Here is a 57529-nt window from a genome sequence, read left to right on the forward strand (position 1 = left end):
GGTATCCGCGTGGGTACACCGGCCATGACCACCCGTGGTTTCAAGGAAGAAGAGACCCGCATTACCGCCAACTTGGTGGCTGATGTGCTGGAGAACCCCAGCGACGAAGCCAACCTGGCGCGTGTGCGTGAGCAGGTGGCTGCGCTGACCGCGCGCTTTCCTGTCTACAAGTAAGACCTTGCCACCATGAAGTGCCCTTTTTGCAGCCACCCGGACACCCAAGTCGTGGAAACCCGCGTGGCCGAAGAAGGGGCCTTCATCCGCCGCCGTCGGCAATGTCTGAGCTGCGCCAAGCGCTTTACCACCTACGAACGCCCTGATGTGAGCTTTCCCACCGTGGTCAAGAAAGATGGTCGCCGCATTGACTTCAGCCACGACAAGTTGCAAGCCTCATTCACACTGGCTTTGCGCAAGCGTCCTGTCGCGTCGCCCCAGGTGGATGACGCCATCGAACGCGTCAAAGAGCAATTGCTGACAGCTGGTGTCCGTGAGGTTCCCTCCTCGCGCATTGGCGAGCTGGTGATGCAAGAGCTGCGCAAGCTCGACAAGGTGGCATACATCCGCTTTGCCAGCGTGTACCGCAGCTTTGAAGACATCGACGACTTCAAGCATCTGGTCGATGAGGTTCGCACCTGAACACGACATCTGAGTCACCCAAACAAAAGGCCGCAGATGCGGCCTTTTGTTTGGGTGACTTCTCAAAAAGAAGAGCTAACAGCGCTTACACAACAACGATTTACTTATTAAAACTACCTGAAACCGTTGATTTTTCAGCGCTACCAGCTATTTTTTTTAATCCTGTGCTGATGCGGGAATCGGCGCCAGCGGCAAGCTGACATCACCGCACTGTGCGCGGTTGCGCAAGGCGTGGTCCATGACTACCAGTGCCAGCAAGGCCTCGGCGATGGGTGCAGCACGAATGCCTACGCAGGGGTCATGACGACCTTTGGTAATCACCTCTGTACTGTGGCCAAGCGTATCGATCGACTCACGAGGGCTCAAAATAGAACTGGTGGGCTTGATGGCAATGCTCACCTCTAGATTCTGCCCCGTACTGATCCCGCCCAGCACACCACCAGCGTTGTTGGAGCGAAAGCCTTCAGGACTGAGCGAGTCACCATGAACGGTCCCCCGCTGTGCCACGCTGGCAAAGCCTGCTCCGATCTCGACGCCCTTGACAGCGTTCAGCCCCATCATGGCGTAGGCAATATCAGCATCGAGCTTGTCGTAGAGCGGCTGGCCCAGCCCCACCGGCATACCTGTCGCCTGCACGTGGATGCGTGCACCGCAGCTGTCACCCGCCTTGCGCAGCGCATCCATGTAGCTTTCAAGCTGCTGCACATCCGACACCGGGGCGAAAAATGGGTTGTGAGGGACATGGGACCAGTCTTCAAAACCAATCGGCAGCTCACCCAACTGCGTCATGCAGGCACGAAATTCCGTACCAAACTGGGATTTCAGCCATTTTTTGGCCACCGCACCTGCTGCCACGGTGGGAGCCGTCAAGCGGGCCGATGAACGCCCACCACCACGGGGATCACGGACGCCGTATTTGTACCAATAAGCGTAATCCGCATGCCCAGGACGAAAACTTTGAGCGATATTGGCGTAATCTTTGCTCCGCTGGTCGGTATTACGAATCAGCAAGCCAATCGGCGTGCCTGTGGTTACCCCCTCATACACGCCGGAGAGAATTTCCACTTGATCAGGTTCCTGCCGCTGCGTCACATGCCGGCTGGTGCCGGGGCGACGTCGGTCCAGATCCCACTGGATATCTTCAACCGATAACGGCATGCCCGGAGGACATCCATCAATAACGCAGCCAATGGCTGGCCCATGCGATTCACCAAAATTGGTGACCGTGAAAAGAGTTCCGAAAGTGTTGCCGCTCATAGTGCTGCGAATTATGCCCTTGTGATGCTTGAACATCTTGGCGGGGCTCTGACAGCTTGTTACTATTTGCGAAATTTTTCCAGAAAGCCGTTTGATGACACACTTGACACCGGCTCCTCAGACCTTGGACTGGTTGCAAGCGCTGCACAGCAGCGATAGCGCATGGCTGATCACTGACGATCACTTGAATGTGGTGCACGTCAATGACGGTTTTACCCGCCTTTTAGGCTACACCTTGCAGGACATGCAAGGCGTACGCCCGCTCCAAAAATTACTGGCGTCGTCTACTGACCTGGCGCCCCACATTCGCGAACAACTGGTGCACCGAGGTGCTTACAGCGGCGAACTATTACTCACACACAGAGATGGATCCCCGCTGTGGGTGGCTGCCAGCATCAATACGCTGGACCGCCAGTCCACCCCCATTGATCGCACCGCCGCACAAGTCATTGTCCTGACTGATATTGGCTTTACCAAACGTTTTGAGGCTTTTCAGCGGCAAGTTCTGGAAGATGTGGTGCAAGAAAAGCCCCTGCCTACGCTGATGCTCCACATGTGCCAGGCGCTAGAGGAGTTGCTGCCGCACGTACACGTCAGCATCTTGACGGTCGATGAGGATGACTTGCTGCACCCCTTAGCAGCCCCCAGCTTGCCCGATTCGCTGTCTGCACTTATTGAAGGCATGCGTATTGGCCCCAGCACCGGTGCCTGCGGCACCGCTGCTTTTTTGGGGCATGAGGTCATCAGCACAGACCTGAGTACAGACCCCAACTGGCAAGATATTGCCGCACCTTTCCTGGAGGCAGGCCTGCGTGCTTGCTGGTCTTGCCCCATCAAAAGCCATGACCACAAAGTTCTGGGCACATTTGCGCTGTACTTTGAATCCACTGGTGCGCCCAATGCACTGCACCAGCAAGTGGTCAAGGCTTGCCTGTACCTGAGCGCCATCGCAATGGAGCGTGATGCCAGCAAACACCGCATCCGCCAGCTGGCTTACTACGACACACTCACACTGCTGCCCAACCGCACCATGTTCAATGAGTGCGCCGAGCAGGTGCTGCACTCCATTCGCGGCCAGTCCGGCGTGTTGTTCTTCCTGGATCTGGATCGATTCAAGCTGTGGAACGACAGTCTGGGTCATGCAGCTGGCGATGCCCTGCTGTGCGAAATCGCCCTGCGCTTGGGCCAGTGCACCCGCCCTGATGACGTGGTGGGGCGTCTGTCCAGCGATGAGTTTGCAGTGCTCATGCCGCGCTGCCCTGCTGAGCAAATTCCTGAAGTTGCGCAACGAATGCTGGACGCCATTGCCGAGCCCTTCAGCATCAATGGCGTTATGACGATTCCCAGCGCCTGCATCGGCGTGTGCACCTACCCAGAAGACGGCACCGATATTGAAATGCTGCTGCGCCATGCCGACCAGGCCATGTACGCCGCCAAAAGCCAAGGCAGCCAGCTGTGGGAGCGCTATCAGCCAGAGATGGGGAAAATCAGTCAGGAGCGCGCAGACATGGAGCGTGAGCTGCGGCAGACATTGGCCGATGGAGGACTACAGCTGCATTACCAGCCACAGGTTCTGAGCACGGCAGAGCACACGCTGTATGGCGTGGAAGCATTGGCACGCTGGCAGCACCCTGAATGGGGCTGGGTTGCACCGCCGCGCTTCATAGCAGCGGCTGAAGACGCCGGCCTGATCCATGCGCTGACCAGCTGGCTGATTGATGCGGCATGCACGCAACTGGCCACATGGCGTGCGCAAGGGATATCTGTTCCACATATTGCCGTGAATTTATCGACCAATAACTTTCACGACCCTGAATTTGCACAGCGCGTATACAACAGCCTGCAAGAGCACGGACTGGCTTGCAATGATCTGATGCTGGAGATCACAGAAAGCGTGATGCTCGACAGCAGCCCTGCCACGCTCAACAACCTCAAGAATCTGCACGCCATGGGCATGCGCTTGTCCATGGATGACTTTGGCACCGGCTACTCCAGCCTGAGCTATTTGCATCGCCTGCCTATTTCAGAGCTCAAGCTGGACAAGAGCTTTGTGCACGATGTCACCACCAGCTCGGCAGCCAGCGCGCTGACGCGCTCTGTGCTCAATATTGCGACCAGCCTTGGCATGACAGTAGTGGCCGAAGGGGTTGAGACGCCCGAGCAAGCCGCATGGCTGACCGAGCAAGGTTGCCCAGTGCTGCAAGGCTATCTGTTTGCCAAACCTATGCCGGCTCAGGATTTACCGCCTTGGCTGCGCAAGGTCACCAACCACCAGCTGGCCTGACAAGCCAGCCTCAAGCCCTGACACCACACGGCTTGCGCCCATAAAAAAGGCTTCCATCACGGAAGCCTTTTGGCATGAGCCGTCGCCGCAGCGCCAAACTCAGGGATTGGGTGTTTCTTGCTCGGGCCAGTCACGGATATAGGCCTTGAGCAGTTTGTTTTCAAAATTCTGGCTGTCTACCACCGCCTTGGCCACGTCGTACAGGCTGACCACGCCCATCAGCATGCGCTTGTCCATCACAGGCATATAGCGTGCGTGGCGGTCCAAAATCATGCGCCGTACTTCATCCAGTTCGGTTTCCATGGTGCAGGTCAGCGGGGCATCATCCATGGCAGAGCGCACACGGCTAGAGCCGAAACTGCCGCCGTTTTTCACCGTGGCCTGAATGACTTCGCGGAAGGTCAGCATGCCCACCACATCGCCGTGCTCCATCACGACCAGCGAGCCAATGTCTTTTTCCGCCATCAGAGCGACGGCATCGGCCAACGCATCATCGGCCTGCGCTACATACAAAGTGCTGCCCTTGAGGAGCAGGATGTCGCTCACTTTCATTCGGTATATCTCCAAAATCTGGCCACCGTCGCCAGATGCGGTGCCTTGTCCAGCAATATAGCCCACAACACAAGCGCTGCGGCCTTCCTGCGCGACAGGATCAGCATCTGCACGTGACGCAGTTAAAACAATAGCTGCAAACGTATATAAATCAAATCACTGCAATAGGCATTGCTTTTAAAAGCAATAAATACGAGCGCTTATAGCTACTGTTTCGTGAGCACACCCTGATTGTCACCGCCTATAGCCACCTGAATACGTCTCCAAAGTGCTGACTGCGGGCTGTATCTGTGCCAGCATGCTGACCCATTACAAAAATGCTGGAGATAGCACACATGCCCGGTTATAGCGACCCTGGTTTTGACACCCTGAGCCTGCACGCTGGTGCACAGCCTGACCCGGCAACGGGCGCACGCGCAGTCCCCATTCACTTGACGACCTCTTTTGTCTTCGAGTCCAGTGACCATGCTGCCAGTCTGTTTAACCTCGAGCGCCCCGGCCACGTCTACAGCCGCATCAGCAACCCGACCAACGCGGTGCTGGAGCAACGCGTCTCGGCGCTGGAAGGCGGTGTGGGCGCGATTGCCGTGGCCAGCGGCCAGGCGGCGCTGCACCTGTCGATTGCCACGCTGATGGGTGCAGGCAGCCACATCGTGGCCAGCACCGCGCTGTACGGCGGCAGCCAGAACCTGCTGCACTACACGCTGCGCCGCTTTGGCATTGAGACCACCTTTGTCAAACCCGGTGACATTGATGGCTGGAAAGCCGCTGTGCGCCCCAACACCAAGCTGTTCTTTGGTGAAACCGTAGGCAACCCGGGCCTGGATGTGCTGGACATTCCTACCATCAGTCAGATAGCCCACGATGCCGGCGTGCCACTGCTGGTGGACTCCACCCTCACCTCACCGTGGCTGATGCGGCCACTCCAACACGGTGCCGATATTGTTTACCACTCGGCCACCAAATTCCTGTCGGGCCACGGCACGGTGATTGGGGGCATTGTGGTGGATGGCGGCAGCTTTGACTGGGAAAAATCGGGCAAATTTCCTGAACTGACCGAACCCTACGAAGGCTTTCACAACATGGTGTTCAGCGAGGAAAGCACCACCGGAGCCTTCCTGCTGCGCGCCCGCCGCGAAGGTCTGCGCGACTTTGGTGCCTGCCTGAGCCCGCACAGCGCTTGGCTGATTTTGCAAGGCATTGAAACCCTGCCCCTGCGCATGGAGCGCCACATGAAGAACACCGAAAAAGTGGTGCAGTTTCTGGCCAGCCATCCACTGGTCAGCCGCGTCGGTCACCCCATGCTGCCGACGCATTCATCGCACACATTGGCGCAAAAACTGCTGCCCCGCGGAGCGGGTTCGGTGTTCAGCTTTGACATTGCAGGCAACCGCAATCAGGGCAAGAAGTTCATTGAAACGCTGAAAGTGTTCAGCCACCTGGCCAACGTGGGCGATTGCCGCTCGCTGGTCATTCACCCTGCCAGCACCACGCATTTCCGCATGAGCGATGAGGCGCTGTCTCAGGCCGGCATCAACCAGGGCACGATCCGTCTGTCCATAGGACTGGAAGATGCCGACGACCTGATCGACGACCTCAAACGCGCCCTCAAGGCAGCTGAGAAAGCTGCCTGATGCAGATCCGCGCCTTCACGCTTGCAGACCAGGAGGCCGTGGTGCAGCTGTGGAAAGACTGCGATCTCGTGCGCCCGTGGAACGATCCCGCCAAAGACATTGCGCGCAAGCTCAGCGTGGCGCCCGAATTGTTTGTGGTGGGGCTGAATGCGCAAGGCCAGCTGATTGCCACCATCATGGCCGGCTACGAGGGCCACCGGGGCTGGATCAATTACCTGGCAGTGCACCCCTTGCACCAGCGCCAGGGCCATGCCCGCCAACTGGTTGGCTGGGCCGAGCAGCAGCTCATGGCGCTGGGCTGCCCCAAACTCAACTTACAGGTACGCAGCGGCAACCATGCCGTGATCGCGTTTTACGAAAGCCTCGGCTACGCCAACGATGCATCCATCTGCATGAGTAAACGCTTGATTGCCGACATCTAAAAAAAGCCCAGGAAGAGACACACATGTATATCGACGTTCACCAAGCCCGCATCTACGCTTACACCGGTGGCAAAGCTTTTGACAGCAGCAAACCGACGGTCATCTTCATCCATGGCGTGCTGTGTGACCACAGCGTCTGGGCCCTGCAAAGTCGCTACATGGCCAACCATGGCTGGAATGTGCTGGCCATTGATCTGCCCGGTCACTGTAAAAGCACCGGCACAGCACCCGCAACGGTCGAAGCTGCTGCCACCTTCATGGCTGCACTGATGGATGCAATGGGCTTGCAAAAAGCTGCTCTGGTGGGCCACAGCTGGGGCAGTTTGATTGCCATGCAGACTGCCGCTCAACTGCCCGGGCGCATCAGCCATCTGGCGCTGGTGGGCACTGCCTTTCCCATGAAAGTTGCCCCGGCACTGCTGGATTCGGCGCTGAACACGCCTGAAAAAGCCATTGCCATGGTCAACACTTTTTCACGCGCTACGCTCTCGCCCCCCAATGGTGCAGGCAGCTGGGTGTTTGGTGCGGGCATGGCACTGGGCCGGCGCGTGCTGGCCAGCAACAGCGAGACCAACTTGCTGCACGCAGGCTTTCTTGCCTGCGACAGCTATACCGGCGCAGAGGCGGCGATCGCCCAGGTGCAATGCCCCATCCTGTTTGCACTGGGCGAGCAAGACCAAATGACGCCAGCCAAGGCCGCCCAAGGCTTGATCGATACAGCCAAGCGCCACGCCAAGACCTGTCGCGTAGTCATGCTGCCCATGGGCCACAACCAGATGACGGAATCACCGGATGAAACCTTGTTTGCCCTGCATGATTTTTTGAAGGACTGATCCCTTCTGGCCCACTTTGAAAGCCCGCAAGCTGCGGGCTTTTTTCATGGGTGTGTTCGTGTTCACTACCCACGTATGAACAAACGCACGACGTGATCTGGCAAAGCCTTGTGAAAACAGCGCCAGCTTCAACGAACGGCATTGAAAGAAGACGGGCAGCCAGCCCAAAAACTGGACAAAGAGTTTCCCCAATAAGGTTCTGCCGCTTGCATGCGCAGGTTTTCTGGTCAACCATGGCCCATGCACCACACAAAGGTGCTCACCCTTGCAGGAGGTTGCAATGACCAGCGCAAACACGGCCAGTGTCGATCCCAAAACGTTCACCAGTTTTGCTGATTTTTATCCGTTCTACCTGAGCGAACACAGCAACCGCACCTGTCGCCGCTTGCACTTTGCGGGCAGCACGCTGGGGCTGATCTGCCTGGCGCTGGCCATCTGGCAAGGCCAGCCATGGTTCATCGCCTTGGGGCTGTTTCTGGGTTATGCCTTCGCCTGGGTGGGGCACTTTGGCTTTGAAAAGAACAAGCCAGCCAGCTTTAAGCGCCCGCTTTACAGCTTCATGGGCGACTGGAAGATGTATGCCGACATCTGGGCTGGCCGCGTCAAGCTCTAAGCCTCAAGTTTGCGCTGCACTGGTCGAAACTGGGGGTATCCGGTTTCGCACCAAGTCTAGGTGGAAGCCTGCGGCCCCGGTTGCGCATGCACCGGGGCTTCGTTTTTTGCGCTGAAGTGCGTGCATCCGGAACCGTTGACTCCGCCCAGCAGTCGATTGCCAATTTGCGGTGGAGCAGTGCTTAAGGGTCTAAGAGCGACTAATGCAACCCAGTAAACCGCAGGTTTACGGCTGCGACGAGGCGCAAAACCGTAGGCAGAACAAAAGTACGACAAGGCCAAGCAACGACGCATCAAAGGTTGCGTTCGCGCGCTCTAAACACTGCGACGGCTGCCGTACATACCGTCAACTTGCACGCTGTAGCGCTCCAATATCTGCTTGCGCTTGACCTTCATGGTGGGTGTGAGCAACTGGTTTTCTACGCTCCATGGCTCGGTGGTCAGCAGCAGTGCACGTGGTTGCGCGTAGCTGGGAAAATCCGTACTCAAGGCGTGCAGCCGCTGAAGAATAGTCTGCACCACCACAGGCTGGCGCAGGGTATCTGGGTTGCTGGCGTTCCAGCCATTGGCGGCCGCCAGCAGCTCCCAATTTTCGGCATTGAGCACCGCAATCGCGCTCACATAGGGGCGGTGATCGCCCAGCACCATGATTTGTTCAATCAAGGGATCGGCCAGCAAAGACAGCTCCAGATCGGCAGGCGAGAGTTTCTCGCCCGTCGAAGTGACAATGATTTCCTTCAAGCGCCCCATCAAGCGAATACGCCCCTTGACCAGTTCTGCCTGGTCTACGGTGCGCAGCCAGCCATCCTCCGTCAGCGCTGCTGCCGACTCTTGTGGCCGCTTCCAGTACCCTTTCATCACGATGGGACCATGCACCTGCAGCTCACGCTGAGCGCCAATGCGCACCTCCACACAAGGCAAAGGCTCCCCGACGGTAGAAGGGTCATTGCTCTGCAGCGTCACGACGGAAATCACAGGGCTGGTTTCCGTCATGCCATAGCCTTGCAGCAGTGGCACATCCAGCGCCAGAAACACCTTGGCAGTGCTGTGCGCAATGGCTGCGCCCCCTGTAATAGCCATGCGAATGCTGCCACCGAACAAGCTGGCAATTTGCTGCGCAATCGCTGCGTGGGCAGCAGGCTTTGGTGCGTTGATCAACGACGCATCGTGCTTGTGCACATCCGTGATGCCTTGGCGTGCACAGAAATTAGCCCAGCCCCACTGCACAGCAGCTTCAAATGCCGTGCGCTCAGCCTCCCCGCCTGCCTGTACTTTCTCCAGCACCTTGGCATGGGCTCGCTCGTAAATGCGCGGCACGCACACCAACATGGTGGGCTTTTCAGTCTGCATGTCCTGCATCAGCAATGCCGCAGAGCGTGCGTACGACGTGCATGCCCCGCAAGCAACCGCCAGGTAATAGCCTACCGTGCGCTCAAAGGTGTGCGACAGCGGCAAGAACGACAGAAACCGGTCTTGTGCATTTGGCTGCAAGCGCTCGACAAAAGCACCGACATCCGCCACAACGTTGGCATGCGTCAACATCACGCCCTTGGGCTTTCCGGTGGTGCCTGAGGTGTAAACAATTGCCGCTACATCCTGCGCTGCCGGCAGTGCAGGGGCTGCGCCCATCGCCAAAGACGCTCCTGCCTGCAGCCATTGCACCAGAGGCACCACACGCGGCTGGCCTGGTACTGGGGCCACTTGGTCTTGCAGATCAACCACCACCACCGTGTGCAGTGCATCCATTGCATAGCTGGTGGCGCGCAGACGCTCCCATTGGCTCAGGCTGGACAAGACCAGCAGGCTGACTTCAGCATTGTCAAAAATATAGGCAATGCTGGCCGGGTTGTCGGTGGTGTGCACCGGCACCGAGATGGCACCAATCTGCAGCGCCGCCTGGTCCACGCACATGGCATTCACACTGTTGGGCAGCCAAATGCCCACACGGTCGCCGTGGCGCACCCCTGAGTGCTGCATGGCACCACGAAAGCCAGTAACAGCGGCCCCTGCCTCCTGCCAGCTGTACTGCTTCCAGGGCTGGTCCTTGCCTGCAAATTCACGGTATGCAGGTAAAGACGGCGTAGCAGCTACACGTGCTTGCAGCGCGTGGGCCAAGGTCGGCTGCAGCCAGGGTTCAATAACAGATGCGCTCATGGCAGTGACGAAAAAGAAAATGCACCAAAGTGCAGCCTAGGGCCACGTTCTGGCAATGTTTGTAGGTAGATGTGAAATTTGCCCGCAGGCTGGCCCCATGGGGCATGGCTGGCCAGAGGCCTTACAAGCACCAGACTGGCCGGCAACCTATCTGCAAACCCGTGCAGCAGATCCAAACTGGGGCCTGGACATACCCAAAGCCAAATAGCGGCGGGGTATGGTCTCAAGCATCAGATGCTTCAAATACTGAAGCATTCAAAGCCTTTACAGCAAAGGTAAAAGCTATAAAACGCTGATATTTTAGTGTAAAGCGTCAGGGGCAGGGGCAGGCGCCACCTCGCCCGGGCCTTTGTGTACATCGCCGCTCATCACTGGCAAGGCCTCGCGCAGCAAACAGGTCTGCAGCCCTGCACTGCGCCACAAAGCAGCGGTGCTTTCTGTGTGAGTGAGCAGCATATGCTCCAGCAAGGGGGCCAGCGGCGTCTGATCTGGCTCTACCAGCAACACGTAGCGTGGCTCACCTTCTTCCAGATACGCCGTTCCAGAATCTGGCATGGCCCCTACCCAGCGGATGGCAGTCAAGGCACTCAGCGCGGGCTCCAGCTGCAAACGGTCCACACGCAAGCGTTTGGCCAAAGCCATCGAGGGCATGCCGCGCTGATCCTGCATGCGCAAGGGCTCCAGCACGGCGACCGTTTCCAGCGCCAGCTCGAACTGCCAGCCAGGCTGACGCAGATTGCGGCTGGTGCCAGCCAGCAAACTGGGCAAATACGCAGCCACCAGAGCACCCAGCAAAAAGATGACCCAGCAGGTGTAGATCCAGATCAGCAAAATAGGCAAGGTGGCAAAGGTGCCGTAGATGGCCGAATACGTGGGCACCGTAGACAGATACAGCCCCAGCACCGTCTTGGCCAAGGCCATGCCTGCCGCCACAAAAAAACCACCTGCCCATGCATGTCGCCATTTGACGGGCGTGTTTGGCACAAAGTGGTAGAGCGCCGCCATCGCAGCCGACAGCAGCAAAAACTCCAGCGAGTTAAACCCTATCTGCACAGTCTCTGGCAGCACCGCCACAAAGCCGCGCGAAGCCGACAGAACGTAGGAGGTGGTGGCAATGCTCAAGCCCATGAGCAAAGGGCCAAACGTAATTACAGCCCAGTAAATCAGCAGACGCTGCCCCAGTGGGCGCATGCGCTGCACACGCCAGATCTGGTTGAGCGTTTTGTCCATGGTCAAAATCAGGCTCACCACGGTCAGCAGCAAAAAGGCCAGACCGACAATACCGAGCTGGCTGGCCTTGCTGGCGAACTGCAGCAGGTAGCCCATGACCTGCTCGGCAATTTCGCTGGGGATCAGACTGTCTACCAGCCAGCGCTGCAGCGTTTCCTGCAAGCGGCCAAAGCTGGGGAAAGCCGTAAAAACAGACAGCAAGACCGTGAAAAATGGCACCAGTGCCAGCAAGGTGGTGAAAGTCAAACTGCTCGCTGTCAGACCCAGCTGGTCTTCACTGAAGCGGGTTTTGAGTGTGTGCAAGGTATTGCGCCATGGAAAAGACTTGAGCGTCTTCAACAAATGGCGCGTGCGCAGTCGCGTACGGTGTAAGGTCAGGGCCATGCCCCGTATGATGCCACCCCGATGAATGCCCCAACCCACAACCACCCCGGCAGCGACGTAGCTGCCACCCGCTGGCTCGCTGCAGGCAGCCTGCTGGGCCTGATTGTTTTGAGCCTCGCGTGGGAGCTGTGGCTGGCGCCGCTGCGCCCTGGTGGCTCCTGGCTGGTGCTCAAGGCGCTGCCCTTGTGCATTCCGCTGGCAGGGCTGCTCAAGCACCGCATGTACACCTACCGCTGGGTCAGCCTGGTGGTGTGGCTGTACTTCACCGAAGGCGTTGTACGCGCCTGGAGCGACAGCGCGCCGAGCAGCTACCTGGCGCTGATTGAAATCGCACTGTGCCTGCTGCTGTTTGTAGCCTGCGCCCTGCATGTGCGGTTGCGCCAAAAAGCGGCCAAAGCCGCCCTGACTGCACAAGCGTAAAGAAATCCACCATCACACAGACACGTTGAGGAAGCCAAGATGGACCAGCAATTGATCGCCACATTGCGTGGCATTGTGGGTGATGCCCACGTTCTGACCGACGGTGACTTGAGCGCCTACGAGCAAGACTGGCGCAAGCGCGTGCATGGCAAATCGCTGGCCGTTGTGCGCCCCGCCAGCACGCAAGAGGTGGCAGCGGTGGTCAAGGCCTGCGCCCAGGCCCATACGCCCATCATTGCCCAAGGTGGCAATACTGGCCTGTCTGTCGGCTCCACCCCCGACAGCTCTGGCCAGCAAGTGGTGCTGAGCCTGCTGCGCATGCAGGCACTGCGCCAGCTGGATGCAGACAACCTGACCGTCACGGTTGAAGCAGGCATGATTTTGCAAACCCTCCAGGACACAGCGGACAAAGCTGGCTTTCTGTTTCCCCTGTCGCTGGCGGCTGAAGGCAGTTGCACCATTGGTGGCAATCTGGGCACCAACGCAGGCGGCACGCAGGTGCTGCGCTACGGCAATGCGCGTGAGCTGTGTCTGGGTCTGGAGGTCGTCACCGCGCAAGGTGACATCTGGAATGGACTGACCGGGCTGCGCAAAGACAACACAGGCTACGACCTGCGCGATCTGTTTATTGGCAGTGAGGGTACGCTGGGCATCATCACGGCAGCCACCATGAAGCTGTTCCCGCAACCGGCTGCACAACTGACGGCCTTTGCCGCCGTTCCAAGCATGGAAGCTGCTGTGCGCCTGCTGGGTCTGGCGCACCAGCATCTGGCCGCTGGCCTGACCGGTTTTGAGGTGATGGGAAAGTTTGCGCTGTCGCTGGTCGTCAAGCACATGCCGCAGTTGCGTGTACCGTTTGCCGACATGGCTGAGGCGCCCTACTGCGTGCTGCTGGAAAACTCTGACAGCGAATCTGAATCCCACGCCCGCGCACGCTTTGAACACCTGCTGGAGCTGGCTTTTGAAGACGGCTGCGTGCTCGATGCCGTGGTGGCCGAGAGCATGGCGCAGGCGCACGACCTGTGGCACATCCGCGAAAGCATTCCACTGGCGCAGGCTGAAGAAGGGCTGAACATCAAGCACGACATCTCGGTGCAGGCTTCGCGCATTCCTGCGTTTGTTGAATACGCCGATGCCGTGCTGCTGCGCGAAATTCCGGGCGTGCGCTTAGTTAATTTCGGTCACCTGGGCGATGGCAATCTGCACTACAACGTGCAGGTGCCCGAAGGCCAGGATGGCAAGCAGTTTCTCAACGAAAAAGAAAATCTGGTCAACACCTTGGTGTACGACGCGGTGGCGAAATTTGATGGATCTTTCTCTGCCGAACACGGCGTAGGCGCGCTCAAAGCAGACAAGCTGGAGCACTACAAATCACCTGTTGCACTGGGCATGATGCGCGCCATCAAACAGGCGCTGGACCCACAGGCCATCATGAACCCGGGCTGTGTGCTGAAGGTCTGAATCAACATGGTTTGACAGCAAAAATGCCACGCTTGAGCGTGGCATTTTTTTATGCAGACCTGCTATCTGCAGGCTCTAGCCTTTGGACGAACTCTTTTGATTGTCTTGCATGGTCTGTACATCCTTGGGCCAGGGCACGGTGATGTGGTTGGGGTCTTGGTACTCGCTTACCTTGCCCTCATGCAGCATCCACACGCGTACCGCGTTCTTGCCAGCATCCACCACCACGGCGGCGGCTTCGGTGCCGCCCTCGTGCGGGCGGTTGCCCGTGATAAACCAGCGACCTGCATCTTCCGTTAAGGGGCTGACCGTGCGCAAGTTGGACAGCAAAGTACTGTATTCCTTGCCCAGCATCAGCTTGAGGCGGTCCGCCAATACGCCTTGCTCCAGAAAACTCATGTTGCTGTCACTGGGGTAGGTGCCCACGTACTGCTTGAGCTCTGCCAGCGGTGAGGCACCTGCATCAGGTGCAGCATGGCTGGGCAGCGTTTGTGCTTTTTCTGCGCTGGCCGCCACCATGGCTGCATCGTCTCCCAGACCTTGCACTGCCCCATCCGTGGATGCGGGCACAGAGGTGGATGAGGCGGATGCAGAGCCAGGCGCTGCAGCGCCAGGCACACTCGCCGCTTTGGGGGTGGGGGGTGCAGGCTCGCAAGCTGCCAAAGCACCAGCAGCCACCAGCACAGCCACGGTATGCCACGGACTGAGCAATCGTTTCATAGATTTCCTCCAAACATGGGTACGTAAAAAGCAGGTAGAGAAACAGCGTACACCGCGCCAAACACATGGGGGCTTGCTGCTGTTTTTCATCGACATCAATGCTTATAGTCTCAGCAAAAACCCTTGTGCTGTCTGTCCGTCAATGCCGCATATCCTTTGGGCCCATCTGATCGGGGGCACATGTCACAATGTCCCCATCGGCCGCCCGATGCCAATGCAAGCAATGCTTGTCTCGCTCAGGGCGGTTTTGTTTTTGTTTTGCAGATTCCGCCCATGACCACCACCACAGACCGCCCTGTCCGCTCGCAATACGAAGACTTTATGCGCCATGTGTATGAACATGGTGTGACCAAAGGTGACCGCACCGGCACCGGCACACGCAGTGTGTTTGGCCACCAGATGCGCTTTGACCTGAACGAAGGCTTCCCGCTGGTCACCACCAAAAAGGTGCACCTCAAATCCATCATTAATGAACTGCTGTGGTTCCTGCGCGGAGACAGCAACGTCAAGTGGCTGCAAGAGCGCGGCTGCACCATCTGGGACGAGTGGGCCGACAAGGAAACCGGCGACCTGGGCCCCGTATACGGCGTGCAGTGGCGCAGCTGGCCCAAAGCCGATGGCACGCACATTGACCAGATCGCCGAGGTGGTCAAGCAGCTAAAAACCAACCCGGACAGCCGCCGCATCATTGTCAGCGCCTGGAATGTGGCCGATCTGGACCAGATGGCGCTCATGCCTTGCCATGCGTTTTTCCAGTTCTATGTGGCCGACGGCAAGCTCAGCTGCCAGCTGTACCAGCGCAGCGCCGATATTTTCCTGGGCGTGCCGTTCAACATTGCCAGCTACGCGCTGCTGACCCACATGCTGGCCCAGCAATGTGACCTGCAAGTGGGCGACTTCATCTGGACCGGTGGCGACTGCCATATCTACAACAACCACTTTGAACAGGTGCAAACGCAACTGTCGCGCCAGCCTTTTGCCTACCCAACGCTGCAGATCAAGCGCAAACCTGACTCGATCTTCGACTACGAATTTGAAGACTTTGAAGTGCTGGGCTACGAGCACCACCCTGCCATCAAGGCCCCTGTGGCGGTGTAAGCCTTACAGGCAGCACAAAATAAGAGCTGCTAGCGCATGTCCATCAAGCACTTCAGATATAAAAGTATCTGAAGTCTATGAATAACAAGCGCAGGCAGCTCTCTTTTTTATATATTCATTCGCAACGTCCATGGCCATCCACCTGATTTACGCCCGCGCCGCCAATGGTGTCATTGGTTTGAACAACACCATGCCCTGGCACCTGCCCGAGGATCTGGCGCACTTCAAGCAACTGACCAGCGGTAACCCCGTGGTCATGGGCCGCAAGACCTGGGATTCACTGCCCGAGCGCTTTCGCCCCCTGCCCGGGCGCACCAACATCGTCGTCACCCGCAGCAGCGACTGGCAGGCCGATGGCGTGCTACGCGCAGGCAGTCTGGAAGAAGCCCTGCACGTGGCCGCGCAACATGGCGACACTGTCTGGGTCATGGGTGGTGCACAAATTTACGCCCAAGCCCTACCTCTGGCTGACGCTGTGGAAGTCACCATCATTGACCAAGACTTTGATGGTGACGCCTACGCTCCACCACTGGGCGCAGAGTGGAAGGAAGTGTCGCGGCAAGACCTCGTCAGCGCCAAGGGCCTGCCTTTTAGCTTTGTGCGCTACGAGCGCAAGCGCTAACGGCGAACACTGCCGGCGTAAATAAAGCTGCGCTATCAGGGTGGTGACTGGTTGACGATATTGCTGCATTGCAACAATATGGAACGCCCGTGCGAATTTTTGAACGAGCGTTCTTTTGTGAAAGCCCCCGCCGCCATGAGCCTGATACAGCCCCTGCCCCCCGGCCCGCTAGACATCGTGGGAGACATCCACGGTGAGTTGCATGCCCTGCAGGCCTTGCTGCGCCACCTTGGCTATGACGAAACCGGACGCCATCCGCAAGCACGCACCCTGGTCTTTGTGGGTGACTTTGTAGACCGTGGCCCCGACAGCCCGGGTGTGGTGGATTTGGTACAGCGCCTGGTGGAGGGCGGCTACGCCTGCGCCATTGCGGGCAACCACGAAATCAACCTGCTGCGCCACGACCCCAAAGACGGTGCAGGCTGGTTTTTTGAAGAGCGCATTGCCAGCGACACCGCCAAATACAGCCAATTTGCCCGCGCCACCAACATGCTGCAGCGGGCACGCATTGAAACCTTCCTCAACAGTCTGCCCCTGGGGCTGGAGCGCCACGACCTGCGCGTAATCCATGCTGCCTGGCATGCACCTGACATTGCCAAGGCCCGCCAGATGCCCCTGGGCACAGCCCGCGCGCAATACGACCACTGGGAAGCCAAGGCTGCACAAGTAGCCCGCGAGCAGCGTATTGCCGAGCACATGGCCGAAGAAAACGCCATCTGGCCGCACAGTCTGGAAGATGGCGAACGCTGCCCGCCCTTTCTGCAAGCCCATTGCAACAACGAGCTCAACAAAGCCCTGATCAACCCGCTCAAAGTGCTGACCTGTGGGCTGGAGCGCCAAACGCCTGAGCCGTTTTTTGCCGGCAACAAATGGCGCTTCGTAGAGCGCGTGGCGTGGTGGAACAGCTATACCGAAGACACGCCCGTGGTCGTGGGGCATTACTGGCGCTCAACGCTGCCGGCCCAGACCACACACGAAGGCCTCTTTCGCAATGTGGGCCCCTTTGCCTGGCATGGCGGGCGCGGCAATGTCTTTTGCGTGGACTACTCGGTCGGTGCCCGTGCACAGGCACGCACCTTCAACCGCCCCCATGCCCACATGAAACTGGCAGCGCTGCGCTGGCCTGAGCGCACACTGGTATTTGATGACGGCAGCACCCACGCCACCAACGCGTTCATGCAGTCTGCACAGGCCCAGCCGGCATAAAAAAAGCCACCTCACGGCAATGAGGTGGCTATCAATTTACAAGCGTTCTCGGGTATCCCCACCCGATGTGCCAACTATAGCAAACAATCAAAAGTTTCAGTAATTACTGAAATTAGAAAAACAAACATTTACAAGCGATAAAAAACCCGCCAAAGCAGCGGGTTGTGAATGGTGAAGACTGCCCAGCAGCTAGCAAGCTGGTGGTAATTGCCCTCAAGCGTGTTTCAGCCGGAATACGCTGACCATTTGCGAAAGATCACCCGTTTGCTGCTGCATGGATTGCGCAGCCGCTGTGGACTCTTCCACCAATGCCGCGTTTTGCTGGGTCACCATATCCATCTCGGCCACTGCGCGGTTGATCTGCTCAATGCCCGAAGTTTGCTCATGGCTGGCGGCCGTAATTTCGCCCATGATGTCGGTCACACGTTTGACGCTGTGCACGATCTCATCCATCGTCTGGCCTGCCTGACTGACCTGCAGGCTGCCTTCTTCTACCTTGTTCACCGATGTATTGATCAAGGCCTTGATCTCTTTGGCTGCATCGGCGCTGCGCTGGGCCAGCGTACGCACTTCACCGGCAACCACCGCAAAACCACGCCCTTGCTCGCCCGCACGGGCCGCTTCAACTGCTGCGTTCAATGCCAGGATATTGGTCTGAAAGGCAATGCCGTCAATGACGCCGATTATGTCGGCAATTTTCTTGGACGAATCCGTGATGGCGCTCATGGTCTGAACCACCTGCGAGACCACCTGCCCGCCACGAACGGCCACATCCGAAGCAGACAGTGCCAGCTGATTGGCCTGGCTGGCGTTGTCGGCGTTTTGCTTGACGGTGGATGTCAGCTCCTCCATCGATGCTGCCGTCTGCTGCAGCGAGCTGGCCTGCTCTTCCGTGCGCGAAGATAAATCGTGGTTGCCCGAAGCAATCTGGCTCGATGCCGTGGCAATACTGTCCGTGCCTTGCCGAACCTGCCCCACCAAGCGGCCCAGGCTGGCATTCATGTCGTGCAGTGCCTGCATCAGCTGGCCGGTTTCATCCGTGCCATGCACTGCAATATCAGCGCTCAAATCACCATCTGCAACACGGCGAGCCACAGTGACTGCGCTTCTCAGCGGCACCGTAATGCCCACCGTCAGGCGCCAGGCACACAGCACGCCGATCGCCAGTGCCAGCGCGGCCAAAATTACAAAGAAGGTCTGGCTGGTTCGCTCAATCTGCGCCACTTGCGCAGCCTTGGCATCCAGGCTGGTGCGCTGCAGGTTCAGCAAATCTGCCACCAGCTTCATGTAGCCCTGAGCAGCAGGCACATACGCACTCATCAGCAGTGCTTCGGCTTCGCTGGCCATGCCCTCAGCCTTGAGCTGGCCGACCTTGTCGCGGCTGGCGAGGTACACCTTGCGGATGTCCTGAATCTTGTTCATGATGTCGCGCTCGGCAGGGTGCGAAATCAAAGGTTCAATTTTGGCCAGCAACTCACCGGTGCCCTTGGAGGTTGCCGCTGCATCACTGGCAAAAAAGGGCACCAAGCTGGCGTCACTGCTTTTGGCAATCGCTGTCGTGCGCGCTACAGCCACGCTGATGTTGTTGTTCCAGTCGCTGATGAGCCTCTCCTTGGCCAACGGCACCTGCATCATTTCTTGCGTCGCTTGCCCCACTGCACGCAGCTGCCACATGCCAATGGCCGTAATCACCACTGCAAACCCAAGCACCACGGCAAAGCCAAGGCCCAACCGTGTGCCAATATTCAAATTTGACAATTTCATTGTCTCAATCCATGTAAAAAAAGCTCGCGCACCCAGAGTGTGCGCAATGCCATCACATGGAGCGGACCGGGAGAGCGGGAATATAGAACCCAAGGTTGCAGCTGCCGTGAAACAGGTAACCAAAAGTAGGGCGAATTATCTGCGGATCCCGTCTTTTTTTTCTGCCGCACCCGATTACGCAGGTTTAAGCCCTGACGGCTGGCTGGCTATTTTTAGCCACCGCGCGCTGCCCGTTAGTCGGCGGTACGCGCGAGCACCACAGTCAGCAAGACGCAGGCATCCTCCAGCGCCATCAGGCTGTGTGGCTCCCCTCCACACAGATACAGAAGCTGCCCGGCACTTAATATTTGCGTTGCTGCCGGCATTTCAAACGCGACACTGCCTTGCAGGCATTGCACCGTAATTTCGCCGGCCACAGCGTGTGTCGGCATGGAACGCCCTGCAGGCAGCACCAAGCGCATCACTTCTAATTGCGCCGTCTTGAATAAGGCAATGGACTGGGTATCTAGCGCATCTCTGCCCAAAACTTGCAGATTGACGACCTCTCCCGACAGCAGGTGGTGGATGGCCATAGTGCGTCCTTGCTCCAATGCGAATGTAGTCACATGCTGATCACGCCATGAAAATTCATGGGTCAGGTGCTGTTTTAACGGCAACCTGCCAAAGACACAAGCTGCGAAACCCAAGCCCCGCGCTCCATACGCAGCGTGCAGAAAAGCTGGGCACTGGGAGGTGCTCAGACCGTATGCCTGCATCAAGCCATGGTGCTGTCGTGCTGCCCCTATGAACGCTGGATCGATTCATTCATAAAGCCTTGCTTGTGCCCCATCTAATTGGCAGCGGCACAATTGCTGTTTGCCACGCATGGTCCCAAGCCCTGTATTGACCGATCTGCCATTGATTCAAAAGAGTTAGAACAAAGAATGCAAATTGCCACCTGGAACATCAACTCCCTGAACGTGCGCCTGCCCCAGTTGCTGGAGTGGTTGCAGGCCCACCCCGTTGACGCCATTGGGCTGCAGGAGCTCAAGCTCACCGACGACAAATTTCCGTTCATGCAATTGCAGGACGCGGGCTACCAGGCCGTCTGCCATGGTCAGAAAACGTACAACGGCGTAGCCATCCTCAGCCGTCACCCCATGCGCGACGTTGTTCGCAACATTCCCGGTCTGGACGATGAGCAGGCCCGGGTGATTGCCGCAACGCTGGATACCCCACAGGGACAGGTGCGCCTGATCAACTGTTATTTTGTCAACGGTCAGGCCCCCGACTCTGACAAGTTCACCTACAAGCTGCGCTGGCTGACCGCGCTGGAGGCATTTGTCAAGGCCGAAATGGCGCAGCACCCCAAGCTGGTGCTGGTCGGTGATTTCAATGTCGCCCCGGAAGACAGAGACTCTTTTGACCCCGAAGGTCTGCGCGGCACGATCCACCACACGCCCGAAGAACGGGAGCACTTTCAGCGCCTGCTGCAGCTTGGCTTGACCGATGCTTTCCGCATGTTTGAGCAACCCGAGAAAAGCTTCTCGTGGTGGGACTACCGCATGCTGGGCTTCCAGAAAAACCGGGGTCTGCGCATTGACCATATTCTGGTCAGCGATGCACTCAAGGCCACAACCACAGGCTGCGTGGTGGACCGTGCCCCCCGCAAAAACAAGCAACCCAGCGACCACGCACCCGTGGTTGTCACCTTGGGCTAAGTTTTCTTGTCAAGCCGCTGTCACAGCGGCTTTTTTTCGTGCGCCTGCATCACATCGCGCTGCTCATTCATCGGTTCTTTGCTGTGCCCAGTTTTCATCCTCTTCGCAATACGGCCTTGCGCCAGCCCGGTTTTCTCCCCTTTCTGACAGCCCGCATGCTCGGTGTTTTTGCCCAGCAGATGCAGGCGGTGGTCGTGGCTTGGCAGGTCTACGAAATCACGCGTGCCCCCATCTCTTTGGCCTATGTAGGTCTGGCGCAGTTTCTGCCCATGCTGCTGCTGCTGATTCCTGCCGGTGATCTGGCTGACCGCGTCAGCCGCAAACGCATATTGGCCATCAGCTGGAGCGTCGCCGCCCTGTGTGCAGCACTGCTGCTGTGGCTCAGTACGCTGGGTGAACATGGCGTCAGCGGTATTTACGCTGTGCTGGTGCTTTTTGGCTGCAGCCGTGCATTTACCGGCCCTGCCATGCAAAGCCTGCTGCCGCAAATCGTGCCACGTGAACACCTGGCCCAGGCTCTGGCCACCAACAGCATGCTGATGCGCACTGCAGCCATTGCAGCCCCTGTGCTGGGCGGCGTACTGTTTGGCCTGGGCGGGGGAGAGCTGACCTACGCCGTATGCGCGGTTGCACTGAGCCTAGCCGCCTTGCTGCTGTGGCGTGTACCCGTGCGGTATGCCGCGCCGCGCCAGGCACTGGAAGGCACGATGTGGCAACGGGCAGCCGATGGTTTTCGCTTTATCAGCAGCCGCCCCATTGTGCTGGGGACCATCTCGCTGGATCTGTTTGCCGTGCTGCTGGGTGGCGTGGTGGCCTTGCTGCCGGTGTACGCCAAAGAGGTACTGCACACCGGGCCAGAAGGTCTGGGGCTGCTGCGCTCTGCCATGGCAGGCGGCGAAGTCGCCATGGGCCTGTGGCTGAGCGCACGGCCCATTCAGCGCCACGTTGGCAAGGTCATGTTCGCGGCGGTCACGGTGTTTGGGCTGGCCAATCTGGTGTTTGCGCTGTCACACTGGTTCTGGCTGTCGATATCCATGCTGGCGCTGGCCGGTGCTGCAGACATGGTGAGCGTGTACATCCGTTCCGCTCTGGTTCAATTTTCCACGCCGGACAGCATGCGCGGGCGCGTGAATGCGGTGAACATGCTCTTCATCAGCTCGAGCAATGAGCTGGGAGAATTTCGCGCTGGAGCCATGGCTGCAGCCATGGGGGCCGTGCCTGCTGCCATTGCTGGCAGCCTATGCACGCTGGGTGTGGTTGCCACCTGGATGCGGGTGTTCAAACCCCTGCGCGATGTGGACAGACTGGAAGATGCGAGTGCGCCTTCACTTTCCAAAAAAGTATAAAAAATATTCATGAAAACTGACGTTTGCCTTCATAGTCGAGCGCTTGGCATTTTTTGAAATGCTTTTTTCTGCCTGCATAGTGCCCGCTTACCTGTACCTGCCGTGATTCGTATTGCTTTCCTGATACCCCTGTGCGCAAGTTTGCTGGCCTGCAGCGATTTCCAAGAACGCCTGGAGGGCTACCCCAAAAATGACACGGTCATCAATCTGGACACGGCCACCTCCAACGAAATTGCAGATGCCTTAAGCCAGCTCTCGCGCATTGCCGTGGTGGGAGATGACTGGGAATTTTTTGATGCCAACGACATGTGCACCGTGCATGTCATTGACAAAAGTGCCGGGCAGAGCATTGCTCTGAATTTAAACGGCGCAAAGTTTGCACTGCACCGTGACGTGGACAAACTCAAGTACTACGCAATCATGAAACATGGCGAACAACCGGTGCTCGATGCCCATCAAGCACCGCTGCGCCTGTTTGAGACCGACACCTACCACGATGTTTTTTTTGCCGAAGGCTATCTGCAGGCACTGGCAAAAAAATGCCAGAAAAGCATCATGCAAGGCACGGCATCTACCCGCCATTGACGCCATAAAAAAAAGCCCGCAGCTCCATCGCTGCGGGCTTTTTCATTGAAGGCCAGCCAGCAGCGCGTTACAGCGCATCCTTGCGCAGCTGCTCAGGGCTTTTGGCTGACAGCCAGCCCGGGGCCACATCAAACACGGTCTTGGCGCCTGTCATTCCCCACTGGTGCATGCGGTGCACGGCACGGGCATAGGCAACCAGAACGCTGGAGGTGAACTCTGGGTTGCTCTCGAGCTGCAGGCGGTACTCAATCACCTGCTTGTTCTGCGCAGACGTGTTGCCACTGCGAATCACAAAACCGCCATGGGGCATGGCACTGTGGTTGTCCTTGAGTTCCTGCTGCGTGATGAAGTTGACCGTGGTGTCGTACTCATCAAAGTAATGGGGCATTTGCACAATGGTCTTGTGCACCGCTTGCGCATCGGCACCTTCGGCCAGCACCACGTAGCAATGGCGCTCGTGCTTTTGGCGCGTAGTCAACGCGGGGCGCACGCCGCTGCGCACGGCATCCACCGCCGCTTCAACAGGGATGGTGTATTGCACGCCACCAGCCACGCCAGGGATGCGGCGAATGGCATCAGAATGGCCTTGGCTCAAGCCCTTGCCCCAGAAGGTGTAAGTGGCGCCATCGGGCAACAGAGCTTCACCCATTACGCGATTGATAGAGAACATGCCGGGGTCCCAGCCGGCAGAAATCAAGGCGGTGGTCTTGCCCGCTTGAGCTGCAGCATCGACGGCCGCAAAGTGCTCTGGTATACGGGCATGGGTGTCAAAGCTGTCCACCATGCAGAACTTGGCTGCCAGCTCGGGGGACTGCACAGGCAAATCGTCCTTAGAGCCACCGCACAGCACCAGTACATCCACGCGGTCTGCATGCTGGTGCAGATCGGCTACGGAGAACACGGGTGTGCCCGCAAACAAAGGCTGGAGCTGGCCCGGATCGCGGCGGGTGTAGATACCAGCCACAACCATGTCCGGATTTTTGGCCACAGCGTTTTCCACGCCACGACCCAAATTGCCATAACCCACCACACCAATGCGGATGGGGTTAGCTGCAGTTTTTTCCATTGACAGATTTCCTTTCAGATCACCAATTCAGACCACCAACCTTGGTGGCAGGCCACTGACCTGCCACCGCTTTATTCATTGCGCACTGGCCACCGTTTTGGCAGAGCGGCGCATTTGCACCCCGCCTTCCAGCGCCAGCAGGCCCACACCAGCGCCAATCAGGGCATACATGAGCTCTTGCCCCGGCTGTATGCGCTCGCCCATCAGCAAGGCAGCTACCACCAGCAGCATGGGCTCCACATAAGAGAGCAACCCAAACAGCCCCAGTGGCAGCAAGCGGCTGGCGGCCATGTACAAAGCCAGCGCCACGGCACTCACCATGCCCAGCAGCGGCACCAGCCCGTGCAGTGCATCGGTGCCCAGCACAGCCTGCCAGCCAGCTAAACCGGCGGGCGCATCCACCAGTGCAAACCACAGACACACAGGCAGCAGCAAAGCCACATCCAGCCAATGGCCTGCCAACGTATTGGTTTTGAGCACACGGCGCAGCACAAAATAAGCGGGGTAACCAATCACCACCACCCAGGTGGACCACGCCAGCCCGCCCGCACGCCACAGCTCCCAGACCATGCCGCAGGCGGCCAGTGCCGTGGCAGCGGTTTGCCACACGCTCAGCCGCTCTTTAAACACCACACGCCCAGCAACCACCATGGCCAGCGGCAGCAAAAAATAGCCCAGTGACACCGGCAAAGCATGCCCATGCAAAGGCGCCCACATAAACAGCCACAGCTGCACCCCTGCCAGTGCCGACGACAGCAGCAGCAGCAAGGCAAACGACCAGCGCTGCGCCACACGCTGGCACAAAGCCCACACCGCAGCACCCTGACCGCTGTACAGCAGCCAGGCCGTTGTAAAGGGAATGGTCATCAGCATTCGCCAGCCGAAGATTTGCTCCCCCGTGAGCGGCTGCAACAGCGGCGCCAGGTAGTAAATGCCACCAAAAATGCACGAAGCCACCACTGAAGCCACTACGCCCTGAAACATCCCCAACCCAACTTTCTTGCTGATGTTGATGCACCCCGACAAGGTTGCACCAAAATGATGCAGCGCATGCACCAAGACCGTGATTCTCGGTGAATTTCAGCGCGGTGCGCGTGCATATTTGGACAGCACCCACCACGGCAGCAACCACCCCACTACACTTGCCCGCTTTGTGCCAGCCCCCTTTTTTTCATGACCGACACCCCCGAGCGCCCCTGCTACACCCATCCGCTGGAAATTCTCTGGCAGGACGAAGACATGGTGGTTGTCTACAAACCTGCGGGCTGGCTGGTACACCGCACGCCACTGGCGCGCCATGAGACGCGCTTTGTGCTGCAAAGCCTGCGCGATCAGATTGGCCAGCACGTCTGGCCCGTGCACCGTCTGGATCAGGGCACCTGCGGCGTTTTAGTGTTTGCGCTGAGCAAAGAAGCCTGCCAGAAACTGGCGGCCTGCTTTGCCGATCACACGGCCCAAAAGCACTACCTGGCTTTGGCACGCGGCTGGCTGCCCGATGAAGTGGATGTGGACTACGCCCTCAAACCCGACGACGCCCCCGAAGATGCCCCGGCCCAGTCCGCCCAAACCACGCTGCGCTGCCTGGCGCACCTGGAATGGCCCGAGGCATATGACCCGCGCCATGCCAGCACACGCATTTCGCTGGTCGAGGCCTTGCCCAAAACGGGCCGTCGCCACCAGATACGCCGCCACCTCAAACACGAATCTCACCCCATCATTGGCGATGCCACACACGGCAAAGGCCCTCTGAACCGCTGGTGGGCCCAGCGCATTGGCCTGCACCGCCTGTGGCTGCACGCGCACGCGCTGTGCATACCGCACCCGCGCACGGGCGAAGTCATGCACTTTGGTGCCGACTGGCGCCAGCTGGCCCATGTGCCCGAAGTGCAGCAATGGCAACAACTGCTGCGCGTGAAGGGCTGGCAGGCCACAGCACGCGGTTTGCCCGAAACCTGCGGCATGCAGCTGCCCTTAACAACCCCATAAAAAGAGAGCTGCTAGCGCCCAATACAAAAGGACTTCAGATATAAAACTATCTGAAGTCCTTTATTGGTAAGCGCTAACAGCTCTCTTTTTCAAGACCTCACGCCTGCGCTGCAGGTGTCACGTCCATTGGCTGCGATGGCGCGCAGCCCTTACTTTCTGGGCTTGATCAGCTTGCCTTCTTCGTCAAACACCAGCAGCGGTGCAGGCACAAAGTCATACGTTGCCGCTGGATCGGCCTTGAGCTCACCTGTCAGCAAATCCAGCAAGCGCGCGTTGTCCATCTTGAAGCCGCACGCCTGTGCGTGGCCGCCGCCGCCAAAACTTTCGGCCAGTGGAATGCAGTTGAACTCAGAGCGCGAACGCAAGCCCACCTTGGTGCCCTTGGGGTTGGCATGCCACATGAACGCAAAGCTGCCGCTTTGCTTGGACAGCAAGTCCCCCACCTGGCTGTGGAACATGCCGGGGCAGTTGACCATCAGGCCCTGAAAACCGTTGAACGTCATCACCTGCGCGCTCTCGGCAATGTCGGCGCACAGCTTCTGGTATTTTTCATCCATCGCACCACCACGCGCCATGAAGGCGGCTTCTTGCTCTGGCGTGAAAGCGGCAATCTCGGCCCAGCGTTCAAAGCTGCGCTCCTCCATGTCCAGCGCAGCCAGGAAGGGGGCACTTTCGGCAAACTCCCACTTCCAGATGTCACGGTCTTCGATGTACTTGATCAGGCCTGGCACGGGCTTTTCGGGGTGAAAAAACTCCCAGCCCAGCCGTGCACCCGACTTGTTCATGTCAAAGTGCACCACACCGCAGCGGCACTGGTAGCCCGTCAGTTTTTCTGCCGCACTCTTGTGGTGATCCAGCACCACCAGCTTGCTGACCTTGGCTTCGATCTGCGCCATCAGTTCGGGTTCAAACGCAAAGTCCACCACGTAGACCGCCCGGCCATCCAGATCACCGAGGTCTTCGGGGGTTTGAATTTCACCATGGTCCAGCCCGCGAAATTCAGCCTTATCCCCATAAAACAGCCAGGCAGCCAGCGCTGCGCCATAGCCATCAGGGCAGCGACGGCCGTGGTAGAGGATCAAGGGACGTACATCTTGCAGCGAAGGATGCACCAGCAGTTGCAGTGGGAGGATGGTGTTTTTCATGTTGCACGCATTGTCGCCGCGAGCCGCAGCCCGTGCACAGCGTCGGCTCTAGATGACACGCTTTTGCGGCGGATAAAAGCTACGCCACACCCGCCGGGCAGGCACGATCAGGCCTTGACATGTACTGGCAGGAGCAAACATATGAATGACTGGTGGCAACAGGTAGCGGCAACCGCCGTGGCAGAGTTCTCCGACATCCCCGACCCCGCGCAAGCAACGCGCATCGTCATGCGCCTGAGTCTTGCAGCCTTGCTCGGTGGCTTGCTGGGCTGGGAGCGCGAGGCCACCGGCAAAGCTGCCGGCGTGCGCACGCACATGCTGGTGTGCATGGGCTCGGCCATGTTTGTAATGATTGCCCTGCAAACCGGTGCACAGGCCAATGAGGCCAGCCGCGTCATGCAGGGCGTGATTGCCGGTGTGGGCTTTTTAGGGGCAGGCACCATCCTCAAAGACAGCACGCACGATGGCAGTACCACCCAGGTACGCGGGCTCACCACCGCTGCAGGCATCTGGCTGACGGCAGCCATTGGTGTGGCGGCGGGCATGGGTGAAGAAGCCACAGCCTTGCTCAGCGCCTTGCTGGCCTATGGAATTTTGCGGCTGGCACCACTGATTACCGAACGCAACAAGGGCGACCGTTAATGCCAGCACCCTACTGCAGCGCAGTCGATAGATGTAAGTTTGGAATGTTTCGATCTCCCCGGCGCATGCCTTTTTCTACTTTAAAAACAGCAACAAAACATTAACTATCAACCACTTAAGCGACTGCAACTTTTCAAAGCTCGCAAAAAATAACCCCCTCTTCACATTCCGTGCCAGCAGACAGCCTTTAGGCCACGGCCCATAATGGATTCACTACTGTTTCAGTGGCAGGCTCGTTGTACGGTGCCTGCTGCCAAGTCTGATGAATAACGTCAACGACATCACCCCCTATTTGGGACAACTGCTCAAGTTCCGGCATGACATGCACGCCAATCCTGAGCTGCGCTATGAAGAGCACCGCACCGCCGACAAAGTGGCTGCCTACCTGCAAGCGCTGGGCCTGAGCGTGCACCGCGGGCTGGGTAAAACTGGCGTAGTTGCCAGCATTTATGGCCAGGGCCGCTCCAAAGACAATCCTGGCCGCGCCATAGGTATCCGTGCCGACATGGATGCGCTGCCCGTCGCCGAAAGCACCGGTGCAGCCTACGCCAGCTGCGTGCCCGGCAAGATGCACGCCTGCGGCCACGATGGCCACACCACCATGCTGCTCGGGGCCGCCACGCTGATGGCCCAGAACCCTGCGTTTGACGGCACGGTGCACCTGATTTTTCAACCTGCAGAAGAAGGCGGTGCAGGCGCCAAGGCCATGATGGATGACGGCCTGTTCAAACTGTTCCCATGCGATGCCGTGTTTGCATTGCACAACTGGCCATCCATGCCCCAAGGCCAGATGGCCGTGCGCGTGGGCCCCATCATGGCATCCACCATGCGTTTTGAAATTCGCGTCAGAGGCAAGGGCGGCCACGCCGCCATGCCGCACAAAACGCTGGATCCAATCCCCGTGGCCTGCGCCATCGTCAATCAGCTGCAAACTCTGGTTTCGCGCGGGGTCGATCCACTGGACTGCGCCGTGCTGACCATTGGCAAGATTGAAGCGGGTACGGTGGAAAACATCATCCCCGATGAAGCCGCCATTTACGGCACAGTGCGCACGCTGAAAAAGTCGACCCAGGAATACATGACCGAGGGTTTGAAGCGCATCTCCAGCCATGTCGCAGCCGCCCACCTGTGTGAGGCCACCTACATCCACAAACCCGGCTACCCCAACACGACCAACACCGCTGACGAAGCCCGCTTCATGGGCGAAGTGATGGCCGAGATGGTGGGCAAGGACAATGCCTTCCCCGACATTGACCCCGCCATGACTGCCGAAGACTTTGGCTTCATGCTGGAAGAAGTACCGGGCGCATATGGATGGATTGGCAATGGTCGCAATGGTCAGCCAGGTGTTGGCTTGCACAACCCCGGCTACGACTTTAACGACGACAATATCGAACTGGGTTCGCGCTTCTGGGACAGACTGGCACGCCGCTGGTTTGAACAACCGCGCTGAGCCAGCGCCAGACAAAAACAAACCGCGCGCATGCGCGGTTTTTTATTGGGAACCGACACCATGCAAACCACCCGCCCCTACGCTCTCAACCGCCGCAATTTGTTACTGGCCGGTGCGGGCCTTGCCAGCGCCACGCTCCCCAGCATGGGCAGCGCCAGCCCTGCATGGCCCAGCAAGCCTGTTCGCCTGATCGTGCCCTACCCTGCTGGTGGCGTGAACGATGTGGTGGCACGCATGTTTGGTGATGCCCTGACCCCTGTTTTGGGGCAGCCTGTGGTGGTTGAAAACAAGCCCGGCGCAGGCGGCACCCTGGGCATGGCTGAGCTGGCCAAGTCCAATGACCAGCACAGTTTTGCCTTCGCCGCCATCAGCCCGCTGACGCTGAACCCGTATTTGATGAAGGTGGCCTATGACCCCCTCAATGACATTCAAGCCGTGGCCAGCGTGATGTACGCCCCGGTGTATGTCATGGCGACCACGGCGTTCAAGGGCAAAAACATGGCCGACGTACTGGCGCAAGCCAAGACCAGCAAGGGTGTGAGCGTGGCCACCTCAGGCTACGGCACCTTGGCACACATCATGGTGGAGCAGTTGATTCGGGCCACAGGCGGCCATTTTGTGCATGTGCCCTACAAGGGCGGCAGCCAGCTCATCACCGATGCGGCAGGCGCGCAATTTGATTTGCTGCTTGCCAATCCCTATGCCCCTATCAATGCCTTGATTGAACAAGGCAAATTGCGCGTGCTGGCCACCACAGGGCCGCAGCGCATGGCCAGCTTCAAGCACATACCCACGCTGGGAGAGCTGGGTTTTAACAAAGCCAACCAGACCTCACTGTTTGGCTTTTACGCCCCCAAAAACACCGACATGGCGGTCGTGCAGCGCTTTAACACCGAGGTCAATCGAATTTTGCTGGGCAAGGACATGCACCAGCGCCTTGGCAAGCTGGACAACATTCCCACTGCCTCAACGCCCGAAGCTTTTGGCACCGTCATCCGCAAGGACTACGCCCTCAATGGCATGGTGATTGAGCAAGCGGGCATCAAAGCTCAGTGAGCAGCGCGTCGGACAGCTTGTCTGTGTCCTGCAGCCACTGCTCGGCAGGTATGGGCCTGCTGAACAAATAGCCCTGGCACAAAATGGAGGGCTCCCAGGCTTGCAGTACATGGGTCTGGGCCAGCTCCTCCACCCCCTCTGCCACCACGCGCAGACTCTGGCTTTTGGCCACCATTAAACAGGCCTGCACCAGCGCGCCGCTGGCCGCATCGGGCTGCATGTCGCGAATGAACGACTGGTCCATCTTGATCTCCTGGATAGGCAGCCGCATCAAGTAAGACAGCGACGAATACCCGGTGCCAAAATCATCAATGGCAAACTGCACGCCCAAGGCGCGCAATGCCACCATTTTCCGGATGATGGCCTCTATATCCGTCAAAAGCAGACTTTCCGTGAACTCCAGTGTCAAGCGGGTGGCATCCACTCCCGTTCTCTGAAGCAGCGCCGTGAGCTTGGAGACAAAATCCGGCTCCTGAAACTGCAGCGCGCTCACGTTCGCAGACAGCGTATAGCCGCCCGCCTTCACACGGGGGTGAGTGAGCAGCAGACACACCTGCTCCAGTACCCAGTCGCCCAGGGGAATGATGAGCCCAGACTCTTCGGCAATAGGAATGAATTCTGCGGGCGAGATCAGCCCCTCTTGTGGATGTTGCCAGCGCACCAGCGCCTCCATGCCTGCCACCTTCCCGAACATGTCCACCTGGTGCTGCACAAAGAGACGCAAATGCCCATGTTCCAAGGCCTCGTGCAAGCCCTTTTCTACCTGCAGATGGCGGTGCGCAGTCTCTGCCAATGCCTCTGAGTAGGCATGGATTTTCCCCGCACCCTGATTTTTGGCCTGACTCAGCGCCACGCTGCAGCGGCGCATGATGTGCTCGGTCGCATCGACCTTCAACCCCGGCTCTACGAACGGGAACACCGTAAAACCGATCCCGCAGCTGATGGGTACGCGCTCGACACCCTCGTGATGAATATCCAGAAAGTCCAGCGCCAAAAGCAAGTCTGAGGCCAGCGCATAGGCCTGCAGGCGCGACTCCTGCCTGCTGCTGCCGGCGTTCTCGATCACCACCGCAAACTGGTCGGCGGTGGTGCGTGCCACAAAAGCGGTTTCGGGCACCAAGGTGCGCAACCGCAGCGCAAGGGCTTGCAGCAGTGCATCCGACCACGCCGAGCCACGGGCATCATTGAATTTCTTGAATCGGTCTAAATCGACCACCAGCATGGCATGCCATATGGACGGGGATATGCTGTTGGCCCGCCTGCCAACACGTGACTGCAGCAACAGTTTTTCCAGAAGCCTTGCCAGGGCATAGCGGTTAGGCAATTGCGTCAGGCCATCAAAATTTTGCAGAAATGCAATGTATTCCTCAGCCTGCAGGCGGTCGGTAACGTCTTGCTTGATCTCTACAAAGCTGCTGAGCTGGCCATCTTCATACACAGGAGAAATGCTGACACTTTCGGTGACGGTGCTGCCATCCTTGCGCTGGTTATGCAATGTGCCACGCCACACACCACCGCTGTGCACGGTCTCACGCATGCTGCGGTGCTCATCAGCGCTCAGGCCGTTGACAGACACCTCCAGTGAAGGCCTGCCGATGACCTCCTCACTGCTGTACCCATACTGGGTGGCAAACGATTTATTGGCGTAGCGCACACGTCCATCCAGCCCCACGATCAGCACACTGTCCGGGCTCTGGTCCACCGCCTGATACAGCAGCGCTACCTGGCGTTTGTGCTGGCTGAGTTCTTCCAGAGATTTTTGCTGTTTGTGCAATTGCCGCTCATAGCGACGCCGCTCTATATAGATGACCCACAGAAAAAACCCGATGGTGTAGCTCATCCCCAGAAACTGGAGCCATTTTAATTTTTCATGCAGCACCAGCGCGACGACCAGTCCGATGGCCGCCAGCGACATCCCCAGCGCCGCCCGCGTTCCCAGAACCCAGCCGCAAAACACGACCATGACCACAAGGTTCAGGAAAAGGGTGGTCTGCTCGGCCTTCGAATTCCATGACAAAGCCGCGACCACCGCAATCATTGCCCACGCCAGCCACCATGCGGCACTGCGCCACGATCGCAGCCAGCCCAATCCCCACGCAATCCAGGCAATGGGGGCCGTAGCCATTGCGATATACCAGTGCAGCTCTCTGGTCTCCAAGCTTGCAGCAACGCCCCAGCCCAAAGCCCAATACAAAATACTGCCGCCAAAAACAGCGTAGCGCGCTTCAGCTTCTGGTACGCCGCGCGAAGGAGCAAAAAATGAGGAGGGCATGGTGTGTGAAAAAGTCGTGCTAAAGCATTCACCCCGCCCCGCCACCTCTGTGTAGGTGGATTGCGCGTTATTTGCGCAGCTTGCGGCCTGTTTTACGTGTCAGGGCCAATGCATCTTTTTTGGCCTGGCGCTCGGCATCAGCAATCACGGCCACGGCGGCCCACTGCTCAAACTCCTGGGGCGTCTCCAGCGTGATACGTCCCAGAATGTGTGTGCGGTAGTCGGTAATCACAATTTCAGCCGCTTTTTGCGTGTTGACGCGTCCACCGCTCATCACACAGCCGCGCTTGCGCCCGATGACTTCCAGCAGCTCGTCATCGTGCATGGCCTGTATTTTCTCAGCGCCCAGACCCAGCTTGAAACGGTCTTCCAGGTTTTGGGGATAACGCCTTTGCAAAATAAGCAGCAACTCCAGTGCCACCAGCTCTTCGTCGTAGGCATTGCGCCCCACAGAACCAGAAGCTGCCAGATTAAAACCACTTTGTTCAATGGAAATGCGGGGCCACAGCATGCCCGGCGTGTCCCAGAGATAAAAGTCGTGATCCAGAACAATGCGCTGCTCGTCCTTGGTCACGCCCGCCTCATCGGCAGCTTTGGCCTGTTTCTTGCCACTCATGGTGTTGATCAGCGTTGATTTACCCACGTTGGGCACGCCACAGATCAGCACTCGCATGGGCTTGGCCATCCCCCCGCGGTTGGGTGCCAGCTGGCGGCATGTGTCCACCAGGCGGCGCGCGGGTGCCACCTCTTCTGCATCCATGGCAATGGCCAGGGTATCGGGCTGGGCGTTGTACCAATCCAGCCATGCCTGCGTCTGTACGGGGTCTGCCACATCCTGCTTGTTGAGCAATTTCATACGCGGTTTGTGGCCCGTCAGCTCCTGCAGCAGCGGGTTAAAGCTGGAACCCGGAATGCGCGCATCCAGCACCTCAATGACCACGTCAATGTCTTTGACGCGCTCTTCGATGAGCTTGCGCGTGAGATGCATGTGACCGGGAAACCATTGGATTGCCATGAGTTTGCTTTCTTGTTTTGCAGTAGGTGTGTGGGGCAGCAAGGATAATCGCAAGCTGTTATCTCGTCACAACGGTCCGCCCATGTCCTCGCAACACTCCAAACCTTCCCGCTCTCCTTTGAACAATGACATGCTGGTGCGTGGCGTGATCTTGGTGCTGATTGGCCTTGTCCTGATCATTGCCCCGCACTTCATGTCCAGCAGCTCTGTGCGCGAGCTGTTCGTGCACGCGCAAATACCGGCATGGTTTGCCTTGGTGCTGGGTGCTGCATTCATGGGGCAATACGCATTGCGCCGCCACAAGCAAAAATAACACCCCTCAAAAACTCGAAAAAAAGCGGCTTTGCCGCATTGATCAGCAGGCGTTTCAAGCTATCAATGCTTGCTTGTTCTGTAGCTTAAAAACGGCCACTTGCTCGGCCAAATGCCCCGCCTGTGCATGCAAGCTGGCTGCCGACTGGCTGCTGGCCTGCACCAGGCGTGCGTTGTCCTGGGTCATACCGTCCAGCGCCACCATGGTCTGATGCAGTTGCGCCATGCCCTGGCTTTGTTCCTGGGCCTTGTGGGTAATGCTGCCCACCAAGCTGCTGACATCCTGCACATCCTGCACGATGCGGTGCATGCGCTGGCCTGCATCTTGTGCCAGTCCTGCCCCCGATTCCATTTGCTCCAGTGAGCTGGTAATCAAAGTCTTGATCTGGCGCGCCGCCTCGGCGCTGCGCAGCGCCAAAGCCCGCACCTCGGCCGCCACCACGGCAAAACCGCGTCCTTGCTCACCAGCGCGCGCAGCTTCTACGGCAGCGTTGAGCGCCAAAATATTGGTCTGAAAGGCAATGCCATCGATCACTCCCGTGATGGCGGCAATCTCCGTGCTTTGGGCCCGCAAACTGTCCATGCTGCTCACCACCATCTGCACCACCGCCCCCCCGTCACTGGCTGACTGCACCGCCGATGCTGACAACTGATGGGCTTTACCGGCATTGGCCACCGAATCGGCCAGTTGCTGGCTGATTTGCTCAATCCCCGTCACAGCCAGCTGCAACTGGGCATCGGTGTACTGGGTACGCTGGGCAAGCTCTGAGTTGCCTTGCGCCAGATAGCTGGCGGTTTGCGTGACATGCCCCACACCGCTGCGCACCTGCGCCACAACCCCGTTCAACTGCGCGCACATCCGGTCAAAGGCGCGCAGCAAGCTGCCCATTTCGTCTTTACGGCTGTCTGCCGCCTGCTCCGTCAGGTCACCCTGCGCAATGGCCTGCGCCAGCTCCACCGCCTGCGCCAATGGCTGGGTGATAGAGCGCGTGATGGCGACAGAAATCCATACACCCACCACCAGCAACACGGCATACACCAGCAAAGCCCACAACTGGGCCTGCTGACGCACTTGGGCGGCAGTGGCCTGCGCGCCCTGTCGCATTTGCTGCAACTGCTGCAGCCATTCGGTCTGAGTCAGCAGGTAAGCCTGGGCAGCAGGCTGCATGCCCTCTTTCACCAGGCGTTCCGCCTCCCACGACATACCCAGATCACGGGCGCGAAACGTTTCTTCGTAACTTTTATCCAAAGCAGCCGCTTGTGCGTGCAGTTGCTCACCCAAAGCACCCGTCAGGTCCATGGACTGGGACAGCACCCGCGCCTGTGTCAGATAGCTCTTGGCTTTCGCGGCAAAGGCGCTGATCACGTCCTCTTCAGAAGAAAGCACGCTGGCCAGGGCTGTCTCCACCCCTTTTTCAGTGAGCGCCTGCCACTGCTGGGCGTGTGCAATGCCTTCATCTTGCACCTGCAAACTGGTGGCAGCGTTGTGCTCGACTTTTTGCAGATAGGCAATCAAAGCCCCTGCCACCAGCACGCCACACAGCAGCAACCCGCCAAACACTACGGCAATCTTGGTTGCTACAGGCCAGTTGCGCAGCAAGCCACGCTGGGCCGTAGGTTGCGATAACTCGCCTGCGTCCATGGCGTCAACCACAGACACAGAAACAAGAGAAGGGGCAGCAAGCGACATAGTGGCAAACATCTCCAGACAGATTGCTTGCCAATTTAGCGTTACAAAATGTCAACACTGTGACATTCCATCAAGGCGAACGCTTTTCAAAAAATACAGCACCTATCGCTTACCAAAGCTAGCTTTCAGGTAATTAACTATCTAAAAACAAGCTGTGGCAAGCGCTTAAAGCTCTTATTTTTTATAAACCTGGATGCAGCAGCCCAAAACTGCGGGGTCCATATAGCGCTGGCGCCATTCTTCAAACGTCCCCGTGTCTGCAGCTTCAATGTCTTTTTGCGCTTGCACCGAGGCGTGCGCCATGTGCTCAAAGTGCGCTTGCTGCTGCTCGGTCCAAGGCAGGCTCAGCACGCTCTCGCGCGCCCACATGGACTGCATCAGGCCAAACTGCTCAAAGCTGTTGCCATGCAGGCGGTGCATTTGCTCAAGCACCCGTGCCGAGGGCGTGTTATGCGGCTGAGCCACCAGCGCCTGGGCCTGGGCCAGAGCTTCGCTGTAGCTGCTTGTCTGGTGCGTCGCATCCAGCGCCGCAGCCAGCGGAGCGCACTGGGTCAGTACATCGCTGGCCCAGTCCACCAGCGACACCGATTGCGCGCCGCGCTGCAACTGCAGCCCCGGCTCGCGGCCACGCTCGGCCACCATGTGCTGGTTGTGCTTGAGCTGCTCAATTTCTTCGGGCGAATCGGGTGGGCTGTCGCTGAGCAAGCAGTGCAGCAAAAACACATCCAGCATGCGCATGGTGCTGGCATTGATGCCCACGGGCTCGAACGGATCCAGATCCATCAAGCGCACTTCCACATATTCCACACCTCGCTCACGCAGCGCGTGCAGTGGTCGCTCGCCCCGCTGCGTAGTGCGCTTGGGGCGAATGGTGCCGTAGAACTCGTTCTCTATCTGCAGCAAGCTGGTGCCCAGCTGGTTGTAGTCACCACCGGGGTTGCGAATGCCCAGTTGCTCGTAAGCTGGGTAAGGCTGCGTCAGCGCCTTGTGCAGAGAGTTGGCATAGCCTTCCAGGCCGTTGTAGCTGACGTTGATGGACGACTGCGCATCACTTTGGTAGCCCAGACGCCCCATGCGCAGCGACGTGGCATAAGGCAGATACAGCGCTTTTTTGGCATCGCCCAGCGGCTGCAACTGGTGGTCACGTCCTTCGACAAAGCAGGGACTGAGTGCAGGCGATGCGCCAAACAGGTACAGCAGCACAAAAGCGTTGCGGCGGAAATTGCGAATCAGCGCAAAGTACTCTTCGCTGCTCACGCCTGGCAGCGACCAGTTGTAGTGAATGCCCGAGATGGTCTGCATGCGACGGCCATACCGGTGACCCAGCCCCATGCGATACACGCTTTTGGAGCGGCCGGAATGCGACGAGCCATAACGGCCCAGCGGAATGGTTTCGTCAGTGGGCAAATAGCACGGCATGCTCGATGCCCACATCGTCTCGTCACCCACCAGCGCCATGCTGCGCAAGGTGTACTGGTGCACCTGCTGCAGCTCCTGCAGACACTCTTGCACGCCCTTGCGGGCACCGGTAATCAGCTCCAGCTGCGACTCGCTGTAATCGGTGGTGATGTGCGGGTGTGTCAGCGCCGAGCCCAAAGCAGCTGGGTGCGGGGTCAGCGCCAGATGACCCGAGGGCAATACGCGCAAACCTTCTTTTTCAATACCGCGGCGAATGCCGGCAAGGCGCTCGGCAGCGGGCAGGGCAAACGGTTTGTGCGTTGGATTCATTCTTGTCGGGTGTAACGGTCAAAAACGGGGTCGACCTTAGCATGCCACCCCTGCGAGCAAAGATGATAGAGACATGCCTGCGGCCTTGACGTTGTGTGGCGACATAACCATTTCAGGCCCGGGAAACCTGAGGAAGGTGATTGCGCACTGACTTTCTAACAGCTACACGCCGCTGCCTATCAGACAGTGACTGATCGCGCCGCCATCGCCTTGCCCACCTCAAGCTGGCCCTGCGCTGACCCGCTTTGGGGCACCTTTTCATTGGAGCGGTCCAGCACTGCACCCAGCTGCTCGGCCAGTTGTTCTGCCGCGTCAGCACCGGTGCCCACATACACGCCTTGCGTCAGTGTGATATGCGCCGCTTCAAACCCACCGGCACCCGCACACAAGATGGTACGGGTGGGCGCTGAAGCATGGGCCAGCACCAGCATGGCTGGCACCACTGCTGCAGGCTTGAGCGCTGCCAGCACGGCTTCAGGCATCAAGCCTTCGGTCATGCGCGTGGCCGCCGTGGGAGCCAGAGCGTTCACATGGATGTTGTGCTTGGCGCCTTCAATCGACAAGGTTTGCATCAGGCCCACCTGCGCCATCTTGGCCGCGCCGTAATTGCTTTGCCCAAAATTGCCATACAGGCCAGACGACGAGGTGGTCATCACAATACGGCCATAGTTTTGTGCCTGCATGTGAGGCCACACCGCTTTGCAGCAATTGGCAGCCCCCATGAGGTGCACTTCCACCACCAGGCGAAAGTCGTCCATCTCCATCTTGGCAAAACTCTTGTCGCGCAAGATGCCCGCGTTGTTCACCAAAATATCGATACGTCCCCATGCATCCATGGCCTGCTGCACCATGGCCTGCACCCCCGCAAAGTCGGTGACCGATGCACCGTTGGCGATGGCCTCGCCGCCCAGCGCCTTGATTTCGTTGACAACCGCTTGCGCCGCTGAAACGGACCCACCCAGCCCGTCCAGACTGCCCCCCAGATCATTGACCAGTACCTTGGCCCCGCGTTGCGCCAATGCCAGTGCGTGCTCACGCCCCAAGCCACCGCCTGCCCCCGTCACAATCGCAACCTGCCCCTCAAACGTCAATGCCTGCATGGATATCTCTCCTCTTCGCTGTGATTCATTACGTGATAGCCAGCCACTGTAAGCATGCTCGTTCATCCCCCATTTCACCCAAGTGACTCAACGACCAACGGCTTATCCACGGATAAACGGCACAAGCATGTGGACAAGCCAAGAAGGCTTGTCGACAACTGCGCTAAGCCCTTGTTTTACAAAAGCCTCCACCAACTGCCTGTTTTTTAATCACTCACCCAGGTCACACATGTACTTTCACCCGAAAATCCTGAACAATCCTGTGGATAACCAATCTCAAAGCACAACACAACACACTTAACTCATTGTTTTAAATCAAAATAAATCACACTGAGTAAAAAATAGACAGTGGATACCTTCCATAAAAAACGTCATTTATCCAAGTTGGTGCATCTTCTAAACCGCCAGTTGCCCCCAAATTGACTGAACAACTATGTGGATAAGCCCGGACAAAACCCGCCACCCCCGCACAAGTGCTTGATCTACAAAGCACACAAGTGCGCTGCTTATTTTTTAAGCACATTCACTTAACTGCCACAGGCAGCTTGCGCAGCGACAATTGGCGGTTGACCATTCAGCCATCCCACCCTCGGGATAACCCCATGAACCACCCTCTTACCCCTGAACTTTTTACCGCCAAGCTCGAACCCAGCGGACAGCAGTGCGATGCCTGGGCAGACCAGACCTTGCTGGACTCCATGGAAATGGGCGGCCTGAACTGGCCCAGCTCATGCCGCAATGGCACTTGCAGAACCTGCCTGGGAACACTCACAACCGGCAGCGTGCATTACAAAATAGAGTGGCCCGGGCTGACGGCGCAAGAAAAAGCCGAGGGCTGTGTACTGCCTTGCGTGGCCTACCCCAACGGGGATGTCTGCCTGCAAGACCCCGAGAACTAGAGCCCAGTCGCGCCCCTTGCATGCCAAGAGCGCTACAAAGCACTAAAATACCGACTTTCGACAGGACCGCGCACCATCCGGCGCCGGCCTACCAGCGGCGAAGACCGCGCGCAATGTTCTTTGGAAAGCATGCCCCCATAGGCATGCTGGGCGGGTGCCCACACAAAGGCGTGCTGCCGGCAACCCGACAGGTCATCCAAGGAACAAGACTCCATGAACTCACCACTCATCCCCGTGCAGATTTCGCCGGTGGAAGACATCGTTGCAGACATGCGCGCTGGTCGCATGGTCATTTTGGTTGATGAAGAGGACCGTGAAAACGAAGGCGATCTGGTCCTGGCCTCTGACCACGTCACACCTGAAGCCATCAATTTCATGGCCAAATTTGGCCGTGGCCTGATCTGCCTGACGCTGACCCGCGAACGCTGCGAATACCTGAAACTGCCTCCCATGGCCGCCCGCAATGGCACGGTGTACAGCACAGCGTTCACCGTTTCCATTGAGGCCGCTGAAGGCGTGACTACGGGCATTTCTGCCGCTGACCGCGCACGCACCGTGCAGGCCGCCGTGGCCCAGAACGCCCAGCCCACAGACCTGGTGCAGCCTGGCCATATTTTCCCGCTGCAAGCCGTAGACGGTGGCGTGCTGATGCGCGCCGGGCACACCGAAGCCGGCTGCGACCTGGCCGCCATGGCCGGCTGCTCCCCCTCCTCCGTGATCTGTGAAGTCATGAAGGACGATGGCACCATGGCCCGCCTGCCTGATCTGCAGCTGTTTGCTGCAGAGCACGGACTGAAGATCGGCACCATTGCTGATCTGATCCAGTACCGCAGCCGCACCGAGTCGCTGCTGCAAAAGGTCGGCACGCGTCAGATGCACACCAACTGGGGCGAGTTCACTGCCCACCTTTTCCAGGACAAGCCCAGTCAGTCTGTGCACATGGCCCTGGTCAAAGGCAGCTGGAGCCAGACCGATGAAGTGGCCGTGCGCGTGCATGAACCGCTGTCAGTGCTGGATGCGCTGGAAGTCAACCGATCCATGCACTCATGGGGTCTGGACACCAGCCTTCAATACCTGAATGCCCAAGGACAAGGCGTTGCCGTGCTGCTCAACTGTGGCGAAAGCGCCGGGCAATTGCTGGCGCAATTTGAAGGCAGCGCCCGCTCTGCCCAGGCACCCGAGCGTGGCCGCATGGACCTGCGCTCCTACGGCATTGGCGCACAGATTCTGCGTGAATGCGGTGTTCACAAAATGAAACTGCTGGGCCAGCCCCGCCGCATGCCCAGCATGGCCGGCTATGGACTGGAAATTACTGGCTACATCACCAAGGAATAACACACATGCTGCACGCTGAAAAAGGCGCAACACAACCACTCAACGGCCAGACACTGCGCATTGGCATTGTTCAGGCCCGCTGGAATGAAGGCATCACCAATGCCCTGGCCGATGCATGCCGCAAAGAGCTGCTGGCCACGGGCGTACAGCCCGATGCCATCCACCATGTCATGGTTGCCGGTGCACTGGAAGTGCCTGTGGCCCTACAAGCCATGGCAGAGCGCGGCGGCTACGATGCACTGATTGCACTGGGCTGCATCATTCGTGGGGAGACATACCACTTTGAACTGGTGGCCAACGAATCGGGCGCAGGCGTCACACGCCTGAGCCTGGACTACAAGCTGCCGATTGCCAACGCAATCATTACCACCGAAAACCTGGAGCAAGCCATTGCCCGCCAGACCGAAAAGGGTCTGGATGCCGCACGTGTGGCTGTGGAAATGGCCTGCTTGCTCCGCACACTGAAACAAGCATGAGCGACGAACACGCACCCACATCCGCTGACAACAGCCCCACGCCCCGCCAGCCTCGCAAGGGGCTGACCAGCACCGGCGTACGCAAGGCATCGTCCAAATCTGCACGCAGCCGCTCGCGCGAGTTTGCACTGCAAGCGCTTTACCAGCACCTGGTTGGCCGCAACAGCGCCACCTCGATCGACATGTTCACGCGTGATCTGGCAGGCTTTCACAAGAGCGATGCGGCGCACTACGATGCACTGCTGCATGGCTGCATTGAAATGGAAGCTGATCTGAACGCATTGATCGCACCCAAGCTCGATCGCAAGATCGAAGAGCTCTCGCCCATTGAGCATGCATGCCTGTGGATTGGCGCTTACGAGCTGATGCACTGCATGGACGTGCCATGGCGCGTTGTTCTCAACGAAGTGATTGAGCTGGCCAAAGAGTTTGGCGGCACTGACGGTCACAAATACGTCAACGGCATCATGAATGCACTGGCACCAGAGTTGCGTGCCGACGAGGTCAACGCAGACAAGGCTGGCAAAAAGGCCTAAGCCAGCCACACAATCAGGCAGCGCCCAACGGGCCGCTGCCTTTTTTCATGGCTCTGTTTTGTTTTCCATCTTTCACAGCGCTTTGCGCTTTGCTTGCACATGCAGTTTTCTACGCGCGCCGAAAAGATCACCCCCTTTTACGTGATGGAAGTGGCCAAAGCGGCCCAGCAACTGGCCAAAGAAGTCGCCAGCGGCCCTGAGCCCATGATCTTCCTGAACATTGGCGAGCCCGACTTCACGGCACCGGCGCAGGTGCAAGCAGCTGCCCAGCACAGCATTGCCAGTGGGCAAACCCAGTACACCAACGCCCTGGGTCTGGAGCCTTTGCGTGAAGCCATCAGCGCCTGGTACCTCAGCCGCTTTGGTATCACCGTGCCCGCCCGGCGCATCGTGATTACGGCGGGTGCATCGGCAGCTTTGCAACTGGCGTGCCTGGCATTGATCGATGCGGGAGATGAAATCCTCATGCCCGATCCCAGCTACCCCTGCAACCGCCACTTTGTGAGCGCCGCAGAAGGTGTGGCCAAGCTGATTCCCACCGGCGCTGCCGAGCGCTACCAGCTGAGCGCTGCACAGGTTGCTGCACATTGGGGGGACAAAACCCGTGGCGTGCTGCTGGCATCGCCCTCCAACCCAACGGGCACCTCGATTGAGCCGCAGGAGTTGCGCCGCATTCACGAAGTGGTTCAGGCCAAGGGCGGTGTCACCATCGTGGATGAAATTTATCTGGGCCTGTCCTACGAGGAGGCCTTTGGCCACAGTGCGCTGGCCATCAGCGACGACATCATCTCCATCAACAGCTTCAGCAAGTATTTCAACATGACGGGCTGGCGCCTGGGCTGGATGGTTGTCCCCGATGCCATGGTGCCTGTGATCGAGCGCATGGCGCAAAACCTGTTCATCTGCGCCTCCACCATCTCGCAGCACGCTGCGCTGGCCTGCTTTACCCCCCAGAGCATGGCCATCTTTGAAGAGCGCCGTGCCCAATTCAAAGCCCGGCGCGACTATTTCTTGCCCGCCTTGCGTGAACTGGGCTTTGGCATTGATGTCATGCCTGACGGCGCTTTTTACGCCTGGGCCGACTGCACCGCACTGTGCAAAAAGTTAGGCGTAGACAATAGCTGGGACTTTGCCTACGCGCTGATGGACAAAGCCCACCTGGCCATTACCCCCGGGCGCGACTTTGGCACCGCTGACACCGCCCGTTACGTGCGTTTTTCCACCGCCAACTCCATGCAGCAGCTGCAAGAGGCCGTGCGCCGCATGCGCAAGCTGTTTGCCTGACCCCGACAACGAAGGGAACTTTTATGGTTTTCTCCTTTCCCATTCGCGTGTACTGGGAAGACACCGATGCTGGCGGCATCGTCTTCTACGCCAACTACCTCAAATTCTTTGAGCGTGCGCGCACAGAGTGGCTGCGCAATCTGGGCGTAGAGCAGCAAAAGCTGCGCGACGAAGCCGGCGGCATATTTGTGGTGACACAGGCGCAGCTCAATTACCTGCAACCTGCGCGTCTGGATGACGTGATCGAAGTGACAGCTGTGCTGCAATCAGCAGGCCGAGCCTCCATCACCATTGCCCAGCAGGCTTTTTTGAAGCCGGTGTCATCCAACGAGGCACCGCAACTGTTATGTGAAGGCAGTATTCGCGTTGGCTGGGTCGATTCGACCACCATGCGCCCTGCCCGAATTCCGAACTCCATTGTGGAAAAACTCTCATGAACGCAGCCCAAGACATGTCCATCTTCAGCCTCATCTTGCAGGCCAGCTGGGTGGTACAACTGGTCATGCTGATTTTGGTCGTTGCCTCGGTCGCAAGCTGGGCCACCATTTTCCGCAAGTCTCAGGCCCTCAAGCAGGTGCGCCAGCTCAATGAATCCTTTGAGCAAGATTTCTGGTCGGGACAAAGCCTCAATGACCTGTACAACAGTGCCACACAGAACGCCAAGCTCGGCGGTCCGATGGAGCGCATTTTTGCCAGCGGCATGCGCGAGTACAAAAAACTGCGCGAACGCCGCATCAACGACAGCGGCACCCTGATGGACGGCACACGCCGCGCCATGCGCGCCAGCTTTCAGCGCGAGATGGACGAGGTCGAGTCCGGCCTGTCTTTTCTGGGCACCGTCGGCTCTGTCTCGCCTTATGTGGGCTTGTTCGGTACGGTGTGGGGCGTGATGCACGCTTTCACCGGCTTTGCCAACATGGAGCAGATCACGCTGGCCACGGTGGCCCCCGGCATTGCCGAGGCACTGGTGGCCACCGCCATGGGCCTGTTTGCAGCGATTCCAGCGGTCACCGCTTACAACCGCTACGCCAACAGCATTGACCGCATTGCCAACGGGCAAGAGACCTTCATGGAAGAGTTCACCAACATCTTGCAGCGCAACGTCAGCAGCCCTTCGGCCAGCACCACGGCCTCAGGCTATTGAGCGCAGGAGCACACCATGCCCGCAGTCAGCTCCCGAGGTCGCGGTGGTCGCCGCACCGTCAATGAAATCAATATGGTGCCCTTCATCGACGTGATGCTGGTGCTGCTCATCATCTTCATGGTGACAGCCCCCATGCTCACGCCCGGCAATATTGATGTGCCCACGGCAGGCAAGTCCTCCAAACCGCCGTCCAAGAGCATTGCCTACGTGCTGCTGGACAAAGATGGCACCCATACCTTCAAGGCCGGCAACAACTCACAGCAAGTGGCCCTGGGCGAATTGCAGGGTCTGGCCCGCTCGTGGAAAGATGCCAACCCCGAGCAGGCTGCGGTGCAGATTCTTGCTGACAAATCACTGCCCTACGAAGTCGTGGTGCAAGCCATGGCCGAGCTGCAAGCGGCTGAAGTGCGCGTGGCTCTGGGCGTGAAGTCCGCCGCCAAATAAACCTTTTTATCCTCTGATTCGAGCGCCTGATTGTTTCCATGTCCTCTCGCCTAGACCACGACCCCTTTGCCCCACCCCGCCAGCCCAAGCGTCTGCGCAACTGGGTGCTGGCATTGCTGGCACATGCCGTTTTGGTGGGCGCATTCATGTGGAAAGTCAGCCCCCCAGCATCGACTGAGCAAGCCGCCGTCGAGGCAGAGCTGTGGTCAGACACCTTTGTGCAGGCAGCTCCACTGGCACCCGTGGCACCGCCGCCGCCGCCTGTGCCGCAGCCCACGCCTGCACCGCCGCCCGAGCCTGAGCCAGAACCCATTCCTCAGCCCCCTGCACCACCTCCAGCGCCCCCCCAGCCCACGCAGCAAGAGCTGCAGGCGCAGCGTGATGCAGACATTGCCTTGCAGGAACGCAAAAAGCACGAAGCTGAGCAAAAGCAGCGAGAGCTAGAGGCACAAAAGGCCAAGGACAAGGCCGAACGTGAAAAAGCCGAAAAAGCCAAACTTGAAAAAGACAAGGCGGATCAGGCACGCAAGGACAAGATCGAGCAAGACAGACGCGACAAGCTGGAACAGCAAAAGCGCGACAAGGCCGAGCAAGAGAAAAAAGACCGCCAGGAAAAAGACAAGCGCGAAAAAGCCGAGAAAGACAAAGCCGCCAAAGACAAGGCAGAGAAAGAAAAGGCCGAGAAGGCCGAAAAAGCCAAGCAAGAAGCGGAAAAGAAAGCTGCTGACGACAAGCGCAAGAAAGAACAAGCCGCCAAAGATGCCAAGGCCGCCAAGGAGCTGGAGCGCATGCGCCAGGAAAACCTCAAAGCCATGGCCGGTCTGGCAGGCTCTGGGGGCACGGGCTCTGCTGAAAAGAGCAGTGGCCCCAACGGTGGCAAGGGCACAGGCGGCGGTACCGCCGGGCACTCTGCGGGCTACGGCGCCAAGGTGGCGGCCAAGGTCAAGCCCAACATCGTCTACCCTGACATGGTCAGCGGCAACCCGCGCGCTGAAGTGCGCGTGCGCGCAGCCCCCGATGGCACCATCACTGGCGTGCAGCTGGTGCAGTCCAGCGGCAACAAAGCCTGGGATGACGCCGTGGTGCGCGCCCTGCACAAGACAGACACACTGCCACGCGACACCAATGGCAAAGTGCCTTCAGAGCTGCTGATTGGTTTCCGCCCACAGGATTAATACTTTGTATAGCAGCTAGCGCTTACCGCATAAGGACTTCAGATAGAAAAGTATCTGAAGTCCTTATGCATTAAGCGTAAGTAGCTATTTTTATTTCAGCAAACTCGTTGCACCACATGGCCTGCAGGTTCATGTCCGCTGGGCCGTGACGAACTGACGCCAATCAAGGAAAATAAGCCCCCTATGAAAGCCCCTGAACTGCTGCTTCCCGCCGGCTCGCTTGAAAAAATGCGCGCCGCCTATGACTTTGGTGCCGACGCTGTCTACGCTGGCCAGCCGCGCTACTCGCTGCGCGCGCGCAACAACGAGTTCCGCATGGAACAGATTGCCCAAGGCATTCAAGAAGCCCATGCCCGTGGCAAGAAATTCTTTCTGACATCCAACGTCATTGCGCACAACGACAAGATTCGCACCTACCTGCGCGACATCGAGCCCATCATGGAGCTCAAGCCAGACGCGCTGATCATGGCCGACCCCGGCCTGATCATGATGGTCAAGGAAAAGTGGCCCGAGGCGGTGATCCACCTGTCCGTGCAGGCCAACACCACCAACTACGCCACCGTCAAGTTCTGGCAGAAGATGGGCGTGGAGCGCATCATTCTCTCGCGCGAGCTGAGCCTCGATGAGATCGAAAAGATCCGCCAGGAATGCCCCGACATGGAGCTGGAAGTGTTCGTGCACGGCGCGCTGTGCATTGCCTACTCGGGCCGCTGCCTGCTGTCGGGTTACTTCAACCGCCGCGACCCCAACCAGGGCACCTGCACCAACGCCTGCCGCTGGGACTACAAGACGCACGACGCCAATGTGGACCCCAACACTGGCGAGGCGCTGGGCCAGACCATGGAAAAGGGCTTCAACTTCGAAGACGCCAAGAACGACGCAGACAACCAGTTCACCAGCACCTGCGGTGACGGCAACCGCCACCCCAAGGCCGATGCCATCTACCTGCTGGAAGAAAAAGGCCGCCCCGGCGAGATGATGCCCATCATGGAAGATGAGCACGGCACCTACATCATGAACTCCAAGGACCTGCGCGCTATTGAGCACGTAGAGCGCCTGGCCAAGATTGGTGTCGATTCACTGAAAATTGAAGGCCGCACCAAGAGCCTGTACTACGTGGCCCGTACCGCGCAAACCTACCGCCGCGCCATCGATGACGCCGTGGCTGGCCGCCCCTTCAACCCCCACCTCATCACCGAGCTGGAAGGTCTGGCCAACCGCGGTTACACCGGCGGCCTGCTGGAGCGCCGCCCCGCCAACGACTACCAGAACTACGAGACCGGCACCTCGGTGCTGCAACGCAGCCACTACGTGGGCAAGGTGCACGGCTACGAAAACGGCATGGCCGAAATCGAAACCATGAACCGCTTCTCGGTGGGCGATACGCTGGAAATCATTCACCCGACCGGCAACCGCACCGTCAAGCTCGAGCAGATGTTCAACCTGGAAGGCCAGGCCGTCCAAGTGGCATCGGGCAACCCGGTGCGCGTACGCATTCCGGTGCAAGGCCCTGTGGAAGGCGCTCTGATTTCGCGCCTGCTGCAGCCTACCGAAGCTTGATAAGAAATAACTGATAGCTGCCAGCGCTTTATTCACAACACTTTCAGATAGTTTTCTATTTGAAAACCAATGACAGAAAGCGCTAGCAGCTCTTATTTTTAAAGACACCACATGGTCTTTGCACACAAGGCACCTTCGGGTGCCTTTTGACTTGGATCTTTGACATTCGCGTCCAGCGGGCTACAGTCCATGGGCCGCAAAAATTGGAATTTCATGAGCACCGAAGAGATTGTTGTTCTGCCTGAACTCAAGGCCTATATCGACCCCCTGACCCCCGACGAACATGAAGCCCTGGAGCGCAGCATTTTGGATGAAGGCTGCCGCGACGCACTGGTGCTGTGGGGCAATATTTTGGTGGACGGGCACAACCGCTACGGCATCTGCCAAAAGCATGGCCTGCCGTTCAAAACCATCCAGAACGAACGCTTTCAGAACATGGAAGACATCCACCTGTGGATGATTGACCAGCATCTGGGCCGCCGCTCGGTGTCCGACTTTCAGCGCGGTGTACTGGCCCTGCGCAAGCGCGAAATCATTACCGAGCGCCGCGCCGCTGCAGCTGCTGCCGTGAACGCCGCCAAGGCCGAATCTGCCAATGCACAAGCCCCGTGGGAAGGTGATGTCGACCCCGCCGTAGCCCAGGCCCTGGCCAGCAGCCCCAAGGTGCCCGATGACGCGCTGGACACCCGCGAAGCCCTGGCCCGCGCTGCACGCCTGTCGGCCAGCCAGGTCAAGATGATTGAAACCATCCAGCAAAAAGCCGCCCCCGAAGTGGTGGCTGCGGTCAAGGCCGGTGAGCTGTCTTTGAACGCGGCTGCCGTGGTCTCTACCCTGCCCGTCGAAGAGCAGCAAGCCATGGCCGCCGAAGGCGCAGATGGCCTCAAGCAAGGGGCCAAGCGCGTGCGCGATGCCAAGAAAAAGCCCAAGGCAGAAAAGGTGGTGCCAGAAGATGACAGCGCAGATGCCGCCCCTGTGGCTTCTGCCGAGGAGCTGCAAGCGCGCGTGAACGAGCTGGAAGCCGAAAACGAACGCCTGCGCATGCAGGTCAAGACGCTGCAGGAGCTGCTGGCCGAGCAGGGCTAAGCGCCCAGACGGCTGCCCTTGCAGCGGGGTCACCGACGTGCTCGGTGGCCCCTTTTTTTTGTGCCATGCTGAGCGCTTGTCTGGCTTTCCCCTCAACACCCCACCATGCCTGCACTGTTTTCTCCCATTCGCCTGGGCAATCTGGAGCTGACCAACCGCATCATCGTTCCGCCCATGTGCATGTACTCTGCCCAAGACGGCTGCGCCACCAGCTGGCACCAGATGCACTACGGCAACCTGGCCCAGTGCGGCGCGGGCCTGCTGATTTTGGAAGCCACTGCGGTCGAGGCGCGCGGTCGCATCAGCCCCTACGATCTGGGCCTGTGGAGCGATGCACAGGCCGCAGCCCTACAGCCTGTGCTGGCCCATATCCGCAGCTACAGCCCCATGCCGGTATGCATTCAGCTGGCCCACGCAGGCCGCAAGGCCAGCAGCCTGCGGCCCTGGGAAGGCGGTGGAGCCATGCCTGCTGACCATCCCGGCGCATGGCGCACCATCAGTGCCAGCGCCCAGGGCTATCTGCCCACCGACCCCGCCCCAGCCAGCGCCACACTGCAAGATATTGCAGACATCAAGCAAGCGTTTGTCGATGCCGCCCTGCGCAGCCACCAGCTGGGTCTGGATGCCATTGAGCTGCATGCCGCCCATGGCTATTTGCTACATCAGTTCCTCTCCCCGCTGTCCAACCTGCGCACCGATGCCTATGGCGACAGCCTGGACAACCGCATGCGCCTGACGCTGGAAGTTTTTGACGCCATGCAGGCGGCGGTGCCTGAGGGTTTCCCGATCGGCGCGCGCATCTCGGCCACGGACTGGGTCGACGGGGGCTGGGATGTGGAGCAAAGCAAGGCGCTGGCGCATGCCCTGTCGCAGCGCGGCTGTGCATTCCTTCACGTCTCCAGCGCTGCCTTGCACCCGGCGCAGCAGATACCGATTGGACCTGGCTACCAGGTGCCGCTGGCCGCTGCACTGCGCGAAAGTCTGGGCGGCAGCATGCCTGTGATTGCCGTGGGCCTGATTACCCAGGCACAGCAGGCCCAGGCCATTTTGGATGCGGGCCACGCCGATGCCATTGGCGTAGCCCGTGCCATGCTGTACAACCCACGCTGGCCGTGGGAAGCCGCACGCCAGCTGGGTGCCCGTGTACATGCCGCACCGCAGTACCTGCGCTGCCAGCCGCATGGGGCCAAGGATTTGTTTGACGCCCCTTAAGCGCCGCATCGCATGAAAAAAAGGAGTCCAAGGACTCCTTTTTTTGATTCACCCACAGCGCGCAGCCTCTTACAGCATTCAGGCGCTTTTCAACGTTGCCCTTGCCCTTCAGTCTGGCAAAAATGCATCCCCCCGCGCCAGCGGCGGCACGCGATAAGTCGCCGGTGTGCGGCTGAGTTTGACTGGGGAGCCCAGCCCCCGGTAGCCACCAGGCATCTGCACCACCATTTCTCTGTGCAAGCTATGCGGGTGCTGCAGCGCGTCATCGACCGATTGCACGGGTGCTGCAGGCACACCCAGAGCCATCAAATCAGTCGCCAGTTGCGCACCGTCAAAGGCAGCCAGATACTCCTCCAGCAAAGGCTTGAGCGTGTCTCGGTGCACCGAGCGCTGGCCTGCGCTGGCAAAGCGCACATCCTGAGCCAGATGCTGGCACCCGATATGCCCGCACAGCAGTTGAAACTGGCGGTCATTGCCCACCGCAAAAAACACGGGGATCGAGCCGGTATGCAGCACGTCATAGGGATAGATGTTGGGATGTGCGTTGCCGGTGCGCTGCGGTGGTTTGCCATCCATGAACCAGTTGGGCGCATGGGGGTGCAGCAGGGCAATGGCACTGTCGTACAGCGCCGCATCCACCAATTGCCCCAAACCGCTGCGCTGGCGCTCTTGCAGCGCCAGCAGCACACCAATCACAGCGTTCATTCCTGTGACCATATCCACCACTGGCAACCCTACCCGCAAGGGCTCTCCCCCAGCTTCACCATTGACGCTCATGATGCCGCTCATGGCCTGAATGGCTGCGTCATAACCGGGCCATGCGCCCAACGGTCCATCGGCGCCAAACCCGCTGACGCGGCACCAGATCAACCGTGGAAAGCGCGACTGCATCTGCTGCCAGCCTATGTCCCACTTTTCCAGGGTACCGATCTTGAAGTTCTCCACCACCACATCGGCCTGCTCCATCAGCGCCAGCACTCTGGCTTGGCCTTCAGGCTGGCTCAGGTCCAGAAACTGCGTGCGCTTGTTGCGATTCAGTCCACGGTAGTACGAAGAAACCCCGTCCTGAAACGGTGGCCCCCAGGCTCGCGTGTCGTCGCCTTGCGGAGGCTCTACTTTCAGCACATCAGCGCCATGGTCACCCAGCATCTGTCCGCACAGTGGCCCCCCCAGAATGCGTGAAAGATCCAGCACCGTCAGGCCCTGCAAAGCACCCGTTGGCATGCCTGCAGGTGCGGCACAAGTTGTTGGCGAGGGTGCTGTCATACAAGCGTTGCTCATCAAAAAATCTCCATCTCTGTCACATCAGTCCAGCACGGCACCTGAGGCGAGCACCACGGCTTTCCACTTGGCCACTTCTTCGGGAATAAAACGTCCCAGCCCTTCGGCAGTCAGATCTGGTGCGGGCTCCAGGCCCTGGCTGGCGAAGGTGGTGCGCACCTTCTCACTGACCAAAGCCTTGCGGAAAGCCTGGTTCAAGATGGCAATACGCTGGGCAGGCGTGCCCGCTGGTGCCACCACGCCAAAAAACACACTCACGTCGTAGCCGGGCAAGCCTTGCTCGGCAATCGTGGGGACACCTGGCATCGCCTGAGAGCGCTTTTCAGTGGCCACGCCAATGATCTTGAGCTTGCCACTTTGCACATAGGGCATGGCCGTCAAGATGTCAGTAAAGCTCATGTCTACCTGACCTGCCAGCAAGTCATTGAGCGCTGGCCCTGTGCCTTTGTAGGGCACGTGCTGCAGCGAGGTCTGGGCTTTTTGGTTAAACAGCACCCCGGCCAGATGCGAAGAGGCCCCGTTGCCAGAAGAGGCGTAGTTCAAACTGCCGGGCTTGGCCTTGTCCAGCGCAATCAGCTCTTGCACGGAATTGGCTTTGACACTGGGGTGCACCGCCAGCACGTTGGGCAGATAGCCCACGCGAATCACCGGCGCAAAGCTTGTGACAGGGTCGTAGCCAATCTTGCTGTACAGACTCTTGTTGATGGCCAAGGGGCCAGATGTTCCAAACATGATGGTGTAGCCGTCCGGTTTGGCACGCGCCAGCGCCTCAGCCCCGATATTGCCGCCCGCTCCAGCGCGGTTTTCCACAATCACGCTTTGACCCAGCGCCTGCGTCAACGCTACGCCCAGAGTGCGCGCCATGGCATCCGTGGGACCGCCCGGCGGGAATGGCACCACAAACGTCACAGGCCTGGAAGGAAAGGTCTCAGCCGCTGCGAGCAGCGGAAAGCTGGCGCCCAGCGCAGCCACAGCCGAAGCTGCGACCACTACCGTGCGTGATATTTTTTTCAAATGTATTGCCATGTTGTGTCTCCTTGCAGTACTGGTGCATGCAGGCCTGTGCATACGGGCCTGTGCATGCGGGCCTGTGCATGTAGCCGCAAACGGCATGCACCAGTTTTTTTATTGATGGCCACCAGACACTTAACCAGTCAGCGTTTGGTGCATTTTTCTCTTCAGTTACTGAAGCAGCCCGTTGTCTCGCATCCATGCCATGCGCGCTTTCTCGCGGGCAAACGCTGCATTGGCATACGCCTGGTAGTCAGCTGGAGCCTTGTAGTTGGGTTCTTGATTGAGCTGCTGCAGCACCCGCATGCCCGCTGGCGACAGCAACGCCTGGTGAAACGCTGTGCTGATCTGCAAAACGCGTGCTGCATCCATACCTTTGGGGCCTGCCACGCCATAGGGCGAATCGATGTAATGCGGGATACCGGCTTCCTGCAACGTCTGCAATTGCGGAAAGCGCCGAATGCGCTGCGCCGTCAGCATGACCAGATAGCGCATTTTTTTCGCTTCGATATGCGGCACTGCCACACCCGACAGCGGTGCTGCGTCGATATGCCCGCCCAAAATTGCGGTGGTGACGTCCGCATCACCTTTGTAAGTGACCACGTTGGCTTTCACGCCCGCAGCCGCCAGCGCCTCTTCCATCACGATCCGGGGAGTACCCATGGCACCCGTTGCACCAATGTTGAGGACGCCTGGGCGCTTCTTGGCGTCTTCCATCAGGTCTGCCCACGTTTTCCACGGTGCATCGTCGCGCACAGCCAGTCCAAAGCTGTAGTCTGAAAGCAGGGCGATGTAGCTGAAGCTGCTGGTCGGGTCAAACGGCACCTTGTTGATATAAGGTTCGCGATAGACCGATGCAGGCAACACCCCCAGCGTGTAGCCATCCGGAGCTGCGCGGGTCAGCGCGGCAGCAGCCGTTACGCCATTCGCACCGGGGCGACTGTCCAGCACAATGGGCTGCCCCAAAATCTTTCCGGCCTCTTCGGCCACCACGCGCAGGTGCTGATCGGTCGGGCCGCCCGGGGCATAGGGCTGAATCAAGGTGATGGGCTTTTGCGGAAAGCCAGAGTGACTGGTTTGCGCCCAGCTGGATGTCCACGTTGTGGCAGCCAGTGCTCCCAAGCTTTGCAAAAATATGCGCTTATCCATGGTTTGTCTCCTAGGAAATAGACCCTGCCTCTGTATCGGGGCTTAGGGGCCGAAAGCGGCGCTGGCTGAGCCAGTCACCGCCCAATGCAGGCACGGACATCTCCCCCCGTGCCACGCAACAGTTGCACCTCAAGCCCAATCGGCAGGCACGGCGCTCACACTCAATGGGTCACGTGGCAATACACGGTGCAGCAGCACCAGCTGCGCCCAGCGCATGCGCTGCAAACATTGGGTGTGTGATGCCTCCCACGCCATGGCAATCGCGGTAAAGCAGTGGTAGAGGGCCGAGGCTGCCGCGCGTGCCAGGTGTTCGCCTTGTGCGCCAGCATCGGTGGCGCTTTGCACCAATGCGCAGGCACGCTCCATGGCTTGCTCTAGCTCGGCCTTGAATGCGGGTGCTGCCTGGGTTTGCGCCAGCAGCTGCGCCGCATGGGCTTGAAGCACAGGCAAAGAGCCTTCACGGCGTGTGGCCCGCAAGACATCCAGCGCCACAATGTTGCTGGTGCCTTCCCAGATGCTGCCCAAATGCGCATCGCGCACCAGCCGAGGGTCGCTCCACTCTTCGATATAGCCACAGCCACCGCGCACTTCCATGGCATCGCCCGTGACCATGCGGGCATCGCGACAGGCGCGGAACTTGATCATGGGCGTCAGGATGCGCAGCAAGGCATAGCCGCCCTCTTCGCCCGCGTCAGAGCGCTGCAGCGCCTGCGCCGTCTGCAGCACCATGGTGCGGGCTTGCTCGGCACGAATGCGCAGCTTGTCCAGCTGGCGCTGCATCAATGGGATGTCCTGCAGGGCTTTACCAAAAGCATGGCGCTCCTGGGCAATGAATTCCGCTTCCGCCACCGCGCGTCGCATCAAGCCGGCAGCGCGCACACCATTGGACAGGCGTGAGTTGTTGACCATATCGGCCATTTGCACAAAGCCGCGCCCTTGCTCCCCCACCAGATAGGCGACTGCGCCTTCCATGCGAATCTCGCCACTGGCCATGGAGCGTGTGCCCAGCTTTTCTTTCAGGCGGACGATGTGGTAGTGGTTGGTGCTGCCATCGTCCAGCTGGCGCGGCAGCAAGAACAAAGAGATGCCTTTCATGCCTGCAGGTGCGCCTTCTACCCGTGCCAGCACCATGGCGAAAGCGGCATCCGGGTTGGAGCAAAACCACTTATCCCCTGTCAGGCTCCAGCTGCCATCTGCATTGGGCTGCGCCAGGGTCTGGGTGTTGGAAATATCAGAGCCCGCAGCCTGTTCGGTCATGAACATGGCCCCTTGTGCCATGTCTTCAAAATCTGTGGCCGTCAGCTGACTCCAGTATTTCTCCACCAGCTCTGGCGTGCCAAATTTGCGCAAGGTGCGGGTCAGTGAATCCGTCATCGACAGCGGGCAGCACAGACCAAACTCTGCCTGCACAAACAGATAGGTCAGCGCGTACTTGGCCAGGGGTGGCAACTTGCCCTCCCAGCCCAGAGCGCCGCTGCGGTGCGACATGGTGGCCAGCGCAAACTCACCATAGGCCACGCGTTCCATCTCGACATACGCCGGGTGCTTGTGAATGCGCTGTGCATCCTGGCCAGTGCGGCTTCGGTGCTCCAGGGTGGGCGGGTTTTTATCGGCGATCAGCGCCAGCTCATCGAGCCGGCCACCAGCCAGGTGCCCCATGCGCTGCAGATAGGGTTGCAGGTGGGCATGCACCTGCTCGGGCAGATACAGCCTGAGCAAGGGCTCCAACTGCAAGTCTGTGCTGTACAGGTTGCTGCCGTGTCGATCCGGCACGGGGTGGTCCGCAGCAGCAGCGGTGCGTTGAACGTCCATCGGTGGGCGCATATTCATCATCACTCCATCTAGGCTTGCTTGCCTGGTTATGACATGCGTCAAATGATGCAAAGAGAACCTATTCGAGTCGAATATTATTGATGTATAGATCAATATCTAAATCGAATAGATACCTCTTTGCCACACAAGGACCGTCGATGGAATTTCGCCTGCTGCAGTATTTCGTAGTGCTCGCTGAAGAGCTGCACTTCAGCCGCGCTGCACAGCGCCTGCATATCTCCCAGCCCCCGCTGAGTGTGGCCATCAAGCAGCTGGAGGGGCAGCTCAGCGCCCAGCTGTTCGAACGCAGCAGCAAGGAAGTGAGGCTGACTGCTGCAGGCCAGCATTTACTGGTACAGGCCCGCGACATTCTGGACCGCAGCCGACGCGCTGCGCTGGACACGCGTGCCGTAGCGCAAGGCATGGCCGGCTGTCTGCGGCTGGGCTTTGTAGGCTCCAGCATGTACCGCGGCTTGCCAGAAGCCCTGGCACAGCTGCAAGCCCAGCACCCACAGGTGCGCGTGGATCTGCACGAGCTCAACAGTGCAGCCCAGGTCACCGCCTTGCAGCAGGGAAAAATAGATTTGGGCTTGATGCATACCCTGGCTGCACCTGCCGGCCTGCACACACAGATGTTGCTGCGCGAGCCATTCATGGCGTGCCTGCCCGCACAGCACCCTCTGGCAACGCAAGCACGACTGAGCGTATCCAGCCTGGCCAAAGAGCGGTTGGTGCTGTTTTCTGGCGCAGTCTCGCCCGAGTACTTTCGCAGCATTCACAGCCTGTGCCTGCGCGCAGGCTTTGACCCGGAGCTGCGCCATGAAGTGCACCACTGGCTGTCCGTGCTGTCTTTGGTGAGCAACAGGCAAGGCGTCTCTATCGTGCCGGCCTGCTTGCAGCGCGCAGGCATACCGGGCCTGGTATTTCGCCCCCTGCGCGACAACACAGTACATTCAGAAATGCAGGCCATGTGGCGCTCGGGGCTCGAGCATCCACTGGTAACGGCGCTGCTCGAACATCTCAAACACCAAATTGAACAGTCTGCAACTCGCACGCAAGCAGACGCCCCGGCTGCACGCATCCCATGATGCGCGCAGCCAGTAGCGCTACATACTCTTGTGTGCCGCACACGCAATGCACCTCTCCAACGCAACTGCCATGTCTGAAGCCATCTTGTCTGCCTCTGCATACCGCTACCAATCTCTGGCTGCCGAAATCGAAGAGCGCATTCACGCCGGAGTGCTGTTGCCTGGCGATAAGCTGCCTTCGGTGCGCAACTGCTGCACGGCACGCAATGTCAGCCCATCGACGGTGTTTCAGGCCTACTACCTGCTAGAAGCGCGGGGGCTGATTCGCGCCCGCGAGCGATCGGGCTACTACGTCGCCCATGGCGCACACCAGGCACCGCCCGAGCCAGAAATTGGCCTGCACACTTCGCCCAGCTCCCTGACAGTGGATGTCACCGAGCGTGTATTTGCTTTGTTGCAAGCCAGCTTTCAGCCCGGAACCGTGGCTTTCGGCAGCGCTTTTCCGGCCGCTCAGCACTTTCCGCTAGCCAAGCTGGCGCGTGCCATGGCCCACAATGCCCGTCATTTTGTGGCGCACACCATGCTCGATGATCTGAGCACCGGGCACAGCGGGCTGCGCCGGCATATTGCGCGCCGCTACCTGGCCGATGGCCTGCCGCTGCATGCCGACGATCTGGTCATCACCAACGGTGCTCTGGAGGCGCTGAACCTTTGTCTCTCCACGGTGACACGCCCCGGCGGCACCGTAGTGGTTGAATCGCCCAGCTTCTATGGCGCACTGCAAGCGCTGGAGCGCCTGGGCCTGAACGTGATTGAAGTGCCTACCCATCCACGCGATGGCATCGATCTGCAAGCACTGCAAGCCGCCATCACGCAGCACCAGCCGCAGGCGATCTGGCTGATGCCCAACTTTCACAACCCGCTGGGTTGCCTGATGCCAGAGGCGAACAAGCGCCAGCTGGTCGATCTCATTACCTGCCACCGCATCCCGCTGATTGAAGACGACGTGTATGGCGAGCTGTACTTTACCGCTCGCCGGCCACTGCCCGCCAAGGCCTATGACCGCGAAGGCTGGGTGCTGCACTGCAGCTCATTTTCAAAATGTCTGGCACCGGGCTGGCGCATTGGTTGGGTGGCCGCGGGCCGTTTTTCGCAGGCTGTGGCTCGGCAAAAACTTACCACCTCTATCAGCACCAATGCACCCAGCCAGGCTGCCTTGGCACAGTACCTTGAAGGAGTGGGCTACGACAAGCACCTGCGCCAGCTGCGCCACACGCTGGCCACACAGCGCGACTGCATGACGCAAGCCATTGCACAGCACTTTCCGGCAGGTACCCGCGCAACGCGCCCAGAAGGTGGCTACTTTATGTGGGTGGAGCTGCCCGAAGGCTGCGATGCGCTGGCGTTGCACCAGCGGGCTTTGGCGGCGGGCATCAGCGTGGCACCAGGGCCGGTGTTCTCGGCCTCGCGCGCATTTGGCCGCTGCCTGCGGCTGAACTATGGCCTGCTGTGGGACGCACGCACCGAGCAAGCGCTGCAAATGCTAGGCCAGTGGTGCTGCGAAATGACCCGTACAGGCGCACAGGGCATCGCGCCCTGTGGCTCCTGAGCTTTACCGAGGCATCAAGAACGTGGTTTTGGCCAGTACCTGAATGCGCGCATCCGACTCGGCCTGCACTTCGATAAAGACCGTGTGTGAACCGGGTGAAGCCGCC

Annotated in this window: 53 protein-coding genes and 1 pseudogene (1 of these 54 cut by a window edge); 34 read left to right on the forward strand and 20 right to left on the reverse strand. The window is 59.0% G+C overall.

Translation table 11 applies throughout. From position 1 onward, the window contains the following. Both glyA and nrdR read left to right on the forward strand, forming a co-directional pair. Positions 1-174 (forward strand): annotated as a pseudogene (gene glyA, locus H9646_RS07755) (serine hydroxymethyltransferase); the annotation flags it as partial. A gap of 12 nt (positions 175-186) precedes the next feature. After that, positions 187-636: a transcriptional regulator NrdR gene (gene nrdR / locus H9646_RS07760; protein WP_191722798.1), complete on the forward strand. Its 450-nt coding sequence runs from the start codon at positions 187-189 to the stop codon at positions 634-636. Positions 637-792: 156 nt separating this feature from the next. Here nrdR and aroC read toward each other — a convergent pair whose 3' ends face one another. Next, on the reverse strand, positions 793-1893 hold the full coding sequence (gene aroC, locus H9646_RS07765; RefSeq protein WP_191722799.1) for a chorismate synthase: 1101 nt from the start codon (positions 1891-1893) through the stop codon (positions 793-795). A 94-nt stretch (positions 1894-1987) separates the two neighbouring features. On the opposite strand from aroC, the gene H9646_RS07770 reads away from it, so the two are divergent. After that, the gene (locus tag H9646_RS07770; RefSeq protein ID WP_191722800.1) at positions 1988-4177 is read left to right on the forward strand and encodes a sensor domain-containing protein; all 2190 of its coding nucleotides are present in this window, start codon (positions 1988-1990) and stop codon (positions 4175-4177) included. A gap of 99 nt (positions 4178-4276) precedes the next feature. On the opposite strand, the gene H9646_RS07775 is transcribed toward H9646_RS07770, so the two are convergent. After that, entirely contained in the window at positions 4277-4729 is a 453-nt protein-coding gene (locus H9646_RS07775) for a CBS domain-containing protein (protein ID WP_191722801.1), read from the reverse strand. Positions 4730-5064: 335 nt separating this feature from the next. Here H9646_RS07775 and H9646_RS07780 point away from each other — a divergent pair, with 335 nt between their 5' ends. The 4 genes from H9646_RS07780 (at position 5065) to H9646_RS07795 (ending at position 8231) form a co-directional block, all read left to right on the forward strand. Further along, positions 5065-6363: an O-acetylhomoserine aminocarboxypropyltransferase gene (locus H9646_RS07780; protein ID WP_191722802.1), complete on the forward strand. Its 1299-nt coding sequence runs from the start codon at positions 5065-5067 to the stop codon at positions 6361-6363. Then, positions 6363-6785 (forward strand): GNAT family acetyltransferase, encoded by a 423-nt coding sequence (locus H9646_RS07785; protein ID WP_191722803.1) that lies wholly within the window; start codon positions 6363-6365, stop codon positions 6783-6785. The genes H9646_RS07780 and H9646_RS07785 overlap by 1 nt, the downstream gene beginning before the upstream one ends. A 23-nt stretch (positions 6786-6808) precedes the next feature. Next, positions 6809-7618 carry an alpha/beta fold hydrolase gene (locus H9646_RS07790; protein WP_191722804.1) on the forward strand — a complete coding sequence of 270 codons (810 nt, stop codon included), beginning with the start codon at positions 6809-6811 and terminating at the stop codon, positions 7616-7618. A 280-nt stretch (positions 7619-7898) separates the two neighbouring features. Then, complete coding sequence (locus H9646_RS07795) at positions 7899-8231, forward strand: DUF962 domain-containing protein (RefSeq protein WP_191722805.1); 333 nt, start codon at positions 7899-7901, stop codon at positions 8229-8231. Between the two features lie 314 nt (positions 8232-8545). Here the strand turns inward: H9646_RS07795 and H9646_RS07800 are convergent, their stop codons facing one another. Both H9646_RS07800 and H9646_RS07805 read right to left on the reverse strand, forming a co-directional pair. Next, entirely contained in the window at positions 8546-10384 is a 1839-nt protein-coding gene (locus H9646_RS07800; RefSeq protein WP_191722806.1) for an AMP-dependent synthetase/ligase, read from the reverse strand. Between the two features lie 300 nt (positions 10385-10684). After that, positions 10685-11998 (reverse strand): YihY family inner membrane protein, encoded by a 1314-nt coding sequence (locus H9646_RS07805; RefSeq protein WP_191722807.1) that lies wholly within the window; start codon positions 11996-11998, stop codon positions 10685-10687. Positions 11999-12019: 21 nt separating this feature from the next. Between H9646_RS07805 and H9646_RS07810 the strand changes: the two genes are divergently transcribed. Together H9646_RS07810 and H9646_RS07815 are read left to right on the forward strand one after the other, a co-directional pair. After that, positions 12020-12418, forward strand: a complete 399-nt coding sequence (locus tag H9646_RS07810) for a DUF2069 domain-containing protein (protein ID WP_191722808.1) — start codon at positions 12020-12022, stop codon at positions 12416-12418. A 39-nt stretch (positions 12419-12457) separates the two neighbouring features. Next, entirely contained in the window at positions 12458-13879 is a 1422-nt protein-coding gene (locus H9646_RS07815) for an FAD-binding oxidoreductase (RefSeq protein ID WP_191722809.1), read from the forward strand. Positions 13880-13954: 75 nt separating this feature from the next. Here the strand turns inward: H9646_RS07815 and H9646_RS07820 are convergent, their stop codons facing one another. Next, positions 13955-14599: a hypothetical protein gene (locus H9646_RS07820; RefSeq protein ID WP_191722810.1), complete on the reverse strand. Its 645-nt coding sequence runs from the start codon at positions 14597-14599 to the stop codon at positions 13955-13957. 273 nt (positions 14600-14872) lie between these two features. Here H9646_RS07820 and H9646_RS07825 point away from each other — a divergent pair, with 273 nt between their 5' ends. From H9646_RS07825 to H9646_RS07835, 3 genes are all read left to right on the forward strand, one after another. Next, positions 14873-15697 carry a thymidylate synthase gene (locus H9646_RS07825; protein ID WP_191722811.1) on the forward strand — a complete coding sequence of 275 codons (825 nt, stop codon included), beginning with the start codon at positions 14873-14875 and terminating at the stop codon, positions 15695-15697. A 130-nt stretch (positions 15698-15827) separates the two neighbouring features. Beyond that, on the forward strand, positions 15828-16319 hold the full coding sequence (locus tag H9646_RS07830; RefSeq protein ID WP_191722812.1) for a dihydrofolate reductase: 492 nt from the start codon (positions 15828-15830) through the stop codon (positions 16317-16319). 135 nt (positions 16320-16454) lie between these two features. Next, positions 16455-17525 (forward strand): metallophosphoesterase, encoded by a 1071-nt coding sequence (locus tag H9646_RS07835; RefSeq protein WP_191723250.1) that lies wholly within the window; start codon positions 16455-16457, stop codon positions 17523-17525. 213 nt (positions 17526-17738) lie between these two features. Here the strand turns inward: H9646_RS07835 and H9646_RS07840 are convergent, their stop codons facing one another. Both H9646_RS07840 and H9646_RS07845 read right to left on the reverse strand, forming a co-directional pair. Then, complete coding sequence (locus tag H9646_RS07840; RefSeq protein ID WP_191722813.1) at positions 17739-19289, reverse strand: methyl-accepting chemotaxis protein; 1551 nt, start codon at positions 19287-19289, stop codon at positions 17739-17741. A 233-nt stretch (positions 19290-19522) separates the two neighbouring features. Next, positions 19523-19861: a cupin domain-containing protein gene (locus H9646_RS07845; protein WP_191722814.1), complete on the reverse strand. Its 339-nt coding sequence runs from the start codon at positions 19859-19861 to the stop codon at positions 19523-19525. A 351-nt stretch (positions 19862-20212) separates the two neighbouring features. Here H9646_RS07845 and xth point away from each other — a divergent pair, with 351 nt between their 5' ends. From xth to H9646_RS07860, 3 genes are all read left to right on the forward strand, one after another. Further along, positions 20213-20989 carry an exodeoxyribonuclease III gene (gene xth, locus H9646_RS07850; RefSeq protein ID WP_191722815.1) on the forward strand — a complete coding sequence of 259 codons (777 nt, stop codon included), beginning with the start codon at positions 20213-20215 and terminating at the stop codon, positions 20987-20989. A gap of 83 nt (positions 20990-21072) precedes the next feature. Then, positions 21073-22335, forward strand: a complete 1263-nt coding sequence (locus H9646_RS07855) for an MFS transporter (RefSeq protein WP_318244911.1) — start codon at positions 21073-21075, stop codon at positions 22333-22335. Between the two features lie 102 nt (positions 22336-22437). Next, positions 22438-22920: a hypothetical protein gene (locus H9646_RS07860; RefSeq protein ID WP_191722816.1), complete on the forward strand. Its 483-nt coding sequence runs from the start codon at positions 22438-22440 to the stop codon at positions 22918-22920. A gap of 67 nt (positions 22921-22987) precedes the next feature. Here H9646_RS07860 and H9646_RS07865 read toward each other — a convergent pair whose 3' ends face one another. Both H9646_RS07865 and rarD read right to left on the reverse strand, forming a co-directional pair. Then, positions 22988-23986, reverse strand: coding sequence for a diaminopimelate dehydrogenase (locus tag H9646_RS07865; protein ID WP_191722817.1), 999 nt, complete (start codon positions 23984-23986; stop codon positions 22988-22990). A gap of 75 nt (positions 23987-24061) precedes the next feature. After that, complete coding sequence (rarD, locus tag H9646_RS07870; RefSeq protein ID WP_191722818.1) at positions 24062-24970, reverse strand: EamA family transporter RarD; 909 nt, start codon at positions 24968-24970, stop codon at positions 24062-24064. Positions 24971-25159: 189 nt separating this feature from the next. Between rarD and H9646_RS07875 the strand changes: the two genes are divergently transcribed. After that, complete coding sequence (locus H9646_RS07875; RefSeq protein ID WP_191722819.1) at positions 25160-25972, forward strand: pseudouridine synthase; 813 nt, start codon at positions 25160-25162, stop codon at positions 25970-25972. Positions 25973-26121: 149 nt separating this feature from the next. Here H9646_RS07875 and H9646_RS07880 read toward each other — a convergent pair whose 3' ends face one another. Continuing rightward, the gene (locus H9646_RS07880; RefSeq protein ID WP_191722820.1) at positions 26122-27117 is read right to left on the reverse strand and encodes a DHH family phosphoesterase; all 996 of its coding nucleotides are present in this window, start codon (positions 27115-27117) and stop codon (positions 26122-26124) included. 141 nt (positions 27118-27258) lie between these two features. Here H9646_RS07880 and H9646_RS07885 point away from each other — a divergent pair, with 141 nt between their 5' ends. The 3 genes from H9646_RS07885 (at position 27259) to H9646_RS07895 (ending at position 30268) form a co-directional block, all read left to right on the forward strand. Further along, positions 27259-27759: an MgtC/SapB family protein gene (locus H9646_RS07885; protein ID WP_191722821.1), complete on the forward strand. Its 501-nt coding sequence runs from the start codon at positions 27259-27261 to the stop codon at positions 27757-27759. Positions 27760-28021: 262 nt separating this feature from the next. Continuing rightward, on the forward strand, positions 28022-29212 hold the full coding sequence (locus H9646_RS07890) for a M20 aminoacylase family protein (protein WP_191722822.1): 1191 nt from the start codon (positions 28022-28024) through the stop codon (positions 29210-29212). Between the two features lie 60 nt (positions 29213-29272). Further along, positions 29273-30268 carry a Bug family tripartite tricarboxylate transporter substrate binding protein gene (locus H9646_RS07895; protein ID WP_191722823.1) on the forward strand — a complete coding sequence of 332 codons (996 nt, stop codon included), beginning with the start codon at positions 29273-29275 and terminating at the stop codon, positions 30266-30268. On the opposite strand, the gene H9646_RS07900 is transcribed toward H9646_RS07895, so the two are convergent. Both H9646_RS07900 and ylqF read right to left on the reverse strand, forming a co-directional pair. Continuing rightward, positions 30255-32540 carry a putative bifunctional diguanylate cyclase/phosphodiesterase gene (locus tag H9646_RS07900; RefSeq protein WP_191722824.1) on the reverse strand — a complete coding sequence of 762 codons (2286 nt, stop codon included), beginning with the start codon at positions 32538-32540 and terminating at the stop codon, positions 30255-30257. The genes H9646_RS07895 and H9646_RS07900 overlap by 14 nt on opposite strands. A gap of 67 nt (positions 32541-32607) precedes the next feature. Then, on the reverse strand, positions 32608-33555 hold the full coding sequence (gene ylqF, locus H9646_RS07905) for a ribosome biogenesis GTPase YlqF (protein WP_191722825.1): 948 nt from the start codon (positions 33553-33555) through the stop codon (positions 32608-32610). Positions 33556-33637: 82 nt separating this feature from the next. Here ylqF and H9646_RS07910 point away from each other — a divergent pair, with 82 nt between their 5' ends. Beyond that, entirely contained in the window at positions 33638-33868 is a 231-nt protein-coding gene (locus H9646_RS07910) for a hypothetical protein (protein ID WP_191722826.1), read from the forward strand. Positions 33869-33922: 54 nt separating this feature from the next. Here the strand turns inward: H9646_RS07910 and H9646_RS07915 are convergent, their stop codons facing one another. The 3 genes from H9646_RS07915 to H9646_RS07925 form a co-directional block, all read right to left on the reverse strand. Further along, positions 33923-35527: a methyl-accepting chemotaxis protein gene (locus tag H9646_RS07915; RefSeq protein ID WP_191722827.1), complete on the reverse strand. Its 1605-nt coding sequence runs from the start codon at positions 35525-35527 to the stop codon at positions 33923-33925. Positions 35528-35731: 204 nt separating this feature from the next. Next, entirely contained in the window at positions 35732-37285 is a 1554-nt protein-coding gene (gshA, locus tag H9646_RS07920; protein ID WP_191722828.1) for a glutamate--cysteine ligase, read from the reverse strand. Positions 37286-37464: 179 nt separating this feature from the next. Then, a complete protein-coding gene (locus H9646_RS07925; protein ID WP_191722829.1) occupies positions 37465-38385 on the reverse strand; it encodes an SDR family NAD(P)-dependent oxidoreductase in 921 nt (306 codons plus the stop codon). Positions 38386-38987: 602 nt separating this feature from the next. Here H9646_RS07925 and H9646_RS07930 point away from each other — a divergent pair. The 12 genes from H9646_RS07930 to H9646_RS07985 all read left to right on the forward strand — a co-directional run bounded on the left by H9646_RS07930 (position 38988) and on the right by H9646_RS07985 (position 49533). Further along, entirely contained in the window at positions 38988-39284 is a 297-nt protein-coding gene (locus H9646_RS07930; protein ID WP_191722830.1) for a 2Fe-2S iron-sulfur cluster-binding protein, read from the forward strand. Between the two features lie 213 nt (positions 39285-39497). Then, on the forward strand, positions 39498-40619 hold the full coding sequence (gene ribBA, locus H9646_RS07935) for a bifunctional 3,4-dihydroxy-2-butanone-4-phosphate synthase/GTP cyclohydrolase II (RefSeq protein ID WP_191722831.1): 1122 nt from the start codon (positions 39498-39500) through the stop codon (positions 40617-40619). A gap of 5 nt (positions 40620-40624) precedes the next feature. Continuing rightward, positions 40625-41095 carry a 6,7-dimethyl-8-ribityllumazine synthase gene (ribH, locus tag H9646_RS07940; protein WP_191722832.1) on the forward strand — a complete coding sequence of 157 codons (471 nt, stop codon included), beginning with the start codon at positions 40625-40627 and terminating at the stop codon, positions 41093-41095. Continuing rightward, positions 41092-41631 carry a transcription antitermination factor NusB gene (gene nusB / locus H9646_RS07945; protein WP_191722833.1) on the forward strand — a complete coding sequence of 180 codons (540 nt, stop codon included), beginning with the start codon at positions 41092-41094 and terminating at the stop codon, positions 41629-41631. The genes ribH and nusB overlap by 4 nt, the downstream gene beginning before the upstream one ends. A gap of 99 nt (positions 41632-41730) precedes the next feature. Then, positions 41731-42915, forward strand: a complete 1185-nt coding sequence (locus H9646_RS07950) for a pyridoxal phosphate-dependent aminotransferase (RefSeq protein WP_191722834.1) — start codon at positions 41731-41733, stop codon at positions 42913-42915. 23 nt (positions 42916-42938) lie between these two features. Continuing rightward, a complete protein-coding gene (gene ybgC, locus H9646_RS07955) occupies positions 42939-43352 on the forward strand; it encodes a tol-pal system-associated acyl-CoA thioesterase (RefSeq protein WP_191722835.1) in 414 nt (137 codons plus the stop codon). Continuing rightward, a complete protein-coding gene (gene tolQ, locus H9646_RS07960; RefSeq protein WP_191722836.1) occupies positions 43349-44059 on the forward strand; it encodes a protein TolQ in 711 nt (236 codons plus the stop codon). The genes ybgC and tolQ overlap by 4 nt, the downstream gene beginning before the upstream one ends. Before the next feature lie 15 nt (positions 44060-44074). Beyond that, entirely contained in the window at positions 44075-44503 is a 429-nt protein-coding gene (locus tag H9646_RS07965) for an ExbD/TolR family protein (RefSeq protein ID WP_191722837.1), read from the forward strand. A 38-nt stretch (positions 44504-44541) separates the two neighbouring features. Then, positions 44542-45678 carry a cell envelope integrity protein TolA gene (gene tolA / locus H9646_RS07970; RefSeq protein WP_191722838.1) on the forward strand — a complete coding sequence of 379 codons (1137 nt, stop codon included), beginning with the start codon at positions 44542-44544 and terminating at the stop codon, positions 45676-45678. A gap of 183 nt (positions 45679-45861) precedes the next feature. Continuing rightward, positions 45862-47238, forward strand: coding sequence for a prephenate-dependent tRNA uridine(34) hydroxylase TrhP (gene trhP / locus H9646_RS07975; protein ID WP_225214062.1), 1377 nt, complete (start codon positions 45862-45864; stop codon positions 47236-47238). Between the two features lie 213 nt (positions 47239-47451). Beyond that, positions 47452-48321 (forward strand): plasmid replication/partition related protein, encoded by an 870-nt coding sequence (locus H9646_RS07980; RefSeq protein ID WP_191722839.1) that lies wholly within the window; start codon positions 47452-47454, stop codon positions 48319-48321. A 105-nt stretch (positions 48322-48426) separates the two neighbouring features. Next, positions 48427-49533 carry an NADH:flavin oxidoreductase/NADH oxidase gene (locus tag H9646_RS07985; RefSeq protein WP_191722840.1) on the forward strand — a complete coding sequence of 369 codons (1107 nt, stop codon included), beginning with the start codon at positions 48427-48429 and terminating at the stop codon, positions 49531-49533. A gap of 108 nt (positions 49534-49641) precedes the next feature. On the opposite strand, the gene H9646_RS07990 is transcribed toward H9646_RS07985, so the two are convergent. The 4 genes from H9646_RS07990 to H9646_RS08005 all read right to left on the reverse strand — a co-directional run bounded on the left by H9646_RS07990 (position 49642) and on the right by H9646_RS08005 (position 54804). Then, on the reverse strand, positions 49642-50757 hold the full coding sequence (locus H9646_RS07990; protein WP_191723253.1) for a CaiB/BaiF CoA transferase family protein: 1116 nt from the start codon (positions 50755-50757) through the stop codon (positions 49642-49644). Between the two features lie 81 nt (positions 50758-50838). Next, positions 50839-51840, reverse strand: a complete 1002-nt coding sequence (locus H9646_RS07995) for a Bug family tripartite tricarboxylate transporter substrate binding protein (RefSeq protein ID WP_191722841.1) — start codon at positions 51838-51840, stop codon at positions 50839-50841. Positions 51841-51996: 156 nt separating this feature from the next. Next, complete coding sequence (locus tag H9646_RS08000; RefSeq protein ID WP_191722842.1) at positions 51997-52974, reverse strand: tripartite tricarboxylate transporter substrate binding protein; 978 nt, start codon at positions 52972-52974, stop codon at positions 51997-51999. Between the two features lie 129 nt (positions 52975-53103). Then, positions 53104-54804 carry an acyl-CoA dehydrogenase family protein gene (locus tag H9646_RS08005; RefSeq protein ID WP_225214063.1) on the reverse strand — a complete coding sequence of 567 codons (1701 nt, stop codon included), beginning with the start codon at positions 54802-54804 and terminating at the stop codon, positions 53104-53106. Positions 54805-54944: 140 nt separating this feature from the next. Here H9646_RS08005 and H9646_RS08010 point away from each other — a divergent pair, with 140 nt between their 5' ends. Together H9646_RS08010 and H9646_RS08015 are read left to right on the forward strand one after the other, a co-directional pair. Further along, positions 54945-55874, forward strand: coding sequence for a LysR substrate-binding domain-containing protein (locus H9646_RS08010; protein ID WP_191722844.1), 930 nt, complete (start codon positions 54945-54947; stop codon positions 55872-55874). A 70-nt stretch (positions 55875-55944) separates the two neighbouring features. Next, positions 55945-57423 carry an aminotransferase-like domain-containing protein gene (locus tag H9646_RS08015; RefSeq protein WP_191722845.1) on the forward strand — a complete coding sequence of 493 codons (1479 nt, stop codon included), beginning with the start codon at positions 55945-55947 and terminating at the stop codon, positions 57421-57423. A gap of 3 nt (positions 57424-57426) precedes the next feature. Here H9646_RS08015 and ccoG read toward each other — a convergent pair whose 3' ends face one another. Next, positions 57427-57529, reverse strand: the end of a protein-coding gene (gene ccoG / locus H9646_RS08020; protein ID WP_191722846.1) for a cytochrome c oxidase accessory protein CcoG. 1349 nt of this gene lie beyond the right edge of the window; the window shows 103 of its 1452 coding nt (coding positions 1350-1452); the start codon falls outside the window, past its right edge — the gene reads right to left on this strand; its stop codon occupies positions 57427-57429.

The organism is Comamonas avium (assembly GCF_014836675.1).
Taxonomy (GTDB): domain Bacteria; phylum Pseudomonadota; class Gammaproteobacteria; order Burkholderiales; family Burkholderiaceae_C; genus Comamonas; species Comamonas avium.

Coding starts and splice junctions, on each gene's coding strand:
- nrdR (WP_191722798.1), top strand. CDS start 187: ATGAAGTGCCCTTTTTGCAGCCACCCGGACACCCAAGTCGTGGAAACC.
- aroC (WP_191722799.1), bottom strand. CDS start 1,893: ATGAGCGGCAACACTTTCGGAACTCTTTTCACGGTCACCAATTTTGGT.
- H9646_RS07770 (WP_191722800.1), top strand. CDS start 1,988: ATGACACACTTGACACCGGCTCCTCAGACCTTGGACTGGTTGCAAGCG.
- H9646_RS07775 (WP_191722801.1), bottom strand. CDS start 4,729: ATGAAAGTGAGCGACATCCTGCTCCTCAAGGGCAGCACTTTGTATGTA.
- H9646_RS07780 (WP_191722802.1), top strand. CDS start 5,065: ATGCCCGGTTATAGCGACCCTGGTTTTGACACCCTGAGCCTGCACGCT.
- H9646_RS07785 (WP_191722803.1), top strand. CDS start 6,363: ATGCAGATCCGCGCCTTCACGCTTGCAGACCAGGAGGCCGTGGTGCAG.
- H9646_RS07790 (WP_191722804.1), top strand. CDS start 6,809: ATGTATATCGACGTTCACCAAGCCCGCATCTACGCTTACACCGGTGGC.
- H9646_RS07795 (WP_191722805.1), top strand. CDS start 7,899: ATGACCAGCGCAAACACGGCCAGTGTCGATCCCAAAACGTTCACCAGT.
- H9646_RS07800 (WP_191722806.1), bottom strand. CDS start 10,384: ATGAGCGCATCTGTTATTGAACCCTGGCTGCAGCCGACCTTGGCCCAC.
- H9646_RS07805 (WP_191722807.1), bottom strand. CDS start 11,998: ATGGCCCTGACCTTACACCGTACGCGACTGCGCACGCGCCATTTGTTG.
- H9646_RS07810 (WP_191722808.1), top strand. CDS start 12,020: ATGAATGCCCCAACCCACAACCACCCCGGCAGCGACGTAGCTGCCACC.
- H9646_RS07815 (WP_191722809.1), top strand. CDS start 12,458: ATGGACCAGCAATTGATCGCCACATTGCGTGGCATTGTGGGTGATGCC.
- H9646_RS07820 (WP_191722810.1), bottom strand. CDS start 14,599: ATGAAACGATTGCTCAGTCCGTGGCATACCGTGGCTGTGCTGGTGGCT.
- H9646_RS07825 (WP_191722811.1), top strand. CDS start 14,873: ATGACCACCACCACAGACCGCCCTGTCCGCTCGCAATACGAAGACTTT.
- H9646_RS07830 (WP_191722812.1), top strand. CDS start 15,828: ATGGCCATCCACCTGATTTACGCCCGCGCCGCCAATGGTGTCATTGGT.
- H9646_RS07835 (WP_191723250.1), top strand. CDS start 16,455: ATGAGCCTGATACAGCCCCTGCCCCCCGGCCCGCTAGACATCGTGGGA.
- H9646_RS07840 (WP_191722813.1), bottom strand. CDS start 19,289: ATGAAATTGTCAAATTTGAATATTGGCACACGGTTGGGCCTTGGCTTT.
- H9646_RS07845 (WP_191722814.1), bottom strand. CDS start 19,861: ATGGCCATCCACCACCTGCTGTCGGGAGAGGTCGTCAATCTGCAAGTT.
- xth (WP_191722815.1), top strand. CDS start 20,213: ATGCAAATTGCCACCTGGAACATCAACTCCCTGAACGTGCGCCTGCCC.
- H9646_RS07865 (WP_191722817.1), bottom strand. CDS start 23,986: ATGGAAAAAACTGCAGCTAACCCCATCCGCATTGGTGTGGTGGGTTAT.
- rarD (WP_191722818.1), bottom strand. CDS start 24,970: ATGTTTCAGGGCGTAGTGGCTTCAGTGGTGGCTTCGTGCATTTTTGGT.
- H9646_RS07875 (WP_191722819.1), top strand. CDS start 25,160: ATGACCGACACCCCCGAGCGCCCCTGCTACACCCATCCGCTGGAAATT.
- H9646_RS07880 (WP_191722820.1), bottom strand. CDS start 27,117: ATGAAAAACACCATCCTCCCACTGCAACTGCTGGTGCATCCTTCGCTG.
- H9646_RS07885 (WP_191722821.1), top strand. CDS start 27,259: ATGAATGACTGGTGGCAACAGGTAGCGGCAACCGCCGTGGCAGAGTTC.
- H9646_RS07890 (WP_191722822.1), top strand. CDS start 28,022: ATGAATAACGTCAACGACATCACCCCCTATTTGGGACAACTGCTCAAG.
- H9646_RS07895 (WP_191722823.1), top strand. CDS start 29,273: ATGCAAACCACCCGCCCCTACGCTCTCAACCGCCGCAATTTGTTACTG.
- H9646_RS07900 (WP_191722824.1), bottom strand. CDS start 32,540: ATGCCCTCCTCATTTTTTGCTCCTTCGCGCGGCGTACCAGAAGCTGAA.
- ylqF (WP_191722825.1), bottom strand. CDS start 33,555: ATGGCAATCCAATGGTTTCCCGGTCACATGCATCTCACGCGCAAGCTC.
- H9646_RS07910 (WP_191722826.1), top strand. CDS start 33,638: ATGTCCTCGCAACACTCCAAACCTTCCCGCTCTCCTTTGAACAATGAC.
- gshA (WP_191722828.1), bottom strand. CDS start 37,285: ATGAATCCAACGCACAAACCGTTTGCCCTGCCCGCTGCCGAGCGCCTT.
- H9646_RS07925 (WP_191722829.1), bottom strand. CDS start 38,385: ATGCAGGCATTGACGTTTGAGGGGCAGGTTGCGATTGTGACGGGGGCA.
- H9646_RS07930 (WP_191722830.1), top strand. CDS start 38,988: ATGAACCACCCTCTTACCCCTGAACTTTTTACCGCCAAGCTCGAACCC.
- ribBA (WP_191722831.1), top strand. CDS start 39,498: ATGAACTCACCACTCATCCCCGTGCAGATTTCGCCGGTGGAAGACATC.
- ribH (WP_191722832.1), top strand. CDS start 40,625: ATGCTGCACGCTGAAAAAGGCGCAACACAACCACTCAACGGCCAGACA.
- nusB (WP_191722833.1), top strand. CDS start 41,092: ATGAGCGACGAACACGCACCCACATCCGCTGACAACAGCCCCACGCCC.
- H9646_RS07950 (WP_191722834.1), top strand. CDS start 41,731: ATGCAGTTTTCTACGCGCGCCGAAAAGATCACCCCCTTTTACGTGATG.
- ybgC (WP_191722835.1), top strand. CDS start 42,939: ATGGTTTTCTCCTTTCCCATTCGCGTGTACTGGGAAGACACCGATGCT.
- tolQ (WP_191722836.1), top strand. CDS start 43,349: ATGAACGCAGCCCAAGACATGTCCATCTTCAGCCTCATCTTGCAGGCC.
- H9646_RS07965 (WP_191722837.1), top strand. CDS start 44,075: ATGCCCGCAGTCAGCTCCCGAGGTCGCGGTGGTCGCCGCACCGTCAAT.
- tolA (WP_191722838.1), top strand. CDS start 44,542: ATGTCCTCTCGCCTAGACCACGACCCCTTTGCCCCACCCCGCCAGCCC.
- trhP (WP_225214062.1), top strand. CDS start 45,862: ATGAAAGCCCCTGAACTGCTGCTTCCCGCCGGCTCGCTTGAAAAAATG.
- H9646_RS07980 (WP_191722839.1), top strand. CDS start 47,452: ATGAGCACCGAAGAGATTGTTGTTCTGCCTGAACTCAAGGCCTATATC.
- H9646_RS07985 (WP_191722840.1), top strand. CDS start 48,427: ATGCCTGCACTGTTTTCTCCCATTCGCCTGGGCAATCTGGAGCTGACC.
- H9646_RS07990 (WP_191723253.1), bottom strand. CDS start 50,757: ATGCCAACGGGTGCTTTGCAGGGCCTGACGGTGCTGGATCTTTCACGC.
- H9646_RS07995 (WP_191722841.1), bottom strand. CDS start 51,840: ATGGCAATACATTTGAAAAAAATATCACGCACGGTAGTGGTCGCAGCT.
- H9646_RS08000 (WP_191722842.1), bottom strand. CDS start 52,974: ATGGATAAGCGCATATTTTTGCAAAGCTTGGGAGCACTGGCTGCCACA.
- H9646_RS08005 (WP_225214063.1), bottom strand. CDS start 54,804: ATGAATATGCGCCCACCGATGGACGTTCAACGCACCGCTGCTGCTGCG.
- H9646_RS08010 (WP_191722844.1), top strand. CDS start 54,945: ATGGAATTTCGCCTGCTGCAGTATTTCGTAGTGCTCGCTGAAGAGCTG.
- H9646_RS08015 (WP_191722845.1), top strand. CDS start 55,945: ATGTCTGAAGCCATCTTGTCTGCCTCTGCATACCGCTACCAATCTCTG.